The organism is Microbacterium sp. UMB0228 (assembly GCF_002871415.1).
Classification (GTDB): Bacteria; Actinomycetota; Actinomycetes; order Actinomycetales; family Microbacteriaceae; genus Microbacterium.
Window position 1 is genome coordinate 345201 of sequence record NZ_PNFU01000001.1, and the last position, 57671, is coordinate 402871.

49 protein-coding genes and 1 riboswitch (1 of these 50 only partly in view) are annotated in these 57671 nt (G+C 71.9%); of the genes, 21 read left to right on the forward strand and 28 right to left on the reverse strand.

Going from position 1 to position 57671, the window contains the following annotated elements; translation table 11 throughout:
* On the reverse strand, positions 1–1316 hold a 1316-nt coding region (locus CJ226_RS01795), incomplete at its 3' end, for an NCS2 family permease (RefSeq protein ID WP_102208139.1).
* A 91-nt stretch (positions 1317–1407) separates the two neighbouring features.
* Between CJ226_RS01795 and CJ226_RS01800 the strand changes: the two genes are divergently transcribed.
* From CJ226_RS01800 to CJ226_RS01835, 8 genes are all read left to right on the forward strand, one after another.
* On the forward strand, positions 1408–2796 hold the full coding sequence (locus tag CJ226_RS01800; RefSeq protein ID WP_219719841.1) for a DUF6350 family protein: 1389 nt from the start codon (positions 1408–1410) through the stop codon (positions 2794–2796).
* Between the two features lie 51 nt (positions 2797–2847).
* Positions 2848–3435, forward strand: coding sequence for a phosphoribosylglycinamide formyltransferase (gene purN / locus CJ226_RS01805; RefSeq protein ID WP_102208140.1), 588 nt, complete (start codon positions 2848–2850; stop codon positions 3433–3435).
* A gap of 33 nt (positions 3436–3468) precedes the next feature.
* Complete coding sequence (gene purH / locus CJ226_RS01810; RefSeq protein ID WP_102208141.1) at positions 3469–5076, forward strand: bifunctional phosphoribosylaminoimidazolecarboxamide formyltransferase/IMP cyclohydrolase; 1608 nt, start codon at positions 3469–3471, stop codon at positions 5074–5076.
* Between the two features lie 145 nt (positions 5077–5221).
* Positions 5222–6730 carry a DNA-3-methyladenine glycosylase 2 family protein gene (locus CJ226_RS01815; RefSeq protein WP_102208142.1) on the forward strand — a complete coding sequence of 503 codons (1509 nt, stop codon included), beginning with the start codon at positions 5222–5224 and terminating at the stop codon, positions 6728–6730.
* On the forward strand, positions 6727–7224 hold the full coding sequence (locus CJ226_RS01820; protein ID WP_102208143.1) for a methylated-DNA--[protein]-cysteine S-methyltransferase: 498 nt from the start codon (positions 6727–6729) through the stop codon (positions 7222–7224). Before CJ226_RS01815 ends, CJ226_RS01820 begins: the two co-directional genes overlap by 4 nt.
* Positions 7225–7529: 305 nt before the next feature.
* Positions 7530–9476, forward strand: coding sequence for an ABC transporter ATP-binding protein (locus CJ226_RS01825; RefSeq protein WP_062635940.1), 1947 nt, complete (start codon positions 7530–7532; stop codon positions 9474–9476).
* Positions 9473–11284 carry an ABC transporter ATP-binding protein gene (locus tag CJ226_RS01830; protein ID WP_062635942.1) on the forward strand — a complete coding sequence of 604 codons (1812 nt, stop codon included), beginning with the start codon at positions 9473–9475 and terminating at the stop codon, positions 11282–11284. The genes CJ226_RS01825 and CJ226_RS01830 overlap by 4 nt, the downstream gene beginning before the upstream one ends.
* Before the next feature lie 91 nt (positions 11285–11375).
* Positions 11376–12197, forward strand: coding sequence for a hypothetical protein (locus CJ226_RS01835; protein WP_062635944.1), 822 nt, complete (start codon positions 11376–11378; stop codon positions 12195–12197).
* Positions 12198–12282: 85 nt separating this feature from the next.
* On the opposite strand, the gene CJ226_RS01840 is transcribed toward CJ226_RS01835, so the two are convergent.
* Positions 12283–12741, reverse strand: coding sequence for an N-acetyltransferase (locus tag CJ226_RS01840; RefSeq protein ID WP_025103788.1), 459 nt, complete (start codon positions 12739–12741; stop codon positions 12283–12285).
* A 153-nt stretch (positions 12742–12894) separates the two neighbouring features.
* Here CJ226_RS01840 and CJ226_RS01845 point away from each other — a divergent pair, with 153 nt between their 5' ends.
* A complete protein-coding gene (locus tag CJ226_RS01845; RefSeq protein ID WP_102208144.1) occupies positions 12895–15114 on the forward strand; it encodes an NADP-dependent isocitrate dehydrogenase in 2220 nt (739 codons plus the stop codon).
* An 85-nt stretch (positions 15115–15199) separates the two neighbouring features.
* On the opposite strand, the gene CJ226_RS01850 is transcribed toward CJ226_RS01845, so the two are convergent.
* Both CJ226_RS01850 and CJ226_RS01855 read right to left on the reverse strand, forming a co-directional pair.
* Positions 15200–16687: a L,D-transpeptidase family protein gene (locus tag CJ226_RS01850; protein WP_257996448.1), complete on the reverse strand. Its 1488-nt coding sequence runs from the start codon at positions 16685–16687 to the stop codon at positions 15200–15202.
* Positions 16688–16802: 115 nt separating this feature from the next.
* Positions 16803–17207 (reverse strand): RidA family protein, encoded by a 405-nt coding sequence (locus CJ226_RS01855; RefSeq protein ID WP_025103791.1) that lies wholly within the window; start codon positions 17205–17207, stop codon positions 16803–16805.
* A gap of 25 nt (positions 17208–17232) precedes the next feature.
* Between CJ226_RS01855 and CJ226_RS01860 the strand changes: the two genes are divergently transcribed.
* From CJ226_RS01860 to nagB, 5 genes are all read left to right on the forward strand, one after another.
* Complete coding sequence (locus tag CJ226_RS01860) at positions 17233–18450, forward strand: alanine racemase (protein WP_102208145.1); 1218 nt, start codon at positions 17233–17235, stop codon at positions 18448–18450.
* A complete protein-coding gene (locus CJ226_RS01865; protein ID WP_102208146.1) occupies positions 18441–21710 on the forward strand; it encodes a family 20 glycosylhydrolase in 3270 nt (1089 codons plus the stop codon). Before CJ226_RS01860 ends, CJ226_RS01865 begins: the two co-directional genes overlap by 10 nt.
* Positions 21711–21789: 79 nt before the next feature.
* Positions 21790–22977: an ROK family transcriptional regulator gene (locus tag CJ226_RS01870; RefSeq protein WP_102208147.1), complete on the forward strand. Its 1188-nt coding sequence runs from the start codon at positions 21790–21792 to the stop codon at positions 22975–22977.
* A gap of 31 nt (positions 22978–23008) precedes the next feature.
* Positions 23009–23974 (forward strand): ROK family protein, encoded by a 966-nt coding sequence (locus CJ226_RS01875; RefSeq protein WP_102208148.1) that lies wholly within the window; start codon positions 23009–23011, stop codon positions 23972–23974.
* Positions 23967–24746, forward strand: a complete 780-nt coding sequence (gene nagB / locus CJ226_RS01880; protein WP_025103796.1) for a glucosamine-6-phosphate deaminase — start codon at positions 23967–23969, stop codon at positions 24744–24746. Before CJ226_RS01875 ends, nagB begins: the two co-directional genes overlap by 8 nt.
* A 9-nt stretch (positions 24747–24755) precedes the next feature.
* Here nagB and CJ226_RS01885 read toward each other — a convergent pair whose 3' ends face one another.
* The 6 genes from CJ226_RS01885 to CJ226_RS01910 form a co-directional block, all read right to left on the reverse strand.
* Positions 24756–25163, reverse strand: coding sequence for an NUDIX domain-containing protein (locus CJ226_RS01885; RefSeq protein WP_102208149.1), 408 nt, complete (start codon positions 25161–25163; stop codon positions 24756–24758).
* Positions 25156–26520 (reverse strand): FAD-binding oxidoreductase, encoded by a 1365-nt coding sequence (locus CJ226_RS01890; RefSeq protein ID WP_062635956.1) that lies wholly within the window; start codon positions 26518–26520, stop codon positions 25156–25158. The genes CJ226_RS01885 and CJ226_RS01890 overlap by 8 nt, the downstream gene beginning before the upstream one ends.
* Positions 26521–26530: 10 nt before the next feature.
* Complete coding sequence (locus tag CJ226_RS01895; protein WP_025103799.1) at positions 26531–26902, reverse strand: YrdB family protein; 372 nt, start codon at positions 26900–26902, stop codon at positions 26531–26533.
* Between the two features lie 9 nt (positions 26903–26911).
* A complete protein-coding gene (locus tag CJ226_RS18580; protein WP_062635958.1) occupies positions 26912–28876 on the reverse strand; it encodes a sigma-70 family RNA polymerase sigma factor in 1965 nt (654 codons plus the stop codon).
* A gap of 507 nt (positions 28877–29383) precedes the next feature.
* The gene (locus CJ226_RS01905) at positions 29384–30556 is read right to left on the reverse strand and encodes an N-acetylglucosamine-6-phosphate deacetylase (RefSeq protein WP_102208150.1); all 1173 of its coding nucleotides are present in this window, start codon (positions 30554–30556) and stop codon (positions 29384–29386) included.
* A complete protein-coding gene (locus tag CJ226_RS01910; RefSeq protein WP_102208151.1) occupies positions 30553–32064 on the reverse strand; it encodes a family 20 glycosylhydrolase in 1512 nt (503 codons plus the stop codon). The genes CJ226_RS01905 and CJ226_RS01910 overlap by 4 nt, the downstream gene beginning before the upstream one ends.
* Before the next feature lie 117 nt (positions 32065–32181).
* A riboswitch (ZMP/ZTP riboswitch) is annotated at positions 32182–32266 on the forward strand.
* Between the two features lie 38 nt (positions 32267–32304).
* Here CJ226_RS01910 and glyA point away from each other — a divergent pair.
* Positions 32305–33579, forward strand: coding sequence for a serine hydroxymethyltransferase (gene glyA, locus CJ226_RS01915; RefSeq protein WP_062635962.1), 1275 nt, complete (start codon positions 32305–32307; stop codon positions 33577–33579).
* Positions 33576–34454 carry a bifunctional methylenetetrahydrofolate dehydrogenase/methenyltetrahydrofolate cyclohydrolase gene (locus CJ226_RS01920; RefSeq protein WP_102208152.1) on the forward strand — a complete coding sequence of 293 codons (879 nt, stop codon included), beginning with the start codon at positions 33576–33578 and terminating at the stop codon, positions 34452–34454. Before glyA ends, CJ226_RS01920 begins: the two co-directional genes overlap by 4 nt.
* An 80-nt stretch (positions 34455–34534) precedes the next feature.
* Here CJ226_RS01920 and CJ226_RS01925 read toward each other — a convergent pair whose 3' ends face one another.
* The 7 genes from CJ226_RS01925 to CJ226_RS01955 all read right to left on the reverse strand — a co-directional run bounded on the left by CJ226_RS01925 (position 34535) and on the right by CJ226_RS01955 (position 41836).
* Positions 34535–35257, reverse strand: a complete 723-nt coding sequence (locus tag CJ226_RS01925) for a DUF6882 domain-containing protein (protein WP_102208153.1) — start codon at positions 35255–35257, stop codon at positions 34535–34537.
* Positions 35258–35359: 102 nt separating this feature from the next.
* Positions 35360–36163, reverse strand: coding sequence for an HpcH/HpaI aldolase/citrate lyase family protein (locus CJ226_RS01930; protein ID WP_102208154.1), 804 nt, complete (start codon positions 36161–36163; stop codon positions 35360–35362).
* Positions 36148–36933 carry a fumarylacetoacetate hydrolase family protein gene (locus CJ226_RS01935; protein WP_062635970.1) on the reverse strand — a complete coding sequence of 262 codons (786 nt, stop codon included), beginning with the start codon at positions 36931–36933 and terminating at the stop codon, positions 36148–36150. Before CJ226_RS01935 ends, CJ226_RS01930 begins: the two co-directional genes overlap by 16 nt.
* 9 nt (positions 36934–36942) lie before the next feature.
* The gene (hpaD, locus tag CJ226_RS01940) at positions 36943–38109 is read right to left on the reverse strand and encodes a 3,4-dihydroxyphenylacetate 2,3-dioxygenase (RefSeq protein WP_102208155.1); all 1167 of its coding nucleotides are present in this window, start codon (positions 38107–38109) and stop codon (positions 36943–36945) included.
* 30 nt (positions 38110–38139) lie between these two features.
* The gene (gene hpaE / locus CJ226_RS01945) at positions 38140–39684 is read right to left on the reverse strand and encodes a 5-carboxymethyl-2-hydroxymuconate semialdehyde dehydrogenase (RefSeq protein WP_062635973.1); all 1545 of its coding nucleotides are present in this window, start codon (positions 39682–39684) and stop codon (positions 38140–38142) included.
* Complete coding sequence (locus tag CJ226_RS01950; RefSeq protein ID WP_025103811.1) at positions 39681–40367, reverse strand: GntR family transcriptional regulator; 687 nt, start codon at positions 40365–40367, stop codon at positions 39681–39683. Before CJ226_RS01950 ends, hpaE begins: the two co-directional genes overlap by 4 nt.
* Complete coding sequence (locus CJ226_RS01955; RefSeq protein ID WP_102208156.1) at positions 40364–41836, reverse strand: fumarylacetoacetate hydrolase family protein; 1473 nt, start codon at positions 41834–41836, stop codon at positions 40364–40366. The genes CJ226_RS01950 and CJ226_RS01955 overlap by 4 nt, the downstream gene beginning before the upstream one ends.
* A 143-nt stretch (positions 41837–41979) precedes the next feature.
* On the opposite strand from CJ226_RS01955, the gene CJ226_RS01960 reads away from it, so the two are divergent.
* Positions 41980–43359, forward strand: coding sequence for an MFS transporter (locus CJ226_RS01960; RefSeq protein ID WP_102208157.1), 1380 nt, complete (start codon positions 41980–41982; stop codon positions 43357–43359).
* Between the two features lie 57 nt (positions 43360–43416).
* Here the strand turns inward: CJ226_RS01960 and CJ226_RS01965 are convergent, their stop codons facing one another.
* Positions 43417–44124, reverse strand: a complete 708-nt coding sequence (locus CJ226_RS01965) for an IclR family transcriptional regulator (protein ID WP_102208158.1) — start codon at positions 44122–44124, stop codon at positions 43417–43419.
* A 128-nt stretch (positions 44125–44252) separates the two neighbouring features.
* Between CJ226_RS01965 and CJ226_RS01970 the strand changes: the two genes are divergently transcribed.
* Together CJ226_RS01970 and CJ226_RS01975 are read left to right on the forward strand one after the other, a co-directional pair.
* Positions 44253–46115 (forward strand): FAD-dependent monooxygenase, encoded by a 1863-nt coding sequence (locus CJ226_RS01970; protein WP_102208396.1) that lies wholly within the window; start codon positions 44253–44255, stop codon positions 46113–46115.
* Between the two features lie 93 nt (positions 46116–46208).
* On the forward strand, positions 46209–46589 hold the full coding sequence (locus tag CJ226_RS01975; RefSeq protein WP_025103820.1) for a VOC family protein: 381 nt from the start codon (positions 46209–46211) through the stop codon (positions 46587–46589).
* A gap of 641 nt (positions 46590–47230) precedes the next feature.
* Here CJ226_RS01975 and CJ226_RS01980 read toward each other — a convergent pair.
* The gene (locus CJ226_RS01980; RefSeq protein WP_102208159.1) at positions 47231–48079 is read right to left on the reverse strand and encodes a PhzF family phenazine biosynthesis protein; all 849 of its coding nucleotides are present in this window, start codon (positions 48077–48079) and stop codon (positions 47231–47233) included.
* Between the two features lie 26 nt (positions 48080–48105).
* Entirely contained in the window at positions 48106–49842 is a 1737-nt protein-coding gene (locus CJ226_RS01985) for a thiamine pyrophosphate-binding protein (RefSeq protein WP_102208160.1), read from the reverse strand.
* Positions 49843–50002: 160 nt separating this feature from the next.
* Here CJ226_RS01985 and CJ226_RS01990 point away from each other — a divergent pair, with 160 nt between their 5' ends.
* The gene (locus tag CJ226_RS01990) at positions 50003–50512 is read left to right on the forward strand and encodes a phosphoribosyltransferase (RefSeq protein ID WP_102208397.1); all 510 of its coding nucleotides are present in this window, start codon (positions 50003–50005) and stop codon (positions 50510–50512) included.
* Here CJ226_RS01990 and CJ226_RS01995 read toward each other — a convergent pair whose 3' ends face one another.
* From CJ226_RS01995 to CJ226_RS02030, 8 genes are all read right to left on the reverse strand, one after another.
* A complete protein-coding gene (locus tag CJ226_RS01995; protein ID WP_102208161.1) occupies positions 50513–52051 on the reverse strand; it encodes an ATP-dependent DNA ligase in 1539 nt (512 codons plus the stop codon).
* 67 nt (positions 52052–52118) lie between these two features.
* Positions 52119–52889, reverse strand: a complete 771-nt coding sequence (locus CJ226_RS02000; RefSeq protein WP_102208162.1) for an enoyl-CoA hydratase/isomerase family protein — start codon at positions 52887–52889, stop codon at positions 52119–52121.
* A 9-nt stretch (positions 52890–52898) separates the two neighbouring features.
* Entirely contained in the window at positions 52899–54062 is a 1164-nt protein-coding gene (gene paaE / locus CJ226_RS02005; protein ID WP_102208163.1) for a 1,2-phenylacetyl-CoA epoxidase subunit PaaE, read from the reverse strand.
* The gene (gene paaD / locus CJ226_RS02010; RefSeq protein WP_062635988.1) at positions 54062–54565 is read right to left on the reverse strand and encodes a 1,2-phenylacetyl-CoA epoxidase subunit PaaD; all 504 of its coding nucleotides are present in this window, start codon (positions 54563–54565) and stop codon (positions 54062–54064) included. Before paaD ends, paaE begins: the two co-directional genes overlap by 1 nt.
* A complete protein-coding gene (gene paaC / locus CJ226_RS02015; RefSeq protein WP_102208164.1) occupies positions 54559–55467 on the reverse strand; it encodes a 1,2-phenylacetyl-CoA epoxidase subunit PaaC in 909 nt (302 codons plus the stop codon). Before paaC ends, paaD begins: the two co-directional genes overlap by 7 nt.
* Positions 55464–55769 carry a 1,2-phenylacetyl-CoA epoxidase subunit PaaB gene (gene paaB / locus CJ226_RS02020; RefSeq protein WP_062635989.1) on the reverse strand — a complete coding sequence of 102 codons (306 nt, stop codon included), beginning with the start codon at positions 55767–55769 and terminating at the stop codon, positions 55464–55466. Before paaB ends, paaC begins: the two co-directional genes overlap by 4 nt.
* Positions 55769–56764, reverse strand: coding sequence for a 1,2-phenylacetyl-CoA epoxidase subunit PaaA (gene paaA, locus CJ226_RS02025; protein ID WP_102208165.1), 996 nt, complete (start codon positions 56762–56764; stop codon positions 55769–55771). The genes paaB and paaA overlap by 1 nt, the downstream gene beginning before the upstream one ends.
* Before the next feature lie 87 nt (positions 56765–56851).
* Entirely contained in the window at positions 56852–57271 is a 420-nt protein-coding gene (locus CJ226_RS02030) for a pilus assembly protein CpaE (RefSeq protein WP_102208166.1), read from the reverse strand.
* Between the two features lie 89 nt (positions 57272–57360).
* Between CJ226_RS02030 and CJ226_RS02035 the strand changes: the two genes are divergently transcribed.
* On the forward strand, positions 57361–57671 hold the beginning of the coding sequence (locus CJ226_RS02035) for a RecQ family ATP-dependent DNA helicase (RefSeq protein WP_102208167.1). Its footprint extends 1816 nt past the window's final position; 311 of the gene's 2127 nt are visible here — the first part of the coding sequence; the start codon lies at positions 57361–57363; its stop codon lies off the right edge, out of view.

Consider the following 57671-nt stretch of genomic DNA (forward strand, 5'->3'; position numbering starts at 1 on the left):
ATCGAGTACGTCAGCGGCATGACGGAGACCGTGAGGAACACCGGCAGCAGCACCCGGAAGTCGCCGAAGTCGATGTGCCGGATCTGCGCCATCATCATGGCGCCCACGATGATCAGGGCCGCGGCGGCGATCTCGGTCGGGACGATCGAGGTCAGCGGGGTGAGGAACATCGCGATGAGGAACACGATGCCCGTCACGACGTTCGCCAGTCCCGTGCGGGCGCCCTCGCCGATGCCGGCGCCGGACTCGATGAAGACCGTGCTGGAGGACGACGAGGTCGCACCACCGGCGATCGCTCCGACGCCCTCGACCACCAGCGCCGACTTGATGCGCGGGAAGTCGCCGTTGTCGTCGGCGAGGTTCGCCTCCTTCGCCAGACCCGTCATGGTGCCCATGGCGTCGAAGAAGTTCGTGAAGAGGAGCGTGAAGACGATCATCACGAGCGCGACGAGGCTGACCTTGCCGAGGTCGAACGAGAAGTCGACGGCGCCGATGAGGCTCAGGTCGGGGACGCTGACGGGGGAGCCGTTCAGCGCCGGGACGGTGAGACCCCAGCCGCCGGGGTTGACGACATTGCCCTCATCGTCGACGCCGCGGGCGCCGATGTGCCAGATCGCCTCGACGACGACCGCGAGCACGGTGCCGCCGATGAGGCCGATGAGCATGCCGCCCTTGATGCGGAGTGCGACGAGGATGCCCGTGAGGAGCAGGGTGATCACGAACAGCAGGCTCGGCACGGTGGCGACGGAGCCGTTGACGCCGAGGCCGACGGGCGGGGACGAGGCGCCGGTCGCGGTGACGAAGCCGGAGTTGACGAACCCGATGAACGCGATGAAGAGGCCGATGCCGACCGTGATCGCGATCTTCAGCTGGAACGGCACGGCGTCGAAGATCGCCTTCCGCAGCCCGGTGGCGGCGAGGAGCACGATCACGACGCCGTTGACCATCACGAGCGCCATCGCCTCGGGCCAGGTGACCTGGCCGACGACGGAGAACGCGACGAAGGCGTTGATGCCGAGACCGGCGGCGAAACCGAACGGCAGACGGGTGACGACGCCGAAGAGGATCGTCATGATGCCGGCGGTCAGGGCCGTCGCGGCGCCGACGGCGTTGAAGTCGAGCATGTCGCCGGCGACGTCCGGCTTTCCGGCCAGGATGATCGGGTTCAGGATCACGATGTAGGCCATCGTGACGAACGTCACGAGGCCTCCACGGATCTCGGTGCCGATCGTCGATCCGCGCTTGCTGATCTCGAAGAAGCGGTCCAGGGTACCGGTGGGGCCGGTGGACGCCGGGGCGGGCGGGGCAGTTGTCATCGGGAAACCTCCGGAGAAACGCTACCGTGTCGCCGCCCCCGCGCGCGCCCACGGGGGACGGGAAGGAACTCGTCGTAGTCTCGGAAGCGCTATGCAACGCCTCCTCGTCGCGCTCCTCGCCGCCCTCGATGCCGCCATCGCGGCGGCCATCGGGCTCGTCGTGCTGCTGGCGCCGTTGACGCTTCTCTGGACGCTGGCCTTCGGGATCACCGCCGACTGGGGCGCACTCTGGCCGCTCACCGGCACGCTCTGGGAGTTCGGCCACGGCGTCCCCCTGGAGATCACGATCCCGGACACGCTGCTCGTCGCCCTGGCGATCCCCGCAGACGCCGCGCGGTTCGCCGTCTCGGTCACGCCGCTGGCCTTCCTGCTCCTCACCCTGCTCTTCGCCGCGCGCTCCGGGGGCCGCGCGGCGCGCTCCGGGGCATGGCTGCTGGGATCACTGTCGGGGACCGTCGTCTTCGCCGTCATCTCCACGGTCGTCGCCGTCACATCGGCGCTCGGCGCCGCACGGGTCCCGCCGGCTCTCGCCATCCTGCTGCCCACCGCCGTGTACCTCGTGGGCGCGGTGTGCGGCGCCGTGCGGGTCGCGTGGGAGGACGGCGACGGCGGACTGCTCGACCGTGTCCACGACGTCATGGACGCCAGGGAGGACTGGGCGCCGGTGCCGTCCTCGATCGTGCGCGGCGCCGCGTTCGCGCTCGTGGGCGTGACGGGAGCCGCCGCGTTGGCCGTCGCCCTGTCGGTCCTCACGCGCGGCGGAGAGGTCGTCGCGCTGTTCCAGGCGACGCGGGTCGACGCCCTCGGGGCGACCGTGCTGACCCTCGGGCAGCTCGCGTACCTGCCGACCTTCGTGGTGTGGGCGGCTGCATGGCTGGCCGGCCCCGGGTTCGCGGTCGGTGCGGGGACCGCGGTGTCGCCCGCCGGCACCCAGCTCGGCGTCGTGCCCGGCATCCCGGCGTTCGGTCTGCTGCCGGAGAACTCCTCGATCTGGATGCTCATCGTGGTCCTGATCCCCGTGGCCGCCGGCGCATTCGCGGGGTGGGCCGTCCGCTCGCGTCTGGTGTGGGAGGGGACACCGCTCGGCATCCCGCAGCGGACCGCGATCGCCGTGGGGATCGCTGCGGTCGCAGCCGGTGTCGCCGCGCTCGCCGCGATGTTCGCGAACGGGTCGATGGGGCCGGGACGCCTCGGGACGGTCGGTCCGGCGGTGCTGCCGTTCGCGCTGTCCCTCGGCGCGGAGGTCCTCGTGGGTGCGGCGATCCTGCTGCTGTCGCCCCGTCACCGGGATGAACTCGCCGAAGAGCGCACGGACCGCTGGATCGCCGAGATGTCCACGCTGGCCTCCGAGGACGCCGGCGACGACCGGAGCCCGCACCCGGGCTTCGCGTCCTCCGGGGACACCGCGCCGCTGGACGCGCTGCGCGACCGTGGGACACCGCGCGGACCCGTCGAGGACGGTCGCCCCTCGCGGCCCTGACCGGCCCCGGGCCGGGACGGCGCCTATGCGGCACGCCGGTAGACTGGGCGCGTGCTCACGGTCGCCGTACTCATCTCGGGCGCCGGCTCGAACCTTCGCGCCCTCCTCGAGGCCGCTCGTCACCCCGATTTCCCGGCGCGCGTCGTCGTCGTCGGGGCGGATCGCGAAGCCGACGGGCTGGCCTATGCCGAGGAGTTCGGCATCCCCAGCTTCACCGTGCCGTGGCACGAGCACGAGAGCCGCGAGGCGTGGGGCGAGGAGCTGGGCCGTCAGCTCGCCGTCTGGTCGCCGGACCTCGTGGTGCTCAGCGGCCTCATGCGGCTGCTGCCGTCCTCCCTCGTCGCCGCCTATGCGCCGCGGATCATCAACACCCATCCCGCGTACCTCCCGGAGTTCCCCGGAGCGCACGGCGTCCGCGACGCCCTCGCCGCGGGCGTCCGGGAGACGGGCGCCAGCGTGATCGTCGTGGACGACGGGGTCGACACCGGCCCCATCCTCGCCCAGGAGCGCGTGCCGATCCGGGCCGACGACACCGAGCACACGCTGCACGAGCGCATCAAGCCGGTCGAGCGCCGGCTCCTCATCGACGTCGTCCGGCGCATCGCGACCGGCGACCTCGCCCTGACCTCCGCCCCCTGACCCCCCCGACGCCCCCGCACGAAGGAGCCCATCATGGCCGGCCCCCGCCACGACCCCACGCTCTACCGCGATCGCGACACCGTGCCGATCCGGCGCGCTCTCGTCTCGGTCAGCGACAAGACCGACCTGCTCGTGCTCGCCGCCGCGCTCGCCGAGGCGGGCATCGAGATCGTCTCGACCGGGTCGACGGCGTCCACCATCCGCGACGCCGGCTTCGAGGTGACCGACGTGGCCGCGGTCACCGGTGTCGCCGAGATGCTCGACGGCCGGGTCAAGACGCTGCACCCGAAGGTGCACGGAGGCCTGCTCGCCGACCTGCGCCTGGAGGACCACGAGCGGCAGCTCGCCGACCTCGACATCGCGCCGTTCGAGCTCGTCGTCGTCAACCTCTACCCGTTCGTGGAGACCGTGGCCTCCGGCGCCGAGGGCGACGACGTGGTGGAGCAGATCGACATCGGCGGCCCCGCCATGGTGCGTGCGGCGGCGAAGAACCACGCCAACGTCGCGATCGTCGTGTCGCCGCAGTCCTACCCGGCGATCATCGCGGCCGTGGCGCAGGGCGGCACCTCGCTCGCCCAGCGGCGGGAGCTCGCGGCGCGGGCGTTCGCGCACACCGCGGCCTACGACACGGCCGTCGCGCAGTGGTTCGCCGAGGGCACCCTCAACGACCCGGGCGACCTCCCGGCGCACCTGACGATCCAGGCCGAGCGCCTCGCCACCCTCCGCTACGGGGAGAACTCCCACCAGCGCGGGGCCATCTACACCCGCGCCGGGGGCCACGGCATCGCCCAGGCCACCCAGCTGCAGGGCAAGGAGATGTCGTACAACAACTACGTCGACGCGGACGCCGCCCTGCGCGCCGCCTACGACATGGTCAAGCCGGCGGTGGCGATCATCAAGCACGCGAACCCCTGCGGGATCGCCACGACCGCGCCGAACGCCCTCGACCCGATCGCGAGCGCGCACCTCCGCGCCCATGAGTGCGACCCCGTGTCGGCGTACGGCGGCGTGATCGCCGCGAACGGCACCGTGACGCTGAAGATGGCCGAGAACCTCAAGGACATCTTCACCGAGGTCATCGTCGCGCCGTCGTTCGAGCCCGCGGCCCTCGAGGTGTTCAAGGCGAAGAAGAACCTGCGTCTGCTGCAGCTCCCCGAGGACTGGCAGCAGGAGCGCATGGACGTGCGCCTCGTGTCCGGCGGCCTCCTGCTCCAGGACGCGGACCGCTTCCCGGACGACATCGTCTCCGTCGCCAAGAACTGGGAGCTCGTGTCGGGGGAGCGTCCGAGCGACGAGGAGATGGAGAACCTGATCTTCGCGTGGAAGGCCTGCCGGGCCGTGAAGTCGAACGCGATCGTGCTGGCGAAGGACAACGCGACGGTCGGCGTCGGCATGGGCCAGGTCAATCGCGTCGACTCGTGCCGCCTCGCGGTGGAGCGTGCGGGAGATCGTGCCGCCGGATCCGTCGCCTCGTCCGACGCGTTCTTCCCGTTCGCGGACGGTGCGCAGGTGCTCATCGACGCGGGTGTCACGGCGATCGTGCAGCCCGGCGGCTCCGTGCGGGACGAGGAGGTCGTCGACGCCGCGCGCAAGGCCGGCGTCACGATGTTCTTCACGGGGGAGCGTCACTTCTTCCACTGACCGACACCCCGGTCTTCCGCCGAGGCCCCAGCGTGCGCACGTCTGCGCGCCGGGGTCTCGGCGCGTAGGCGGGGTCTCGGGGGAGGGAACCGCGATGTCCGATTTCCGCCAGCCGTAGCCGTGCGGGGGTGAGAGAGTGGAGGACATGAACCCCTCCTTCGACGAGCGCTACCGGGCGATCAGCGCTCGGGACACCCGCTTCGACGGGCAGTTCGTCACCGCCGTGCGCTCGACCGGGATCTACTGCCGGCCCAGCTGCCCCGCGCGCACCCCGAAGCCGCAGAACGTCACGTTCTATCCGACGAGTGCCGCGGCGCACGAGGCCGGCTACCGCGCGTGCAAGCGGTGCCTGCCGGAGGCCGCCCCCGGGTCGCCCGCCTGGGACGTCCGCGGAGACACGGCCGCGCGGGCCATGCGCCTGATCGCGTCCGGCGTGGTCGAGCGCGAGGGCGTGCCAGGACTCGCGTCGCGGCTCGGCTACTCGAGCCGTCACCTCACGCGGCTGCTGACGACCGAGCTCGGCGCCGGACCGCTCGCACTCGCGCGAGCGCACCGCGCCCACACGGCCCGCATGCTCCTCGTGGGCACCGACATGCCCATCGCGGACGTCGCCTTCGCCGCCGGTTTCCACAGCATCCGTCAGGGCAACGACACGATCCGCGAGGTGTTCGATCTCACGCCGGGGGAGCTGCGCGCCCGCCGCCGCACGCCCTCCGCGGCCGTACCCGGAACGATCGACCTCGTCCTGCCGTATCGGGGGCCGTTGGATGCCGCCGGGGTCTTCGCCTGGATGGCGGCGCGGGCCGTGACGGGGGTCGAGGAGACCACGGCGACCTCGTTCTCCCGGCACCTCCGGATGCCGGGCGGCCCCGCGTGGTTCGAGGTGCGCCAGGACGAGGCGGACCGTCTCCGCCTCCGTGCGCGGGTCGCGCAGCTCAGCGACCTCGCACCGCTCGTGGCGACCGCGCGCCGCATCTTCGACCTCGACGCGGACCCGCTCGCGGTCGACGAGGCCCTGGCCGCGCACCCGCCCCTCGCCCCCCTGGTCGCGCGGACCCCCGGCATCCGCGTGCCCGGGGCTGCCGATCCGCACGAGATGCTCATCCGCGCGATGATCGGGCAGCAGATCACGGTCGTCGCCGCCCGCACCGCGCTCACCGCCCTCACCGACGCGCTGGGGGAGCGGACCCCCGACGGCCTGCTGTTCCCGACGATGTCGGCCATCGCGGCGCACGGGGCCGAGGTGCTGCGCGGGCCCGCCGCCCGGATCCGCGCCATCACGGGAGCCGCCGCGGCCTTGGCGGACGGGAGCCTGACCCTCACCGTGGGGGATGACGGTCCGACACAGCGCGCCGCCCTCCTCGCGATGCCGGGGATCGGACCCTGGACCGCCGACTACGTGCGGATGCGGGTGCTCGGCGATCCGGACGTGCTGCTCCCCGGCGACGTGGCTCTCCGTGCCGGTGCCGCCGCGTCCGGGCTGCCCGCCGACCCGAAGGCCCTCACCGCCTGGGCGGAGCGCACCGCGCCGTGGCGGAGCTACCTCAGCGCGCATCTGTGGCGTGCCGCCCCGATCCGTCCCGCCGGACCGCGGCGCAGATCCGCCGTCCGGCCCGCCCGCGACATCGCATCCGACACCGAGGAGACCTCATGACCGCTCTCATCCAGACCCTCGACACCCCCGACGGTCCCTTCACGATCCTCGCCGACGAGCGCCAGCGGGTGCTCGTGTCCGGATGGACCGACGACGTCGAGGCGATCCTCGGACGTCTTCCCGCCCGCGTCCGCCCCGACGCCGTGCGCGACGCGGAGACGGAGGCGGCCGACGCGGTCGGCGCGTACTACGCGGGTGACGTCACGGCGATCGACGGGGTCGCGGTCGCGCAGACGGGCACCGCCCTCCAGCTCGCCGGCTGGGCGGCGCTCCGCGGCATCGCGCCGGGGGAGCCCCTGACCTACACCGGCTTCGCGGCCCGGCTCGGCAATCCGCAGGCGGTGCGGGCCGCGGCGTCGATCTGCGCCCGCAACGCCCCGGCGCTGTTCGTGCCCTGCCATCGGGTGCTCCGCACGGACGGCTCCCTCGGCGGCTTCGCGTGGGGGCTCCCGGTGAAGGAGAGCCTTCTGGCGCGGGAGCGCGCCGCCCGCTGACCTCCGATACGAAGAGCCCGCCCCGCACGGAGCGGGCTCTTCGGCGTCCCGGGAATTCCCCTTGCGCTCAGCTGGTTCACAGGAATAGGCTGATGGGCTGTCGCGCCAACCGGACGACCTCGCCGAGCCCTTGAGGAGGACACCATGACCACGATCGCCACCGCGCGGATCGCCACCCTCGGCTCGACCCCGGCGCGCCCGCTCTCCTAGAGCCTCCGCCCCTCTTCTGCACCGGATGCCGGGCTCAGTGAGCCCGCTCTCGCATCCGTTCCCCGCTCTTCTCCCCTTCGACTCCTCTGAGAGACATGTCTTCCTCGTCTTCCGCGCAGAACCCGTCCCCCTCGTCCTCCCTCTCCACGCCCGCCGCGCTGTGGCGGCTCAAGCCGTTCGTGAAGCCCGTCATCTGGCGCCTCGCCGGCGGTGCCGCCAGCGCGCTCGCGGCCGCGCTCATCGCCCTGATGATCCCCATCGTGCTCGAGCAGATCATCGGCGGGCCGGTGCAGTCCGGAGCGCTCGACGCGATCATCTGGGGAGCGCTCGCCGTGTTCGCCCTCGGCCTCGGCGAGGCGCTCATGGTGTGGCTCCGCCGGCAGTTCGTGCTCTTCCCCGCCACGCAGGTGGAGTACCGCATGCGCACCGAGCTCTACTCGCGCCTGCAGACGCTTCCCGTCGCGTTCCACGACCGGTGGCAGTCAGGGCAGCTGCTGAGCCGCATGATGCAGGACATCGGCCTCATCCGCCGGTGGCTCGCCTTCGGCCTCGTGCTGCTGGTCGTGAACGTGCTGACGATCCTCATCGGCTCGGTGCTGCTGTTCCGCTGGCACTGGCTGCTGGGCACGATCTTCCTCGTGACGGCGATCCCGCTGTGGATCCGCGGCTACCTGTTCGAGAAGCGCTACGGCGCGCTCACCCGCCGCAGCCAGGACCAGGCGGGCGATCTCGCCACCAGCGTCGAGGAGAGCGTGCACGGCATCCGCGTGCTCAAGGCGTTCGGCCGCGGCACGCACGCCCTCCGCCGCTTCAGCCGTCAGGCCGAGACGCTGCGCGAGACCGAGATGAGCAAGGCCGGGGCCATCGCCTCGATCTGGTTCTGGCTCGACCTCATGCCGCAGATCGCCTTCGGCCTCAGCCTCATGTCGGGCATCTGGCTCATCTCGCAGGACGCGATCACGTCGGCGGAGCTCTTCGCCTTCTTCGCGATGGCCGTCGTGCTCCGCTGGCCGATCGAGTCGATCGGCTTCCTGTTCTCGTTCATGCTCGACGCGCGCACGGCGACGGACCGCGTCTTCGACATCTTCTCGGAGACGAACACCATCACCGATCCGGAGAACCCGGTGCACATCGAGAACCCGCGCGGCGAGCTCGCGTTCGAGAACGCGCACTTCCGGTACCAGGACGCGGCCGCCGACGAGCGGGACCTGCTCGACGGCATCGACCTCGTGCTGCGGCCGGGGGAGACCATGGCGCTCGTCGGGCTCACCGGCAGCGGCAAGACGACGCTGACGACGCTGCCGACGCGGCTGTACGACGTGACGGGAGGCCGGGTCACTCTGGACGGCGTCGACGTGCGCGACCTGACGCTCGCCGAGCTCCGGGAGCACATCGCGATGGCGTTCGAGGACGCGACGCTCTTCTCGGCGTCGGTCCGCGAGAACGTCCTGCTCGGACGCGCTGACCTCGACGTGCACAGCCCCGAAGCCGAGCGCGTCCTGCGCGAGGCGCTCGACGTGGCCCAGGCCGCCTTCGTCGACACGCTCCCCGAGGGCGTCGAGACGGTGATCGGCGAGGAGGGACTGAGCCTGTCCGGCGGACAGCGCCAGCGGCTCGCGCTGGCCCGTGCCGTGGCCGCCAACCCCCGGGTCCTCGTCCTCGACGATCCGCTGTCGGCGCTGGACGTCGACACCGAGGCGCTCGTCGAGGAGGCGCTGCGGCACGTGCTCGCCGACACCACCGCGATGATCGTCGCGCATCGTCCGTCCACCGTGGCCCTCGCCGACCGCGTGGCGCTGCTCGAGGACGGCCGGATCACCGCCGTCGGCACGCACGCCGAGCTGCTGAGGACGAGCCGCCACTACCGGCATGTCATCTCCAGTCTGGAAGCCGAGGAGGCCGCCCGCACCGGTGCCATCCCGATCATCCGCGACGAGCAGGCCGAGATCCACGAGACCGTGCAGGACGGCATCCGCGAGGAGGCCGATGACGAGGCGCCGGGAGGCGCCCCCCGATTCGCAGGAGAGGAGGTGCAGCGATGAGCTCCCTCACCGGAACCCAGGACGAGGACCGCTCCCGCCTCACCACGGAGGAGAGCAGGGCGATCCGCCGCCGCTCGCTGCGGCTGCTCGGCTCGCTCGTGCGTCCGCTCAAGCCGCAGATCGTGCTCGCCGCGACCGTGCTCGTCATCTCGACGGCGCTGCAGGTGGCGGGGCCGATCCTCATCAGCATCGGCCTCGACCGGGCGCTCCCCGCGGTGCTCGACGACGCCGACTGGATGCCGACGTTCGTCGTCGGCGGGATCTACCTGCTCGCGGGTGCTCTCGCCGCCGTGCTCATCGCCTGGTACGTCATCATCGCGGCGAAGCTGACTCAGGCCGTCCTGCTGGACCTGCGCAAGCGCATCTTCCTGCACACCCAGCGCCTGAGCCTGGAGTTCCACGAGTCGTACACCTCGGGGCGGATCATCTCGCGCCAGACGAGCGACCTGGACTCCATCAAGGAGCTCCTCGACGGCGGCCTGAACGAGCTCGTCTCCGGCGTGCTCTTCGGTGTCTTCACCTTCATCGCGCTGTGCGTGTGGGACTGGCAGTCCGGTCTGATCCTCGCGATCGGCGGCATCCCGCTGTTCTTCCTCATGCGCTGGTTCTACTCGCGCTCGCAGCTCGTGTACCGCGAGTCCCGGGTGATCAGCGCGAAGGTGATCGTCCAGTTCGTGGAGACCATGACGGGCATCCGCGCGGTCAAGGCCTTCCGGAAGGAGCCGCGCAACGACGAGGCCTTCCAGGGTGTGGCCGGCGAGTACCGGGATGTGAACCGTCGCTCGATGCTGCTGTTCGGCACGTTCGAGCCGGGCCTCATGGGCGTCGCGGCGCTCGTGCTCGGCGTCGTCGTGCTGTGGGGCGGCATCCGGGTCTCGGAAGGAGCGCTCACGGTCGGCGTGCTGCTGTCCGCCGTGCTCTACGTGCGCAACTTCTTCGCTCCGATGCAGGAGATCGCGATGTTCCTCAACTCCTACCAGTCCGCCACCGCGGCGCTGGAGAAGGTGTCGGGCGTCCTGGAGGAGGTCCCGACGGTGCCGGACCCCGAGAAGCCGGTCGACCTCTGGGAGTCCCGCGGGCACATCCGCTTCGACGAGGTCACGTTCGCGTACAACGAGGACAAGACGATCCTGCCCAACTTCTCGCTCGACATCCCGGCCGGGCAGACCATCGCGCTGGTCGGGACGACGGGGGCGGGCAAGTCCACGCTGGCCAAGCTCATCTCGCGGTTCTACGACCCCTCCGCGGGGACGGTGACGCTCGACGGCGTCGATCTCCGGTCGCTGCACCCGAAGGATCTCCGCCGGGCGATCGTCATGGTCACGCAGGAGGCGTACCTGTTCAGCGGGACCGTGGCCGACAACATCGCGCTCGGGCGCCCGGACGCGACGCTGGACGAGATCCGCGAGGCGGCACGGGCGGTGGGCGCCGACGCGTTCATCTCTGCGCTGCCGGACGGGTACGACACCGACGTGAACAAGCGCGGTGGTCGTGTCTCGGCGGGGCAGCGCCAGCTCATCTCGTTCGCCCGCGCCTTCCTCGCCGACCCGGCGGTGCTGATCCTCGACGAGGCGACGGCCTCGCTGGACATCCCGTCCGAGCGGTTGATCCAGGACGCGCTGCAGACGCTGCTGGCCGACCGGACGGCGATCATCATCGCGCACCGGCTCTCGACGGTGGCGATCGCGGATCGGGTGCTCGTGATGGAGCACGGCCGGATCATCGAGGACGACACCCCGGCCGCCCTGATCGGCGGCACCGGGAAGTTCGCCCAGCTGCACGCGGCCTGGCAGGAGACGCTCGTCTGACGCGCTGACGCGACAGCGGCCCCGGCATCCGCACGGATGCCGGGGCCGCTGCGTCGGGGCGCGGGCGCGCCGCGATCGGTAGCATCGAAGGATGGACCCCTTCCTCCTCGTCGCGGAGTGGTGGTGGCTCGCGCCGACCGCCGCCGCCGGGGTGACCGCGGGCGCGATCGGGGTGCGTCGTCGCAACACCCGCAGCGGCCGCCGTCTGGAGTACGACGCCGCGCGGCACGACCTCCGTGAGGCGCAGCAGCGCGCGGTGGTCCGACGGACGGCGCTGAAGGTGGCGCGAGCCGACCTCGCCCGGGTCTCCGCCGAACGGGCCGCGCAGCGCGCGAGCGCCGAGCAGGTGGCCGGCGCCCGGCGCATGCTCAAGGAGCGCGAACGCGATGCCAGGGCAGCGGCGGCCGACGTCCGCGCCCGACGAGTCAGGGTGAACGCCGCCCGGGCCGCGATCCCCGCCGGCTCCGCCCCGCGGCCGCTGGAGCGGCTGTACGCGGAGCACGAGGCAGTGACGGCGCGGTGGATGCGGTACGAGACCGACCCCGCGCTGCAGATCACTTATCCCGAGATGACGGACGTGAAGCGCCCGGAGACGGCCGCCTACCTGCGGGCGGCCGGCGCGGCGGTCGAGGCGCGTCGGCAGACGACGGGCCGCGTGACCGCCGCCGAGTACGCGGCCTACCGCGACGCCGTCGCCGAGCTGGAGCGGGCGTTCGAGGCCGCCGAGCACGCCGCGAAGGTGCAGACGGGGGAGGCGCCGCCGACTCCGGCCTGGCAGGACGCCGCGCAGGACATGCTGCACCGGTCTGCGGAGGCCATCGACCGGGCGGCCGGAGCTGCCGCGTCTGCGCTCGCCGCGTGGAACAGCCGCCGGGGGAAGGGCACGCCTCCGGGCGACAGCGGTCAGCGCTGAGAGGGATCGAGGTCGCGCCGCCCGGCGGAATCCGAGGGCGACGGAGTCTCGATGGGGGAGGGGATTCGAGACCCCGCCGCCGGTCTCAGGAGGGGACCCGGATCTCGGCGATGACCTCGCCGTAGGCCGTCTCCCCGACGGGGGTGAAGCCGACGCGCCGGAAGAACGCCTCCGGGCCGTCCTCGCCGGCTTCGTAGATGACGTTGACGTGGTCGACGCCGCGGTTGCGCGCTTCGTCGATGAGGCTCTCCACGGCGAAGCGGCCGACACCGCGACCCTGGTCGTCCGCGTCGACGTTGATGCGCCACAGCACGGAGCGGAAGTGCTCCTCCGGGGCCTCGTCGTCGAAGTTGGCGCTCACGAAGCCCACGACCTCGTTGCGGTCCAGGATCACCCGCTGCCAGGAGGTCTGCGGGTTGATGACGGTGGCCGCGATGCCGTACGAGACGGGGGCGAGGAACTGCTCCTGTCCGGGCTTGAGCGACAGGTTGTTCACGGCGACGATCGTCGCGGCGGAGAGTTCGACCATGCGCAGTTCGGACATGTCCCCAGGCTAGCCCCTCCGGTCACCGCATTCATCACTCGGGAGGACTTTTCACGGACCGGGTGCCTCCCTCGGGGCCGCCGCTTCGGGGCCGACGCCGCTCAGGTATCTTGGTATCGAGACAAATAGACCTCGTGAACGGAGAACCTCCCGGTGACCGACGACGCCATCATCTACACCTACACCGACGAGGCACCGGCACTGGCCACCGCCTCGTTCCTGCCGATCGTCCAGGCCTACACGGGCCAGGCGGGCATCGAGTTCGAGACGCGGGACATCTCTCTGGCCGGCCGCATCCTCGCCGCCTTCCCGCAGAAGCTCACCCCCGAGCAGCAGGTCGGCGACGCGCTGGCGGAGCTGGGCGGCCTCGCCACCCTCCCCGAGGCCAACATCATCAAGCTGCCGAACATCTCGGCGTCGATCCCGCAGCTCAAGGCGGCCATCGCGGAGCTGCAGCAGCAGGGGTACGACATCCCCGACTTCCCGGACGAGCCCTCGTCGCTGGAGGAGAAGGACATCCGCGCCCGCTACGACCGCATCAAGGGCTCCGCCGTGAACCCGGTGCTGCGCGAGGGCAACAGCGACCGCCGGGCCCCGCTGGCGGTGAAGAACTACGCCAAGAAGCACCCGCACCGCAACAAGCCGTTCGCGGAGGGCTCCAAGACCCGCGTCGCCACCCTGGGCCACGACGACTTCAAGCACAACGAGCGCTCGTGGGTCGCCGCTCACGACGACGTCCTCTCCTTCCGCCACACCGCGAAGGACGGCACCGTCACGGTCCTCAAGGAGGGGCTCAAGGTCCTCCCGCGCGAGATCATCGACGCGACGTTCCTGTCCGCGAAGGAGCTGGACGCGTTCCTCGCCGACACCCTCGCGGAGGCCAAGGCCGACGACGTGCTCTACTCGGTGCACCTCAAGGCGACCATGATGAAGGTCAGCGACCCGATCATCTTCGGTCACGTCGTGAAGGCGTTCTTCAAGGACGTCTTCGACCAGTACGGTACCCAGCTCGCCGAGGCCGGGCTCAGCGCGAACGACGGCCTCGGCTCGATCCTCGCCGGCCTGGCCACCGTCGCGGGTGGCGAGGAGATCGCCGCGGCGTTCGACAAGGCCATCGCGGAAGGGCCGCGCCTGTCGTACGTGAACTCCGACAAAGGGATCACGAACCTGCACGTGCCGAGCGATGTCATCGTCGACGCGTCCATGCCCGCCCTCGTCCGCAACGGCGGCAAGCTCTGGGGCAAGGACGGCGAGGAGGCCGACACGATCGCGGTCATCCCCGACTCCTCCTACGCGAGCGTCTACCAGGCCGTGATCGACGATGTGATCGCGAACGGCCCGCTCGACCCCGCCACCATCGGCACCGTGCCGAACGTGGGTCTCATGGCGCAGGCGGCCGAGGAGTACGGCAGCCACGACAAGACGTTCGAGATCGCGGCGGACGGCATCGTCCAGGTGCTCGACAGCGAGGGCACCGTCCTCATCGAGCACGAGGTCGGCGCGGGCGACATCTGGCGTGCGACGCAGACCAAGCACATCCCGGTCATGGACTGGGTCAAGCTCGCGGTCGGCCGCGCCCGCGCGACGGGTGCCCCGGCCGTGTTCTGGCTCGACGCGAACCGCTCGCACGACGCGCAGATCATCGCGAAGGTGCACCAGGGTCTCGCCACGCTCGACACCAAGGGCCTGACGATCACGATCCTCGCGCCGGAGGAGGCGACGCGGTACACGCTCGCCCGCATGCGTCACGGCCTGGACACCATCTCGGTGACCGGCAACGTGCTGCGCGACTACCTCACCGACCTGTTCCCGATCCTCGAGGTCGGCACGAGCGCCAAGATGCTCTCGATCGTGCCGCTGCTCGCCGGCGGCGGACTGTTCGAGACGGGCGCCGGTGGCTCGGCTCCGAAGCACGTGCAGCAGCTGGTCGAGGAGAACTACCTGCGCTGGGACTCGCTGGGCGAGTTCTTCGCGCTGGCGGCCTCCCTCGAGCATTTCGCCGACCGCACGGGCAACGAGAAGGCCCGCGTGCTCGCGGAGACGCTCGACGCCGCGACCGGCACCTTCCTCGAGGAGGACCGCTCGCCCGGCCGTGCTCTCGGCACGATCGACAACCGCGGCAGCCACTTCTACCTCGGCCTGTACTGGGCGCAGGAGCTGGCGACGCAGACGAAGGACCCGGAGCTCGCCGCCGCCTTCGCGCCCATCGCCGAGAAGCTCGCCGCGAACGAGGAGACGATCGTCTCCGAGCTGAACGCGGTGCAGGGCTCCCCGGTGGAGATCGGCGGCTACTACCGTCCGGACGAGAAGCTCGTCGAGGCGGTCATGCGCCCGTCCACGACGCTCAACGAGATCGTCGACGCCCTGCGCTGAGACGACGAGAAGGGGGCGGATGCTGCGGCATCCGCCCCCTTCTGCTGTCTTCCCCAGCCGGCTTCGCCCGGTGCAGGGCTCCGGGTCAGTTGTGGACAGAGACCTCGAGACCCTCGGGGGACCAGTTGTAGACGTACTTGGCGAGGTCGACCGGGAGGTTGACGCAGCCGTGGCTCATCCGGTTGCCGAAGTTGTTGTGCCAGTAGGTGCCGTGGAAGCCGATGTTCGGGGCGAACCAGGTGATCCAGGGCACGTCCTCGGTACAGTACGGCGCCCCTTCGAAGCAGCCCATGTCCTGCATGGCGGTGTGTGCGAAGACCTTGAAGTTGCCGGTCGGTGTCGGAGTCCCCGGGAGACCGGTGGACACCGCCCAGGACTGCACGACCTTGTCGTTCTCGAACAGGTACGCCCGCTGCGAGCTCAGGTCGATCTCGGCACGACGGAACAGATTCGTCGTCTCGAAGGGGGTCTCGCTGACCGGGAGAGCGAACGCCCCGTTGCCCGCGGCCAGCTGTGTCGCGAACTGGTCGGCGATCTGCGAGGTGTCGCCCAGCGCGCGTCCGGTGGCGCCCTCCTTCTCGGCGCGCAGCACCGTACCGGCGGAGTCGACGATGTTGGTCGCGTTGACGGGCGCGCGGTCCACGGCGGCGGGCAGCGTGTCGACCGTGGCCTGGATCGCCTCGGGGTCGGCCTCGATGCGGAGCTGCCCGTCGTCGTCGACCACGGTCAGCCAGGAGGCCGCGACCTCGGGGGAGACGGGGACGGTCCGCTCCTCTCCGACGTAGAAGCCGATCGTCGAGAGCATGGTGTTGAGCGTGGTCGCCGTCGCCGTGGCGTCGTCGTCGGACACGGCCGGCGCGGCTTCGGCCGGACCGCCGGGGTACTCGAACGTCGTGCGGCCGTCGCCCACGGCCTCGACGAAGGCCGCGTTCAGATCGGCCACGTCGATGCCCGTTCCCGGAGTGGACGGGGTGACGGTGTAGGCCCCCGTCGCGGCGTCGAAGACGACACCGGCGTCGACCGGGTCGACGAAGCTCCCGGGGACGGCGCTGCGGAGAGCCGCGGCGGCGGTCTCCTGGTCGAGCACGATGTCGGCCGGCACGGGGTCGCCCATCCACGCGCCGAGGTTCCACATCGGGTGCGCGGAGAACGCGGCGTCGGCGAGCGCGGTGGCATCGGCGGTCGCGCCCAGGTCGGCGCCCGTGAGCACGGCGTCGTCGCCCTCGCCTGTGAGCGTGACCTCGGTCTGCGCGAGGCGGGAGCTGATCGCATCGGCGGCGGCCCCGGGGGTCATCCAGCCGACCGGGATGCCCGCGACGGTGGTGCCGGGGGCGATGAGGATCATCGAGGCGGCGCCGGCACCGAGCGCGACCACGCCGAGGCCGAGACCGATCCACAGGCCGAGGCGGCGCTTCTTCGGGGCGGGCTCGACGGGAGCCCAGGCCAGGGGCTGCTCGCCGGTCTGCGGAGGCACCGTGTCGGTCGTCGCCTCCGGCGTCAGGACGCTCGTCGGTGTCGCATCGTCGGGCTGTGCCCCCGTCGCAGTGCCCGGTGTGGAAATCAGATCGGTCACGAACTACACCCCCCGCAGTCTCGACGTGTCCTGTCGTCCATGGTACGGGATGGCTGGTAACGGGGAGGCAACGGTCCTGATAAGGTGCCTCCCCGTTCGCCTGGGGTGTCGGAGGTCAGTCGACGACGGCGAGCCCGTCGATCTCGACGAGCATCTCCTCGCGGGGAAGTCCGGTGAAGACGGTGGTCCGCGAGGGCAGCACGCCGCTGGTCGTGTGGGCCTCGACGAATGCGCCGTACGCCTCGTTCATGATCGGGAAGTCCTCGCGCTTGGTGAGGTACACGCGCAGCATCACGACATCGTCGAACGTGGCGCCGGAGGCCTCCACGATGGCCTTGACGTTCTCGAGCGTGCGGGTGGTCTGCGCCGCGACGTCGCCCGGGTACAGGTACTCGTTCGTCTGCGGGTCGACGGGGCCCTGGCCGGAGACCTGGACGATCGGGCCCTTGCGGACGCCCTGCGAGAAGGTGTGCGCGGGAGCGGGGGCGGCGTCGGTGGAAACTCGTGTCTTCGCGGTCATGCCGCCAGCCTAGTAGCCTTGTTAGATGCCTCTACAAATTCCGGATCCCGTCCTCGGCGCCTGGGCGAAGGGGTTCCCGGCCCACGCGGCGGGGCTGCGTCTGTCGGAGGTCGGCGCCGCCGGTCTGCGCCTGTCGGACCTCGGCACCCCGGTGCTCACGGTGCATGCCGACGCGATCGCGCACAACGAGGACACGGTGTTCGGCTGGGCCGCCCGCGAGGGCGTCCGCCTCGCCCCCCACGGCAAGACGACCATGGCGCCCGCGCTCTGGCAGCGGCTGCTCGATGCCGGAGCCTGGGGGATCTCGGTCGCCACGCCCTGGCAGGCCCGCGTCGCCGTCGACGCCGGTGTGCCGACGGTGCTCATCGCCAACGGAGTGACGGACGGCGCCGCGGCCCGCGAGCTCGGAGCGATGCTCGCTGCCGACGAGGGCCTGCGGATCCTCTGCGGCGCGGACTCCCTCGCCGGGGTCGCGATCCTCGCCGACGCCCTCGCCGGCGCCCCGCGACCGCTGGACGTGCTCGTGGAGCTCGGCGGCGCGCAGGGCAGGACGGGCGCGCGGACGGTGGCGGAGGGCGAGCGCATCGCCGCGGCGATCGCGGCCGCTCCTGGCCTCCGCCTGGCCGGAGTGACGGGCTACGAGGGGCCCTTCGGTCCCGACCGCTCCGCGGCCTCGGTCGCCGCGGTGGACGGCTTCCTGGCCACGCTCGTCGAACTGCATCACCGACTGGACTACCCCGACGACCTCCGGCCCGTGCTCAGCGCGGGAGGCAGCTCCTTCCCCGATCGCGTCGCCGCGGTCCTCGGCGCCGCGGGAGGGGACGCCGAGGTCGTGCTGCGCTCCGGTGCGTTCCAGATCCACGACGACGGCTTCTACTCCCGCATGTCGCCGTTCGGTCCGCTGACGGACACCGCTCCGCTGCGGTCCGCGATGCACGCGTGGTCGCGAGTGGTCTCCCAGCCCGAACCCGGCCTCGCCCTGCTCGACGCCGGGCGGCGGGACGTGCCGTTCGACATCGACCTCCCGGTGCCGCAGTCGGTCGCCGGCGCCGTGACCGCCCTGAACGACCAGCACGCCTTCCTCCGGCTCGCCGACGGGGCGACCGTCGCGGTCGGCGAGGTCGTGCGGCTGGGTCTCTCTCATCCGTGCACCGCGTTCGACAAATGGCGCGTCGTCGCCGTGATCGACGACCCCGACGCCGAGGACCCCCGGGTGATCGACGCGGTGGCGACATGCTTCTGAGCGCCGAGAAGGCCACCGCCGGCCTGGTGCGCGTCTATCGTCGGGCGACCGTCGTCGACGGCACCGGTGCCCCGCGCTTCGTCGCGGACGTCGCGGTGGAGGGGGCCAGGGTCGTCGCCGTCGTCCGCGACGGCGACGGGGCGACGCTCGAGCTGCTAGAGGGCGCGGTCGAGGTCGACGCGTCCGGCCTCGTCCTGGCGCCCGGTTTCATCGACATGCACGCGCACAGCGACCTCGCGGTGCTCCAGGGCGCCGCGCACGACGCCAAGATCCGGCAGGGGGTCACGACCGAGGTGCTCGGGCAGGACGGCCTGGGCTACGCGCCGCTGGACGAGGCGACCGCCGCCGTCATCCCTGCCCAGATCGCGGGCTGGAACGGGCGGCCGGCGGAGGTCCCGTGGCGGTCGATGGACGACTTCCTGGAGGCGATCGACGCTGCCGCGGTGGCCAACGCCGCGGTTCTGGTGCCGCAGGGCAACCTCCGGATGATGGTGGTCGGACATGACGACCGCCGGGCGACCCCTGCCGAGATCGCGGAGATGGCCGACCTTCTCGGGCAGGCCCTGGACGCGGGGGCCTTCGGCATGTCGAGCGGCCTGACCTACACCCCGGGGATGTACGCCGACACCGCGGAGCTCGAAGCCCTCTGCCGGGTGGTGGCGGAGCGCGGCGGCTACTGGGCGCCGCACACCCGCAGCTACGGGCGGGCGGCGCTGGACGCGTATCGCGAGGCCATCGAGATCGGCCGCCGCACCGGGTGCCCGGTCCATCTCACCCACGCGACCATGAACTTCGCCCCGAACCGCGGTCGCGCCGCCGAGTTGCTGGCGCTCGTCGACGCGGCGACGGCCGACGGCGTCGACGTGACCCTGGACACCTACCCCTATCTCCCGGGGGCGACGACCCTCGCCGCGCTCCTGCCCAGCAGGCTGGCGGCGACCGGCGACCTGCTCGGCGTCCTGGCAGCCCTCGACGCCGAGGGGCGCGAGGCGGTCCGGGTCGAGCTGGAGGAGATCGGCTGCGACGGATTCCACGGCGAGGCGGCGGATTGGTCGGCGATCCAGATCTCCGGGACCGCCCACCCCGATCTGGCCGGGCTCGTCGGCCGGACGATCGCCGACATCGCGGCGGAGACGGGGCAGCGCGCCGTCGACGTCGTGATCGACACGATCCTCGCCGATGCCGGCGCCACGGGCGTGCTCATGCACATCGGCGACGAGGACAACGTCCGCGCCATCATGCGGCACCCGCGGCACTCCGGCGGCAGCGACGGCATCCTGATCGGCGCGCGCCCGCACCCGCGCGGCCGCGGCACGTTCCCCCGTTACCTCGGGCACTACGTCAGGGAGCTGGGGGTGCTGAGCCTCGAGGAAGCGGTGCGTCATCTCTCCGGCAACCCGGCCGCCCGCCTCGGCCTCGACCGCGGCGACGCACCGCGCGGCGTGATCCGCGAGGGCGCCACCGCCGACCTGGTGCTCTTCGATCCCGCGACGATCGCGGCCGGAGCCACCTTCGACGACCCGCACGGCGCGCCGCAGGGCGTGCATGAGGTGCTCGTCGGCGGTGTGCCGGTCGTCATCGACGGCAACCCCACGGGTGCCGTCGCCGGTCGTGCGCTGCGGATGTCTCCGTCCGCGCCGCGGGCGACGGTGCCGCACATCGCCGCAGAGATCGACTCGCTGGCTCCGGGCTTCCGGTGGACGCCCTCGACCCCGATCCTCGGCGCGCCGGAGCTGGCGGCCGCGGTCGCACGGCTCGGCGGCGGGGGAGCGGACGACACCCTGCCCGCGATCCGCCTCGTGATCGACGAAGAGCTGGGCGCCGCCGCCTCCACCGCGGGGCGCCACGGGGCCGAGGCCTTCCGGGTGATCGTGACGGCCTCCGGGATCGAGATCGCGGGGGCGACGCCGGAAGGAGTCTTCCGCGGCGCGACCACGCTCCGGCAGCTCCGCGACCCGGACCACGACCCCGCCCTCCCCGCGATCATCCCGGCCGGGCGCTGGGAGGGCTCTCCCGCCTCCGCCTGGCGCGGTGCGATGCTCGACGTGGCGCGCCACTTCCGCCCTGCGGAGGACGTGCGTCGCCTCATCGACCTGCTCGCCGATCACCACCTCAGCATCCTGCACCTGCACCTGACGGACGATCAGGGCTGGCGCTTCGAGGTACCCGGCTACCCGCGTCTGACCGAGGTCGGCGCGCGGCGTGCGGCCACCCAACGCGGTCACGGACCGGAGGCCACGGTCGAGCCCGGCGTGCACGAGGGCTTCTACACCTCCGTCGAGCTGCGCGACCTCGTGCGGTACGCGGAGGAGCGCTTCGTGACGCTCGTGCCCGAGGTCGAGCTGCCGGGACACATCCAGGCCGCGCTCGCCGCCTATCCGGAGCTCGGCAATCTCGACATCGGGACGCCGCCCACCGGGCCGTGGGAGCGCTTCGGCGTGAACGCCCGCACCCTCGCGCCGACCCCGGAGGCGCTGGCCTTCGGCCGTGCCGCCATCGACGCGCTGTGCGACGTGTTCCCGTCCCCGTGGATCGGGATCGGCGGGGACGAGGTCCCGGTGACCGAGTGGGCGGAGAGCGCGGCCGCTGCCGCGCGCATGCAGGAGCTCGGGCTGGCCACGGCGCACGACGTGCAGCCGTGGTTCACGGCGCAGTTCGTCGACCACGTCCGCCGCCGCGGTCGGACCGCGCTGGCCTGGGACGAGGTGCTGGAAGGCGAGGTGCCCGAGGGCGTCCGCATCCTCGCCTGGCGCGGACCGGTCGCGATGCGCGAGGCGCTGCGCCGGGGGATCCCGGTCGTGGGGTGTCCGGATCTCGAGGTCTACCTCGACTACCCGCAGTCGGAATCGACCGAGGAGCCCATCCGCGTCGGTCCGCCGCTGACCATCGAGCGCGCGTACTCCTTCCAGGTCGTCGAGGGGGCGGTCGGCGGGCAGGCGAACGTGTGGACGGAGCACCTGCCGAGCAGGGACCGGGTCGACTTCGCGATGTTCCCGCGTCTCGCCGCGATCGCGGAGCGGCTCTGGGACGGGGGAGAGCCCGCCCCGTTCGCCGACTTCGCGCGGCGGCTGCCCACGCACCTGCGGCGCCTCGCCGCGGCGGGGGTGGGGTATCGTCCGCTGGACGGTCCGTCGCCCGAGCAGCGGCGCCCGGGGGTCCCCGGCAAGCCCATGACCGTGGAGACGCGGGAGGCGATCGTCGCCGGCCTCGTCGAGCGCCTGCTCCGCCGAGCCGCTGACGAGGATCCGCGGTCGGCATGATGTCACGTTTCGGTAACCCTGCCCGCGGAATCGCGCGGTACAGTTGCACAATTCCTGTTCGTAAGGTCTACTAACAAACATGTCCGTTTCGGATGATCAGCGCCCCGCGGCGACGACAGACTTCGTCGCCGCGAACGCGCACGCCTTCGGCCCCGCGCGGCATCTCCGTTCGCGCACCAAGGTGCTCCCCGAGCACGCGCGCGGTCACAACCGCGCCCTCGTGCTGCAGACGCTCTATCACTCGGGGGCGATGAGCCGCGCCGACCTCTCCCGCGAGACCGGCCTCACGCGCGTCACGATCTCCGACCTCGTCGCGGAGTTCATCGCCGACGGCATCGTCGTCGAGATCGGCGTCCGCGAGGCGGTGGGCCCCGGTAAGCCGCCGATCCTCATCGACATCGACCGCGTGGGGCATCAGATCATCGGACTCGACCTGTCCGGTCCGACCGCCTTCGAGGGCGCCGTGCTCAGCCTCGACGGCGACGTGCTGGAGCGGCGTCAGGTTCCGCGTCCCGCGACGCCCGACGGCGATGCCGCCTACGACGCCCTCCGCGGCCTCGCGCAGACCCTCGTCGAGATCGCCACGCAGCCGGTGCTCGGCGTCGGCATCGGCACCCCGGGTGTCGTGCGCCCGGACGGCCTCGTCCTCAGCTCGCCCAACCTCGGCTGGACCGACTTCCCGTTGGAGGCCAAGCTCAGCGCCGAGCTCGACCTCCCCGTGCTGGCGCGCAACGACGCCAACGCCGCCGTGCTCGCGGAGTACACGTTCGGCGAGGCGGAAGCCGACTTCATGCTGATCAAGATCGGCCGCGGCGTGGGTGCCGGGCTCATCACCGGCAGCCAGCCGCTCCTCGGCAGCCGTTTCGCGGCGGGGGAGATCGGTCACGTCGTCGTCGGCACGGACGGCGGCCCGCGCTGCGCGTGCGGCAAGATCGGCTGCCTGGAGGCCTGGCTGAGCGTGAGCCGCATGCATGAGGCGCTCGACGCCGACCCGGCCGCGCGCGAGGAGATCCTCCGCGACTCCGGAACCCGCATGGCGATCGCGATCGCCCCGATCGTCGCCGCCCTCGATCTGTCCGAGGTCGTGCTCTCCGGACCCGCCGAGCTGCTGGACGGCACGCTCATCGACGCCGCCGTCGAGACGCTCCACGCCCGCACGCTCGAGGGCGTCTTCGAGGACGTCATGGTGCGGCTCACCCGCCAGGACGACATCGTGCTCCGGGGCGCCGCGGTGATGGTGCTCTCCGGGCAGCTGGGGGTGTCGTGACCTCCGCGACCATGACCGGGAACGGCATCCGATGATCGTCCCCGCCTCCGCCGACCGCGCCGGTCGGCCCCTTCGCGTGGGCCTCGACGTGGGCGGCACGAAGATCGACGCCGTCGCCGTCGACCCGGCGGGGACGATCCTCGCCCGCCTCCGCCGCCCGACCGGGTGGGGAGAGGACGCCGTCGTCGACAGCATCGTCTCGACCGTCGCCGCGCTCGCCGAGGAGAGCGGGCTGCCGCTGTCCGCCGTCGGATCCGCCGGCATCGGCATCCCCGGCCTCGTGGAGGCGGAGACCGGGCGTGTGCTGCACGCCGTGAACCTCGGCGTGGAATCCCTCGACCTCGCGGCGCGCGCCGAGCAGGCGCTGGGCGTCCCGTTCCGGGTGGAGAACGACGTGAAGGCGGCCGCGCTCGGCGCCGCCGTCCTGAGCGACGTCGCCGGATCGATGGCCTACCTGAACCTGGGCACCGGCGTCGCGGCCGGCATCGTCGTCGACGGCCGCATCTGGCGCGGGGCGCGGGGGACCGCGGGCGAGGTCGGGCACCTCTCCGTCGACCCCCGCGGGCGTCTGTGCGGCTGCGGACAGCGCGGCTGCGTGGAGACGTTCTGCGGCGGCGGGGCGCTGGCCAAGGCCTGGGGACGCCCCGGCGCGCTCCCGGTCAAGGACATCGTGGAGGCAGCCGACGCGGGCGATCCGCACGCCCTCGCCCTGCAGGCGGACCTGTTCTTCGGGGCCGCGGCGGCCGTGCGCGTGCTCGTGCTCTCGGCCGACGTCGAGACGGTGGTCATCGGCGGCGGTCTCACCGCGCTCGGTGGCCGGCTCGCGGACGGGATCCGCGCGGCCCTGCACGCGGGCGCGCAGGCGTCACCGTTCCTGAAGTCCCTGCGGCTGGATGAGAGAATCGAACTGCTCCCCGCGGGTTCCCCCGCCGCCGCTTTCGGCGCCGCTCTGGTGGGCGCATCCATTTCTGAGAAGGAGATCGTTCCGCATGGCTGAGGTCGTCATCGTCGAGAATGCCGAGGCCGCCGGCGCCCTGGTCGCCACCGAGATCGTCGAGCTCATCGACCGCCGCCCCGACGCGGTGCTCGGACTCGCGACCGGATCCACGCCGCTGCCGGTGTACCAGGCTCTCCGCAGCCGCCTCGCGGGCCGGGACGTCTCCCAGGTGCGGGGCTTCGCGCTCGACGAGTACGTCGGGATCGACCCCTCCCACCCGGAGAGCTACCGCTCGGTCATCACCCGCGAGGTGGTGGAGCCGCTGGGCCTCGACCCGGAGCGCATCCACGTGCCGAACGGCGCGGAGGCGACCATCCAGCACGCGGGTGAGGACTACGACGCGGCCATCGCCGCGGCCGGCGGGGTCGACCTGCAGATCCTCGGCATCGGCACCGACGGGCACATCGGGTTCAACGAGCCCGGCTCCTCCTTCGCCTCCCGCACCCGGGTGAAGACCCTGACGGAGCAGACCCGGGAGGACAACGCCCGGTTCTTCGACTCGATCGACGACGTCCCGATGCACTGCATCACGCAGGGGCTGGGGACCATCCTGGAAGCGCGTCACCTCGTGCTGCTGGCGTTCGGCGCGGGCAAGGCCGAGGCCGTGGCCGGTGCGGTCGAGGGGCCGCTCACCGCGCTGCTGCCGGGTTCGGCCATCCAGCTGCACCCGCACGCGACCATCGTCGTCGACGAGGCCGCCGCGTCGAAGCTGCAGCTCGCCGACTACTACCGCTACACGTTCGCGAACAAGCCGGCCTGGCAGGGCATCTGATCCGAGGCGCTAGCGCGCTCCGGCCGGCCACGCGAGCGGCAGCAGATGCTCGACGCTCAGCGGGGCCAGCGGGAGCGCCGCGGCGTCCTCCGGGGTGATCCAGCGCAGCTCGGCGAGCTCGGCCTGCACGCGGACCCCGCCGGGATCGACCGAGGCCGAGAACGCGTCGGCCACCACGCGGTGCCCCGGCTCGTTGGCGGCCGCCGACACGAAGCGCCCCAGGGGCCGGAGGTCGGCCTCCGTGAGCTCGAGCCCGAGCTCTTCGTGCAGCTCGCGGATGAGGGTCTCGACGGGGGATTCGCCCGGCTCCGGCTTGCCCCCGGGCTGCATGAAGCGGGTGGTGCCGTGCTTGCGGACGACGAGGACCCGCCCCTCCGCATCGACGATCACAGCCGCGCTCACGTGGATGTCAGGCATCGGGAGAGAAGACCTTTCCGGGGTTGAGGATGCCGAGGGGGTCGAACACCGCGGCGATGTCGCGCTGGAGGCGCCATTGGTCGTCGCCGAGCTCGTCAGCCAGCCAGCGCCGTTTGAGGACGCCGATGCCGTGCTCGCCGGTGAGGGTGCCGCCCAGCCGGATCGCGGCGCGGAAGAGCTCGTCGGCCGCCGCCCACACCTGCGGCGGGGTCTCCGGACCCTCGAAGATGAAGTTCGGGTGCAGGTTGCCGTCGCCGGCGTGGGCCACGGTCGGGATCACCATGTCGAACTGGCGCTCGATCCGGGCGATCTCGTCGAACATCGCGGGCATGGCGCTCCGCGGCACCGAGACGTCCTCAATGAGGGTGGTTCCCAGCGACGCCATCGCGGCGTGCATGGACCGCCGGATCGCGAGCAGGCGATCGCCCTCGACGGGGTCGTGCGAGACCACGGGGACGCCCTCGTGGGCGCTCAGGATCGCGGCGATGGCGTGCGCCTCCGCACGCGCGGCCGGGCCGTCGGTCTGAATCGTCAGCTGTGCGGCGCCCGGGGTCGGCGCGGGGAGGGCGAGCAGGGCGTGGACGGCGGCGAGGCTCGCGGCATCCATGAGCTCCATGATCGCGGGCTGGATCCCCGCGGCGGTGACGGCCGCGGAGCCTGCGGCCGCCGCCCGGACGCCGGGGAAGGTCGCCGTCACGGTGCAGGTCTCGCCCGGCACCAGGCGGCGCAGCTTGAGTGTGGCCCCGACGACGACGCCGAGCGTTCCCTCCGACCCCACGACGAGGGCGGTGAGGTCGAGCCCGGTCACGCCCTTCACGCTGCGGTGCCCGAGGTGGAGCAGGCGTCCGTCGGCGAGGACGAGATCGACGCCGAGGACCGCATCGCGGACGACGCCGTATTTCGCGCAGAGCAGTCCGCCGGCTCCGGTCGCGATGTTGCCGCCGACGGTGGAGATGTCGCGACTGGCGGGGTCGGGCGGCCACCAGAGTCCCTGGGCCGCCAGGTGCGCGTTGAGGTCGGCATTGAGGATGCCGGGCTCGACCACGGCGAGGAGGTCGTCCGGCCGCACCTCGAGGACGGCGTCCATCCGGCGGAGGGAGAGGACGATCTCCCCCTCACCGGCGTTGGCGGCCCCGGCGAGCCCGGTCCCGGCACCGCGAACGACCACGGGCGTGCGCGTGGCCGTGGCGATGCGCAGGGTCTGCTGCACGTCGTCCACGCTCTCGGCATGGATGACGGCCAGGGGGAGGCCCACCGCGGCATGACCGGAGCGGTCGGCTCTGGCCTCGCGCCGCGCCTGCTCGCTGACGTCCACGCGCGCCCCGAGGGCGTCGCGGAGCAGCGAGACGACGCTCACGACCGTGCGCTCATGCCAGAGCGCGGCGTCCGCTGAGGACTCCGGCGACGACGGCCACCAGCGCGAAGGCCGTGCCGATGAGGGCCTGGCCCATGGACCACCACGCGATGGTCACGCCGACGTAGATGAAGAGCTCGACGACCGCGCGGAGGAAGGGGTGCACGCGGAGCACCGGGCGCGGGGAGAGGAACAGCGCCCACAGCAGGAGGGCGACGACGGGGGCGCCGACGCCGATCACGATGTTCCACGGCAGGTCCCAGCTCGCGAACCCCCACAGGGCGAGCGAGGCGATCGCCGCGATGAGGACGACGACGCGCACGATGTCGAGGGCCGTGAGGGCCGGACGGTCGACGCCGGCGACAGGGGCGGAATCCGGGGTCATGCGTCCAGTCTATTCTGCGACCGGAGCGTCCTCGGCCGGGGTCGGGGCCTCCTCGACGAGCGCGCCCGCGCTCGGAGCGGGCGTGGCCGGGGCCGCCTCAGGTGCCGGGGCGGGGTCCGTCGGCTCGGTCTCAGCCGGGGTGGCCTCGACGATCGTGGTGGTCTCGTCGGCCGGGGCCGCGGACTCCTCGGCGGCGGCCGTCGGTGCCTCGATCGAAGCGGGCTCCTCGACGACCGCCGTCTGCTCGACAGGAGCGGTGGCCACCGTGCGCTCGTCCGCGCCTGCGGCCTCGGGCTGCAGGTCGTAGAGCGTGGTGACGGTCGACGGACCGACCTCGTCACCCGGGAAGAGATAGCGGAACGTCACCGGCACGAGGGGGGCGATGAGGACCTCGAAGTGCGACGGGCGGAGCTCGATGGTGGCCGTGCCGTCCTCGCCCAGGACGACGCGGGGGCCGTCCTCATCATCTCCGAGGAGTGCCTGCACGATGAGCCCTGGCGTGCCCGCCACCGGCACGAGGTAATGCCAGTGCAGATCCTCGTCGAGCCAGAAATCCGCTGCGCTCCACGTGGGCGGCTCCGTCGGGAGCGGGGGGACCTCGGTCTCCGGCGAGGGGGACTCGGGCTCCGGCGCGGCGCCAGGACCGGCGGGAGCGGCCGGTGGCTGCGGGGCCTCGGGCAGCGCGGGCACCGCCACGGGGGCGGCAGGAGCCGCATCGGGTCCGGCCTCCGAAGACACCGGCGGGGCCGTCTCCTCCTCGGCGGGGGGAGACGGCGGCTGCGTGGCATCCGGCGTCTCGATGACCACGGGCTCGTCGAGGTCGAGCGAGGAGTCCGGGGCGATGTCGGTCGCGATCGACGACGGATCGGTGTCTGAGGCGCTCGGCAGAGAGGTCGCGGGATTCGCGCCCGCGAGCCCGGGGACGATGGCCGCCGCGGCGACGACTCCGGCCACCACGAGGGCCGCCGACCCGGCGCCGACGACGGCGCCCATGCCCGTGAAGACGCCGCCCGTGCTCGCGCCCGTGCCCGCACCGCCGGCGGAGCCGGCTCCCGAACCCGCGGCGCCGGCACCGGAGGTGGCCGCCGCGGCGTGTCCGATACCGCCGTCGCCGACGAACACCGCGCCCGGGATGGTGGACGCCGCGCCCGCCACCGCCAGGACCGGCGCACCGCCCTGGAGGGCGGCGAGGTACCCGGAGGCGCCGGTGGCGCCGAGGACGAGCGGGAGCAGCACGAGGGCGAGGCGCTTGGAGACGTCCTTGGCCTCGGCGGCGACGATCATGCAGCGCGCGCACTCGTCGAGGTGCAGCTCCAGGCGACGGTGGTCGCGGGTGGCGAGGTTGCCGCGCGAATAGGCGCCGAGATGCTCGATCGTCCACTGGCACTCGGAACCGGGGCTCGCGCTTCGCAGGTGCGCCTGGATCCACGCCTCGCGGAGCCCTTCGCGGGCGCGGAAGGCGAGCTGCGACACCGCGCCGGCCTTCATGCCGAGGAGCGGAGCCACCTCCTGGGGCTTCATCTGCTCGATCTCGGTGTACCAGAGCACTTCCTGCCACCGCGAGGGGAGGCTGCGGAACGCCTGAGCGGTGAGGCTGCGGTCGAGCGCCTCGTTCGTGGCGTGCTCGGTGCTGTCCGGGTCGGCGACCGTGTCGAGCTCGTCGATCGCGGTCTCGCGGCGCGCGCGTCCCCAGGCGGCCGCGGTGTTGCGGATGCTCGTGAAGAGGTACGCGCGGAACGAGCCGTTGGGGCCGCCGCCCTTGAGGATCGCCTGGTAGATGCGGGTGTAGGACTCCTGCACCAGGTCGTCCGGATCGATGGACGAGGTCACCGACCGTGCGACCGCCATCCCGGAGGGGTAGTGCCGCCTCCAGAGTTCGCCGAACGCCCCCTTGTCGCCGGAGCGGACGCGGAGGATCAGGTCGGCATCGCCGATGGTGTCGTCTGGTGTGGTGTTCTCTCGGTGCACGGTCATCCATCTGGTCCCGGGGCACACAACCGTCCCCAGGAGGAGAGACGCGAGAAGGCGTCTTTCATTACGCGGTCCCTCCATTGTCTCGCGAAATCGGCATGCTGGCCAGCCCCGGGACGGACTCGAAGCAGATGCTCGGGGACGCCTCGGCGCCCCGGCGGTGATGCCCGGGAAGAACTTTCTGAACTTTTTTCGGAGAACCGCGTAATGAACCGGGCCGGCCCTCGTCTCATCCCGTAGAGACAGCCGAAATGGACTCCACCGGGGGGCGGAGTTCCGGCGCTGGTGCGGGGGGTACTGCACCAGTGGGCGGGTCGGGATCCTCGGGGGAGGAGCTCCCGGCCCCGCCCGCTCGAGCGGGAGGGAATGGGCCGCCGATCTGGGGAGAACGGCGGCCCACCACTCCCACACCTGCGAGACGCACGTCACCGATCTGGGGAGTCCGGTGACACCGTCTTGTCCGATCGACCGGAGACCGCAGTGCTGCGCGTCGCGCGGAGCGCTGTCGTCCTAGGCGGGCAGCGCCGGTCCCGTCCAGACCCGCGCGACGCGCAGCTCCGCGTCCAGGAGCACCGCATCGCCGAGCAGGCCGGGGCGCAGCGCGCCGAGGTGGGCGTCACGTCCGATCGCGCGGGCCGGGGTCTCCGTGAGCGCCCGCACGACCTCCGGCAGCGGCACGCCCGCCGCCACCGCCCGCTGCAGCGCGACGTCCTGGGTCAGGGTGGAGCCGGCGATAGAGCCGGTGTCGTCGGCGCGGGCCACGCCGTTCTCGACGGTGACCTTGACCGCACCGAGGTCGTACGTGCCGTCGGCGCTCCCGGCCGCGGCCATGGCGTCGGTGATGAGCGCCACGCGCTGCGGCGCCGCGTCGAACACGAGCTTGACGACGTGCGGGTCGAGGTGCACGTCGTCGGCGATCGCCTCCAGGATCACCCGGTGGTCGGCGGCCGCAGCCAGCACCGGACCGGGGGCGCGGTGGTGGATGCCGGGCATCGCGTTGAAGGCGTGGGTCAGCAGCGAGGCGCCGGCCTCGAAGGCGGCGACGGCCATCGCGGCGTCGGCGTCGGTGTGCCCCACCGCGGCCGCGGCACCCGCCGCGACGATCTGACGGACGGCGTCGATCCCGCCGGGGAGTTCCGGCGCGATGGTGACCTGACGGACGGTGCCTTCTCCGGCATCCAGCAGACGGGCCACGTCGGCCGGGACGGGGTGCCGCAGCAGCGAGGGCTCATGGGCGCCGTGGTGCCCGGGGTCGAGGAACGGGCCCTCCAGGTGCGAGCCGAGGACGTCGGGGTCGGTCCTGGTCAGGGCAGCGATCAGGCCGACGCTGCGGGCGAGGTCGTCGATCGTGCCCGTGACGAGCGAGATGACGGCCCTGGTGGTGCCGTGCTCGCGGTGCAGATCCCGCCCGGTCCGGATGGCGTCCACACCGTCGTCGTACGCCGCACCCGCTCCGCCGTGACCGTGGATGTCGACGAAGCCCGGCGTGAGCAGCGCGCCCGCGCCCGCCACGGCGGTCGCGTCCACGACCTCCGTCGCGGGCTCCCAGTCCGTTCCGGAGCCGCGGGACGCCACGACGCCGTCCTCGATGCGCACCCAGCCGTCCTCGACGATCTCCCCGTGATCGACGAGGCGGGCGGAGTGGATGACGAGGGAACCGGTCGCGGAGGAGAGGGTCTTCAACGGGCGCTCCAGGGGATCTCGGGGGCGGGGTGGAAATCGACCCCCTCAGCCTTCCACAGCGGCGCGAGGGTGCCGACCCGGGCGCGGAAGGACTCCCACGTGCGGCCCACGCCCTCGCGCGGCGACCAGGCGATCTCGGCCTGCGCGGCGGCACGGGGGAACACGAGCTGCTCCACCTCGTCGAGCGTGCGGGTGGTCTCGGACCACAGCGGCGCCTCGATCCCCAGGATCGCCTCGTCCGGCACGTCAAGGACGGCGGTCGGCTCCCACTCGTACGCGCGGCGGACGTCGATGATGGCGGCCCAGGTGAGTCCGAGCGGGAACTCGGCCGTGTACTTCATATCGAGATAGGTCGCATCCGCCGCCGACATGATGAGGGCTCCGCCGCGCTCGACGAAGTGCGCGGCCTCCTCGGCATGCGTGCCCGTCGGCGTCGTCATGCCCCAGTACTGCCCGATCGTGCCGCGGGCGATGCCGGCCGCCGACCCCATCTCGTGCCACGCGACCGGGGTCTTGCCCTCCTCGACGACGATCGCCGTCGCGCGCTCCGCGAAGAGGTCGAAGTCGGCCTGGGGTGTGCCGAGGGACTCGTCGCCGCCGATGTGGATGTAGGGCCCCGGGGTCATCTCGGCGAGCTCGCGGACGACGTCGCGGACGAACCGGTACGTCTCCTCCTCGTGGATGCGCACACTGGAGTGCCCGACGCCCCAGCCCAGGTAGGGCTCTCCGGCCACAGGGAGCGGCTGGCCGAGCTGCTCGGACTGGGCGACCAGCGCGTCGTTCAGCACCGGGGCCTCGACCAGCTCCGGGTAGGCCACGCCGATCGCGTGGGTGTGGCCGGGGAGGTCGACCTCGGGGATCACGATCATGTGGCGCGCCGCCGCGTATGCCACGATCTCGCGGTAGTCGTCCTTGGTGTAGAAGCCGCCGGGGGCGCCGTCGGCCGCGGTGGCGGCGGCGCGCTCGGTGAGCAGCGGCCAGGAGTCGATGTGCACGCGCCAGCCCTGGTCGTCGGTGAGGTGCAGGTGCAGGTGGTTGAACTTCAGTGCGCTGGTGCTGTCGATGAGCCGCTTCACGTCGTCGACGCCGAAGAAGTGCCGCGCTACGTCGAGCATCACGCCGCGGCGGGCGAAGCGCGGGGCGTCGGCGATGTCGGCGCGGAGCAGCGCCCAGCCGGCGTCGTCCTCCCGGAGCAGCTGCAGCAGCGTCTGGACCCCGTAGAAGAGCCCCGCCTCATCGGCGCCGATGAGGATGGCGCGGTCGCCGACCTCGAGCGTGTAGCCCTCCGGCGCGGAGGAGGCCGCGTCGACGAACAGCTCGATCTCGGCGGGGCCGGAGTCCACCGCGGTGAGGCGGAGGCCGGTGCGGCGTTCGACGGCGTCGATCAGCTGTCCGGCGGCGGGGGAGGTGCCGAGCACGCGCGTCGTCGCGGCGAGCGGCAGACGTCCCTCCCTGGCCTTCGCGGACACCGGAGCAGGGACGAGGGGCAGATCAAGAGGTAGGACCATGAACAAAACCTAGCCGTCGAAACGCCGCAAGGGAACAGGGGGATCGAAACGATTCTGCAGACGGTGGGCACGATGACCGAAACGGCCGCGTGCGTGGCGGCTCGCATCGGCTATGCTCGTAACCGTCGCGACTGGCGTCTGGGTGGACAACCACCGGGGAGCGACTGACCACGGAATTCGACCGCGCGCCTGGGCCGATAGGAACACCCTTTTCGAATCCGTCGTCAAAAGGAGCACGTCATGACCGACCGTTACTTCAACGCCCCGCTCTCCGAGGTCGACCCGGAGATCGCCGAGGTCCTCGATCGCGAGCTGAAGCGTCAGCAGACCTTCCTCGAGATGATCGCCTCGGAGAACTTCGTCCCCGTCTCGGTCCTGCAGTCGCAGGGCTCGGTGCTCACCAACAAGTACGCCGAGGGCTACCCCGGCCGCCGCTACTACGGCGGCTGCGAGGAGGTCGACGTCGCGGAGGAGCTCGCCATCTCCCGCGCCAAGAGCCTGTTCGGCGCCGAGTTCGCGAACGTCCAGCCGCACTCCGGTGCGTCCGCGAACGCCGCGGTCCTGCACGCGATCGCCCGCCCCGGCGACACCCTGCTCGGCCTTTCGCTCGACCAGGGCGGCCACCTCACGCACGGCATGAAGATCAACTTCTCCGGCCGCCTGTACGACATCGTGGCCTACGGGGTCGACGCCGAGACCTCGACGATCGACATGGACGAGGTCCGCCGCCTCGCCATCGAGCACAAGCCCACGGTCATCATCGCCGGGTGGTCGGCGTACCCCCGGACGATGGACTTCGCCGCGTTCCGTGCCATCGCCGACGAGGTGGGCGCGATCCTCTGGGTCGACATGGCGCACTTCGCCGGTCTCGTCGCGGCAGGTCTTCACCCCAACCCGGTTCCGCACGCGCACGTCGTCTCCTCGACCGTGCACAAGACCATCGGCGGCCCGCGCTCGGGCTTCATCCTCACCAACGACGCCGACCTCGCCAAGAAGATCAACACCGCGGTCTTCCCCGGCCAGCAGGGCGGTCCGCTCATGCACGTGATCGCGGCGAAGGCGACCGCCTTCAAGCTCGCCGGCACGCCGGAGTTCAAGGAGCGCCAGGAGCGCGTGCTGCGCGGGGCGAAGCTCATCGCGGAGCGCCTGTCGCAGCAGGATGTGAAGGACGCCGGCATCGCGGTGCGCTCGGGCGGGACGGACGTGCACCTCGTGCTCGTCGACCTCCGCGACGCCGAGATCGACGGCAAGCAGGCGGAAGACCTCCTGCACGACATCCACATCACCGTGAACCGCAACGCCGTGCCGAACGACCCGCGTCCGCCGATGGTGACCTCGGGCCTGCGCATCGGCACGCCCGCGCTCGCGACCCGCGGTTTCGGCGACGCCGAGTTCACGGAGGTGGCCGACATCATCGCCCTCGCGCTGCTCCCCGGTGCCGACATCGAGGCGCTCCGCGCCCGCGTGGACGCGCTCGCCGCGGCCTTCCCGCTCTACCCGGACCTGCAGCAGTGACCGCGGTCGTCCTCGACGGCAAGGCGGCGGCGGCCGAGATCCGCGCCGAGCTGACGGAGCGGGTCGCCGCGCTGAAGGAGAAGGGCGTCACCCCCGGCATCGCCACGGTGCTGGTGGGAGCCGACCCCGCCTCGCAGCTCTACGTGGGCATGAAGCACCGGCAGTCCGAGGCGATCGGGATGAACTCGATCCAGCGCGAGCTGCCGGCCGACGCCACCCAGGCCGACGTCGAGGCGCTGATCGACGAGCTCAACGCCGATCCCGCTTGCCACGGGTACATCGTGCAGCTGCCGCTACCGAAGCACCTCGACACCGACGCGATCCTGGAGCGGATCGATCCGGCGAAGGACGCGGACGGGCTGCACCCGACCAACCTCGGGCGCCTCGTCCTCAACGTCAACGCGCCGATCCACACGCCGCTGCCGTGCACCCCGCGCGGGGTCATCGAGCTGCTGCTGCGCAATGACTACGACCTTACGGGCAAGCACGTCGTGGTCGTCGGCCGCGGTGTCACGATCGGGCGGTCGATCGGGCTGCTGCTGACCCGTCGCGACCTCAACGCCACGGTTACGCTGACGCACACCGGCACGGTCGACATGCCGCGTTACCTGCGGGAGGCCGACGTGATCGTGGCGGCCGCGGGGGTCAAGCACCTCATCCGCGCCGAGGACGTCAAGCCGGGAGCCGCGGTGCTGGACGTGGGGGTCACCCGCGAGACCGATCCGGAGACCGGCAAGAACCTCGTGTTCGGTGACGTCGCTCCCGAGGTCGCCGAGGTCGCCGGGTACCTGTCGCCGAATCCGGGAGGGGTGGGGCCGATGACCGTCGCCCTGCTCATGACCAACGTCGTCGAGGCGGCCGAGCGGACGGTCTGACCTCCGCACCGCGTCGCAGATTCACGCGAACGCCGCAGGGATCCCGGGGATACCTGCGGCGTTCGTGCGATTCTGCGGACTCAGCCCTGACCGTGCAGCGAGCTCTCCACGCCGCTGATCCGGGCCTGCTCGTCGAAGCGGATCGTCGCGGTGCCCGAGGCATCCGTCACCGTGGCGCCGGAGAAGGACTCGTCCGTCCAGGTGAGGGTCCAGCCGGCGAGACGCGCGAGGTCCCAGACCGCCGTGCGGGCGTCGGGGAGGGACGTCTGCGCGAGGGTGCGGGGCAGGGCCGCCACCGTGTCGGCGACCGTGAGCGGGGCGAGCGGGGCGTCGAGCAGGAACACCGCGCGGGTGCCGCCGTCGACGGGGGCCGAGTAGTAGGGGGAGCGCCCGGTGAGCTCGACCGCCACGCCGCCGATCGTGTGCGCCGCGCGGGCGATCCAGTCCGCGTCGCCCGCGGCATCGGCCGGGAACGGGACCTCGGGGGCGGTGAGCTCGGCGATCCCGTGCTGCTCGCCGTACGCGCGGAGCTGCGCCGCGACACCCTGGGGGTCGCCCTGGGGATGCGCCCACGCCCACAGCAGCGAGCGGGGACCGGGGGCGATCGTGGCGATGAGGTGCGCGCGGGTCACGAGCTGCCGGGTCGGGTCGTCGTTCGCGGTGAAGGTCAGCGTCCCCGCCGCGAGGTCGGCGTCCCACCGGTGCTCGCCGAGTGCGGCGGCGGCCGCGGAGAGGGCGTCCTGGCGGAGCGCGGTGAAGAGGGCGGCACGGTCGGCCAGGGGCTGCAGCGGGGGGAAGGTCATGCTCACAGTCTCGCCGGGATTGCTATGAATCCGCCACTCCGCTTCGAATCGCGCACATGGCCCCATTCCGGCCGCGGATGGAGCCAGGTGCGCGACGTGAAGTCAGTAGCTGGGGCGGCCGGAGGCGTCGGAGCGGGGGAGGAAGCGGGCGGCGAGGGCCTCGGAGGCGCGGGCGAGGAGGGCGACGTCGGCGCCGACGGCCACGAAGTCCGCCCCCGCCGCGAGATACGCGTCGGCGGCGGAGGGGTCGAAGGCGTTCACCCCCACGGGCTTCCCGGCGCCCTGCACTGCGGCGAACACGGACTCGACGGCGGCGACCACGTCCGGATGCGTCTGCTGTCCGAGCAGGCCCATCGACGCGGACAGGTCCGAGGGGCCGACGAACACCGCGTCCACCCCGTCGACCGCGGCGATGTCGGCGGCGGCCTCGACCCCCGCGGCCGTCTCGATCTGCACCGTCAGCGACACGTGCTGCGCGGACTCCTGCAGGTAGCGGTCGACGCGGTTCCAGCGGGCGCTGCGGGCGAGGGCGCTGCCGACGCCGCGGACGCCCTCGGGGGGATAGCGGGTCGCGGCCACGGCGGCCCTGGCCTCGTCGGCGGACGACACCATCGGCACGATGAGGTTCTGCGCACCGAGGTCGAGCACCTGCTTGATCGCGACCGCATCGTTCAAGGGCACCCGGACGAGCGGGGTCACCGGATAGGCCGCGACCGCCTGGAGCTGGGTCAGCACGGACTCGAGCGTGTTCGCCGAGTGCTCCATGTCGATGAGCAGCCAGTCCAGCCCGGAGCCCGCGGCGACCTCGGCGAGCAGCGGGCTGCCGGAGCACACCCACATCCCCACGAAGGGACGATCGGACGCGGCGAGCTGCGCGCGGAAGGACGGGTCTAGACGAAGCGGCATGTGATGGTCCCCATCGGTCCGTAGTCGCACAGCACCTCGTCGCCGCGCGACACCCACATCGGGCGTGTGAACGATCCTGCCAGGATGATCTCGCCCGCCTCCAGACGCGCGCCGTGCTGATGGAACTTGTTCGCGAGCCACGCGACCCCGGTCGCGGGGTGGCCGAGCACGCCGGCGGCGACACCGGTCTCCTCGATCTCCCCGTTGCGGGACAGCACGCCGGGCACCCACCGCAGGTCGATCTCGTCCGGGCGCTTGCGCACCGTCCCCAGCACCATCGCCCCGTACGCGGCGTTGTCGCTGATGGTGTCGACGATCGTTCGGCCCTCGAGCTCGATGTGCGAGTTGAGCACCTCGAGGGCCGGCACGGCGTAGTCGATGGCGGCGAGGGCGTCCTCCAGCGTGCAGTCGGGGCCCTCAAGAGGCTCCTTGAGCACGAACGCGAGCTCCACCTCGATGCGGACGTTGGAGAAGTGCCCGGTGGGGATCTCCGCGCCCGACTCGTACACGGTGTCGTCGAACATGACGCCGTAGTCGGGCTCGGTGATCCCCGTCGCCTGCTGCATGGCCTTCGAGGTCAGGCCGATCTTGCGCCCGACCAGCCGACGGCCGGCCGCGACCTGCGAATCCCGCCACACGCCCTGGATGGCGTAGGAGTCCTCCACGGTCGCCTCGGGGTAGCGCGCGGTGATGCGCGGGATCACCCCGTGCGTGCGGTCGGCCTCCGCGAGCTCCGCGGCGATCTGCGCGATGGTCTCCTCAGACAGCATGAGCGTCTCCTAGAGCTGGTGGCCGAGCTTGTACTCGCCCTGCTTGTACTCGGGCATCGAGGTCTCGCCTTCGTCCGCGCGGGTGTAGGAGAAGCCGTCGGCGCCGATCGTCACGGCCATCTCGCTGGAGTCCGTGCGGGCGACGACGGGCTGCGGGTTGCCGTCGAGGTCGAGCACGAGCGAGGCGTCGGTGTACCAGGAGGGCACCACCGGGGTGCCCCACCAGTCGCGGCGCTGGTTGTCGTGCACGTCCCAGGTGACGACCGGGTTGTCCGGGTCGCCGGTGTAGTAGTCCTGCGTGTAGATCTCGACGCGGTGGCCGTCGGGGTCGCGCAAGTAGAGGTAGAACGCGTTGGAGACGCCGTGCCGGCCGGGGCCGCGCTCGATGGCGTCGGAGCGGCGCAGCGCCCCGAGCTTGTCGCAGATCGCGAGGATGTTGTGCTTCTCGTGCGTCGCGAAGGCGACGTGGTGCATGCGCGGGCCGTCGCCGCCCGTCGCCGCGGTGTCGTGCACGGTGGGCTTGCGGCGCATCCACGCGGCGTACACGGTGCCCTCGTCGTCCTGGATGTCCTCCGTCACGCGGAAACCGAGGTCCTGGTAGTGGCGCACCGCACGTGGCACGTCGGGGGTGACCTGGTTGAAGTGGTCGAGGCGCACGAGCTCGCCGGGGGTGTGCAGGTCGTACCGCCAGGACAGGCGCTCCACGTGCTCGGTGGCGTAGAAGAACTCGTACGGGAAGCCGAGCGGGTCGACGACGCGCACGGAGTCGCCGATGCCCTTCACGAAGCCGTTCTCCTGACGACGGACGTCGCAGCCGAGTTCCGTGTAGAACTCCACGGCGCGGTCGAGGTCCTCCGCGGCGCGCACCCGGTACGAGAACGCGGCGACCGCGGCGATGGGCCCCTGACGCAGCACGAGGTTGTGGTGGATGAACTCCTCGGTCGAGCGCAGGTAGATCGCCTCGTCGTCCTCCTCGGTCACGTACAGGCCCAGGATGTCGACGTAGAACTGCCGCGAGGCGGCCAGGTCGGTCACGATGAGCTCCATGTACGCGCAGCGCAGGATGTCCGGCGGGGTGCTCTTCGGCGTCGCGACGGGGTTGTCGCTCTGGATAGGGGCCTCCTGGCTCACGTAGTAGCCGGAGGAGGTGAGGGTCTTGGCGGTCTTGTCGGTCATGTCGGCGTCCTTGCTCGTCAGGGGATCGGGTCAGCTCTCGGCGTCTTCCGACGCCTCGGCCACGTCTTCGGCGAGGGCCTTCTTGCCGAACGTGGGGTTGTGCGGGGTCGAGGCGAGCGTGATGTGCACGCTCTGCTGGTCGGTGTAGAAGTCGATGGAGCGGTAGCCGCCCTCGTGGCCCAGGCCCGACGCCTTCACGCCGCCGAACGGCGTGCGCAGGTCGCGGACGTTGTTGCTGTTCAGCCACACCATGCCGGCCTCGACGGACTGCGCGAACGTGTGGGCGCGCTTGAGGTCGTTCGTCCAGATGTAGGCCGCGAGCCCGTACTTCGTGTTGTTCGCGAGCGCCAGCGCCTCCTCGTCGGAGTCGAACGGGGTGATGGCGACGACCGGGCCGAAGATCTCCTCCTGGAAGATGCGGGCGTCGGGGGCGACGTCGGCGAACACCGTCGGGGCGACGAAGTTCCCCTCCTCGAAGCCCTCGGGACGACCGCCGCCGGCGACCAGGCGGCCCTCGGTCTTGCCGATCTCGACGTAGGACATCACCTTGTCGTAGTGCTCGGGGTGCACGAGCGCGCCGACCTCGGTCTCGGGGTCGTGCGGGTAGCCGACCTTGACGCGCTGCGCCTGCGCGGCGTAGCGCTCCACGAACTCGTCGTAGATCGAGCGCTCCACGATGATGCGGGACCCGGCGGTGCAGCGCTCGCCGTTGAGGGAGAAGACGCCGAAGATGGTGGCGTCGACGGCGGCCTCCAGGTCGGCGTCCGCGAAGACCACGGCGGGCGACTTGCCGCCGAGCTCCATCGACAGGCCCTTGAGGAACGGCGCGGCGTTGCCGAAGATGATCTGCCCCGTGCGGCTCTCGCCGGTGAAGGAGATGAGCGGCACGTCGGGGTGCTTCACCAGTGCGTCGCCGGCGTCTTCGCCGAGGCCGTTGACGAGGTTGAAGACGCCCTGCGGCAGGCCCGCCTCCTCGAAGATGCCCGCCCACAGCGAGGCGGAGAGGGGCGTGAACTCGGCCGGCTTGAGGACGACCGTGTTGCCGGTGGCGAGCGCGGGGCCGAGCTTCCAGGACTCGAGCATGAACGGCGTGTTCCACGGAGTGATGAGCCCGGCGACGCCGATCGGCTTGCGGTTGACGTAGTTCATCTGCTTGCCCGGCACCTTGAAGGCGTCGTCGGCCTGGGCGACGATCAGGTCGGCGAAGAAGCGGAAGTTCTCCGCGGCGCGGCGGGCCTGACCGAGGGCCTGCGTGATCGGCAGGCCGGAGTCGTACGACTCCAGCTCCGCGAGCCGAGCGTCGCGCGACTCCACGATGTCGGCGATCCTGTGCAGCACGCGCGAGCGCTCGCGGGGGAGCATGCGCGGCCAGGGGCCTTCGTCGAAGGCGCGCTTGGCGGCGGCGACGGCCCGCTCGATGTCGGCCTTCTTGCCGGCGGCGGCCGTCGTGTAGGTCTGGTTCGTCACCGGGTCGAGCACGTCGAACGTGTCGCCGTCGATCGAGTCGACGAAGGCGCCGTCGATGTAGTGCTGGATGTGGTCGGGCAGGTCGGCGGGGATGCGGGAGTCGGTCATGATGCTTCTCCTTCGGCGGGGACGGAACGGGTGTGCAGGGCGTCGAGGAACGCGTCCCTCGTGCGCCACCGGTGGTTGCGGGCGGCGAGCTCGATCTCCAGCGGCTCGGCGCCGTCGCGGATCAGCTCGAGGATCTGGGTGTGCTCGTCGACCGAGTGGTGGGCGCGGCCGGGCACGTAGGCGAAGGTCGAGTCGCGGATGCCGGACAGCCGGGCCCAGCCGCGGTGCACGAGGTCGAGCAGGTGCGGGTTGGGGCATGGCTCGAACAGCACGGAGTGGAACTGCCGGTTGAGCTCGGTGAACGTGTGCGGGTCGAAGTGGTCGAGCAGGCGGCTCATGCGCTCGTTGACCTCGGCGGCCTGGGCGAGCGCGTCCGCGTCGAGCAGGGGAGCGGAGAGCGCGGTGGCCGCCCCTTCGACGAGTCCGAGCGTCTGCATGGTGTGGGCGTACTCGCCCTCGTCCACGAGGGTCACGCGGGCGCCGACGTTGCGCTCGAAGGTCACGAGACCCTCGGCCTCCAGGCGGCGGATCGCCTCGCGCACCGGGACCACGCTCATCCCCAGCTCCTCGGCGATCGGACCGAGGACCAGGCGGTAGCCGGGACCGTAGGTGTGCGCCGAGATGCGCGCGCGGATCCAGGCGTACGCCTGCTCCGACTTGCTGGCGCTCTCGACCGTGCTCACTTCCGCTCCGCTCCGGTGCCGGTCGCCTGCTCGTAGCGGGCGCGCCATTCGGCGTTCATCGGGAAGAGGCCGTCGACCGGGTGCCCGGCGGCGACCTGCTCGGCGATCCAGGCGTCCTCGACCTCCTGGGCCACGGCGTCGGCGGCGACCTCGGCGGCGAGAGCGGGCGGGATCACGATCACGCCGTCGCTGTCGCCGACGATGATGTCGCCGGGCTGCACGGTGGCACCGCCGCACGAGATCGTCACGTCGACGTCCCACGGCACGTGCTTGCGGCCGAGCACCGAGGGGTGCGCACCCTGCGAGAACACCGGAAGCCCGATCTCGGCGACGGCCTGGAAGTCGCGGACACCGCCGTCGGTGACCACGCCCGCCGCGCCGCGGGTCTGCGCGCGCAGGGCGAGGATGTCGCCGAGCGTGCCGGTGGACGCGTCGCCGCGGGCCTCGATGACGATGACCTCGCCTTCGGCGACCGCGTCGAACGCGCGCTTCTGGGCGTTGTACCCGCCGCCGTGGGTGCGGAACAGGTCTTCGCGGAACGGCACGAAGCGGAGAGTCTTGGCGGTGCCGACGATCTTCGCGTCCGGGAGGTTGGCGGAGACGCCGTCGATGAAGCAGGAGTGGTGTCCGCGCTTGCGCAGCTGGGCCGAGAGGCCGGCGGTGGGGGCTTCGAGGAGCTGGGCGCGGAGCTCGGGGGTGAGCGTGGGCGCGGTGTCCTCGGCGGGCAGGCCGGCGAGCTCGCGGGAGCCCCAGGCCTCGGTGCGCTGGAGGTCGTCCACGGCGGGGAGCGAGCCGAGGTCGCCGTCGAAGGGGACATCCCCCTGCGTGACCGTCGTGATCAGGCGGCCGGACGTGGGGGCGCCGGGGGCGTCCGGGGCGTCGACCTCGATCTCGACCACGTCGCCGGGGACGATGACCGACGAGCCCGCGGGGGTGCCGGTGAGGATCACGTCGCCGGTCTCCAGCGTGAAGTGCTGGGAGAGGTCGGCGACGAGCTGGGCCAGCGGGAAGATGAGGCCGGCGGTGGTGTCGTCCTGGCGGAGCTCGCCGTTCACCCAGGCGCGCACGCGGAGGGCCGCCGGGTCGACCGTGCGGGCGTCGATCAGCTCCGGACCGAGCGGGGTGTACCCGTCGCCGCCCTTGGAGCGGACGTTGGAGCCCTTGTCGTTGGCGCGCAGGTCGTAGAGACCGAGGTCGTTCGAGGCGGTCACCCACTGCACGTGGTCCCAGGCGTCGGCGAGGGCGACCCGGCGGGCCGGGGCGCCGATGATCAGCGCGATCTCCCCCTCGAACGCGAGCAGCTCGGTGCCGGCGGGGCGCTCGACCGTGCCGCCGGAGACCCCGACCGAACTGGCCGGCTTGAAGAAATAGGAGGGGTGGGCGGGGCGTCGACCGCGCTGGTCGGCCCGCGAGGCGTAGCTCAGGTGGATCGCGATGATCTTCCCCGGGCGGGCGATGGTGTCCGTCACGGATGCGCCTCCTCGCGCTCGTCAGGACGCGTTGTGCGTCGTATCCGAAATCATATATCATCGTCTCACCCCTCGGCAAGCAGATCGGATTCACGTCCGGGCGCGCCGTGACAACGCGGTCACAAGCACAAAGGAGACACCCCATGAGCGGGCAGTCACAGGGTGGGTTCACGCCCACCGGAACCATCGCGACGGCGGCCGACCGGCGTCGTGTCGTCTTCGCCACCGTCGTCGGGACCACCGTCGAGTGGTACGACTTCTTCATCTACGCCACGGCGGTCGGGCTCGTCTTCGGACAGCTCTTCTTCGCGCCGCTCGGCGCCAACAGCGCTCTCGTCGGCTTCGCCACGGTCGGTGTGAGCTTCCTCTTCCGGCCCCTCGGCGCGTTCCTCGCCGGCCACTACGGCGACAAGCTCGGCCGCAAGGCCGTGCTGATGTGGACGCTGATCCTCATGGGGGCCGCGACCGCCCTGATCGGTCTGCTCCCCACGTACGAGACCATCGGCGTGATGGCGCCGGTCCTCCTCGTGCTGCTGCGCATCGTGCAGGGCATCTCGGCTGGCGGCGAGTGGGGCGGCGCGGTGCTGATGGCTGTCGAGCACGCCCCGCGCAAGAAGCGCGGCATCTTCGGCGCCTCCCCGCAGATCGGCGTGCCGCTCGGCCTGCTGCTCGCCTCGGGCGTCATGGCGCTGATGACCGCTATCGCTCCGGGGGACCAGTTCCTCGCGTGGGGCTGGCGCGTGCCGTTCCTGCTGAGCGTCGTGCTGATCCTCGTGGGCTACTACGTCCGCCGTCGCGTGGAGGAGAGCCCGGTGTTCGCCGAGCTCGCCGAGCGCAAGGAGAAGGCGAAGATGCCGATCGTGCAGCTCTTCCGCAAGCACCTGCTGCTCGTCATCATCGCCGCCCTCGTCTTCGCCGGGAACAACGCCGTGGGATACATGACCACCGGCGGCTACATCCAGGGCTACGCCACGAACCCCGACGGACCCATCGGCCTCGAGCGCGGGCCCGTGCTGTGGGCGGTCACCGGATCGGCCGTCACCTGGCTGCTCACCACGCTGCTGGCCGGCTGGGTGTCCGACCGCATCGGCCGTCGCACGACCTACCTCATCGGCTGGGTGCTCCAGCTCGTCGGCGTGTTCACGCTGTTCCCGCTCGTCAACACCGGCGAGGTGGGGCTGCTGTTCGCGGGTCTCGCGATCCTCACGATCGGCCTGGGCTTCACCTACGGGCCGCAGGCGGCGCTGTACACCGAGCTGTTCCCCGCGAGCATCCGGTTCTCCGGCGTCTCCATCTCGTACGCGATCGGCGCGATCGCCGGTGGCGCCTTCGCGCCCACGATCGCGACGTTCATCGTCGATCAGACCGGCTCCACCGAGGCGGTCACCTGGTACCTCGCGGGCATGACCCTCCTCGGCCTCGTCGCCACGCTCCTGCTGCGCGACCGCTCGGGCATCCCGCTCGGTCCGGACCACGAGGAGGAGCAGTCCGTCAGCCCGATCCGCGGGCTTGCGAAGGTCTGACCTCCCTGCCACGAGAGCGCACGTCCCTGAGGGGCGTGCGCTCTCGTGCGTTCCGGCTCAGCCCTCGAGGGCCTCGCGGATGAGGTCGGCGGAGCGTCGGAGGCGCGCGGCGATCTCCCCGTCGTCCAGGTCGGTCGCGACGTGCACGACCGCGATCGCGGCGGGACGCTGACCGCGCAGGCGCAGCGGGACGGCGACCGACTGGACCGTGGGGATGACCTCGTCGTGGCTCGTGGCGTAGCCGCGCGCGGCGGCGGCGTCGACGTCGGCGCGCAGGGCGGGGGAGATGGCGACGGGGGCCTCCGCGCCGTCGAGCTGCGCGAGGATCGCCTTCCCGGGGGCGCCGACCGTGACGGAGTGCCGCGCGCCGGGGCGCTGGGCGACGCTGGCGACGGCGTGCCGCGGCTCGACGCTGGCGAGGGTGATGCACTCGGCCCCGTCGAGGACGGCGAGGAAGCAGGTCATGCCGAGCTCGTTCGCGATGGCGGTGAGCTCCGGCAGCGCCTCGGCCTGGAGGTCGTGGGCGACGCCGGCGGCGAGGGCGGCCATGCGGGCGCCGAGGCTCACGGCGCCGCTCGCGTCGCGGGTGACGAGACCGTGATCCTCGAGGGTGCGGAGGAGGCGGTAGGCGATGGAGCGATGCACTTCGAGGCGTCCGGCGATGTCGTCGATGGTCAGCGCGCCGCGGGCGTCGGCGAGCACCTCGAGGATGCGGATGCCGCGGCTCAGCGTCTGCGAGGCGGGGGCGGCGGGGCGCTCGGACATGGCTCTCCTTGCGATGCGCGAGGCACCGGTCTAGGCTGTGTTCAATAGTAGAACACTGTGTTCGAATATAGAACACGGTGTTCCTGGACGCAACACCCGACGAAGACGTCCGGAAGGAATCGACGACGATGCAGTTCCACCACCACGGCTATGTGTCCGGAGACCCGCGCGTGCAGGACGCCGCCGGTACCGGGATCGACCGCCCCGCCGCCCTGCCCGACGGGGTCGACGTCCTCATCGTCGGCTCCGGGCCCGCGGGCATGCTGCTCGCGGCACAGATGTCGCAGTACCCCGACATCACGACCCGCATCATCGAGAAGCGCGAGGGCCGCCTCGTCCTCGGGCAGGCCGACGGCATCCAGCCCCGCAGCGTGGAGACCTTCCAGGCCTTCGGCTTCGCCGAGCGCATCATCGCCGAGGCCTACAACATCGGCTGGATGAACTTCTGGGGCCCCGACCCCGAGCACCCCGATCGGATCGTGCGGACCACCCGCACCGCCGACTACGCCTACGACATCTGCGAGTTCCCGCACCTCATCGTCAACCAGGCCCGCGTGCTGGACTACTTCGCCGAAGCGGCGGCCGACGGCCCCGGACGGATCGTGCCGGACTACGGCGTCGAATTCCTCGGGCTCACCGTGCACGAGGAGGGCGAGTACCCGGTCGAGGTGCGCGTGCGGCACGTCGGCGCGGCCGACGAACGCGTCGTCCGGGCGAAGTACGTGGTGGGCTGCGACGGCGCCCGGAGCGGCGTGCGTCAGGCGATCGGACGCACGCACGTCGGCGCGAGCGCCGCGCACGCCTGGGGCGTCATGGACGTGCTCGTCAACACCGACTTCCCGGATTGGCGCACCAAGTGCGCGATCAATTCGAAGGCCGGCAACATCCTGCACATCCCGCGGGAGGGCGGCTACCTCAGCCGCATGTACATCGACCTCGGCGAGGTCGCGGCGGACGACGACCACCGCGTGCGCCAGACGCCCATCGAGGAGATCATCCGGCGCGCCAACGCGATCCTCCACCCCTACACGCTCGATGTGAAGCAGGTGGCCTGGCACAGCGTCTACGAGGTCGGCCACCGCGTGACCGACGGCTTCGACGACGTGGACCCCGGCGCCGACCGCAGCCCGCGCGTCTTCCTCACCGGCGACGCCTGCCACACCCACAGCGCCAAGGCCGGCCAGGGCATGAACGTGTCGATGCAGGACGGGTTCAACCTCGGCTGGAAGCTCGGTTCCGTGCTGAGCGGCCGTGCGCCCGAGTCGCTGCTCGCCACGTACGGCGCCGAGCGCCGTCCCGTCGCGCAGCAGCTCATCGACTTCGACCGCGAGTGGTCCAGCCTCATGGCGCGCAAGCCCGAGGAGATCTCCGACCCGAACGAGCTGGCCACGTACTACCTGGCGACGGCCGAGTTCCCGTCCGGGTTCATGACCCAGTACACGTCCTCCATGATCACCGGCACGGACGCCCACCAGGCGCTCGCCGTCGGGTACCCGCTGGGCAAGCGCTTCAAGTCGGCGGAGGTCGTGCGGGTCGGGGACGGCAACGTCGTCCACCTCGGACACCACGCGAAGGCCGACGGCCGGTGGCGGGTCTACGCGTTCGGCGACCGGACCGGCGAAGCGCTCTCCGCGTGGGCGGAGAAGGCGGCGCCCGTGTTCGCACGGTTCACCCCGGCGGATGCCGACGCCGACGCCGTGTTCGACGTGAAGGCCGTGTACCAGCAGCCCTTCGAGGAGGTCGAGGTCACGACGACGCCCGAGCTCTTCCAGCCGAAGACCGGCCCGCTCGGACTCACCGACTGGGAGAAGGTCTACGCGGCCGGCCCGAGCAAGTGGTGTGGCACGGACATCTTCGAGGCGCGGGAGTTGTCCCGTGACGGCGTCGTGATCGTCGTGCGTCCGGACCAGTACGTCGCCGCGATCCTCCCGCTGGACGGCGTGGACGAGCTGGCGGGCTTCCTGGACGGGGCGCTGCTTCCCGCGCGCTGAGGTCTCCGGGCGTCGTCCGCCTCTGGCGGGTGTCGGAGGCCGCGCGTACTGTGAGGGCCGACGGGTGACGGAGCCCGACAGGAGGAGTGCGTGATGGACTGGAAGATCGAACTCATCTTCGTGCCGGTCAGCGATGTCGACCGGGCGAAGGACTTCTACGTGAAGATCGGCTTCCACGCCGACCATGACCAGGTGCCGTACGAGGGGCTGCGGTTCGTGCAGATGACCCCGCCGGGATCGGCCTGCTCGATCGCCTTCGGCACAGGGCTGACCAGCGGCCTGGAGCCGGGGCAGCAGAACACCATCCAGGTGGTCGTCCCCGACGCCGACGAGGCTCTCGCACACCTGCGGGGTCTCGGGGTGGAGGCCGAGGGCGTGGACGAGCAGGACTGGGGCCGTTTCGTGCGTTTCGACGACCCGGACGGCAACACCTGGACCCTGCAGGAGCTCCCGGACTACAGCGCCCAGGGGTGACGACGGTCCCGGGCCGGGTCTCAGGTCTGGTCCTGGGGGGTCGGGTCTGGTTCGGGTTCGTCCCGGGTCTGGTTCGGTTCCGGGGGCTCGGGGTCGTGTGCGGTCACAGATGCACGACCTCGGGACGGATGCACGACCGGCGACAGTGTCTGGTCGTGCAGATGGAACGGAGTCGTGCAGGTGTAGGCGGGCTCGGGACGCGGGTCCCCTGTCGGGGCGGAGTGGCACGACTGGGGACGAGTGCACGACCGGGTGACGGATGCATGACCTGGAGACGAGTGCACGACCTGGGGTGAGTCGTGGTCGTGCACCCGTCACCGGATCGTCCTCCTGTGCGTCATGCCCACGTGTGCCGTATGTCGTGCCCGGGCGGTCGATGTCTCGTCGGCCGCGACCGATGCACGACCGGGTGACGGATGCACGACCGAGGGTGGGTATCGGTCGTGCAGGCGGAACCGGGTCGTGCGGGCGGAACCGGGTCGTGCGGGCGGAACCGGGTCGTGCGGGTGTGCCTGTCGGGGAGGTCCGGAGTCGGGCGACGGGTGCACGACCGGGCGACGGATGCACGACGAGGGGTGGGGTGTGGTCGTGCAGACGGAACCGGGTCGTGCAGGCGGTCCGGGATCAGGGACGTCCGGAGGTCAGGGGAGGCGGGTGGCTCCGCCGGAGACGACGAGGCCGCCGGTGGACGGGATCGCGACGCGGAGTTCGCTCGGGCGACCGACGTGGGCGCCCTGATGGATGCGGACGGTGTCGCCCGGATAGCCCTGGGCGCGGAGATAGGCGCCGACCGAAGCGGCCGCGGACCCCGTCGCGGGATCTTCGGTGATGCGCCCCACGGGGAAGAGGTTGCGGGCCTGGATCTCGGCCGGATCCTCGGCGTGCAGCACCGTCACCGTGCCGTGCCAGCCCTGCGCGCGCATGAGAGTGGCGACCTCGGCGGGGGAGAAGCGGAACTGGTGGAAGAGCTCCCGGTCGGCGACGAAGACGATCGGATGCCAGTTGCCCGCGAACGCCTCGCGGACCGGGAAGCGCGGGTCGACATCGGCCGGCTCCATCCCCAGCAGCGCGAGGAGGCGGTCACGCACGACGGGGTCGAGGTCGCGCACCTCCGGCTCGACGCTCGTGAACGACACCGTGACCCGGCCGTCCGCGTCCGCAAAAGACTCCATCGACACGTCTCCGGCCGCGGTCGCGAACACGACCGTCCCCGGACCCTGCCGCTCGGCGAGGGCCACCGCGGTCGCGACGGTCGCATGCCCGCAGAACGGCACCTCCGCAGCCGGCGACCAGTAGCGCACGCGGAAACGGGAGCCGTCCGCCGCGGCGTCCTGCACGAACGCGGTCTCCGAGTAGCCGACCTCGGCCGCGATCCGCTGCATGTCCGCCTCGTCGAGCCCGTCCGCGTCGAAGACGACCCCGGCGGGGTTGCCGCCGTCCGGCGTCGCGGCGAAGGCGCTGTAGCGCAGGACCTCATGAGCATCCGTCATTCCGGGAGCCTATCGGCCCGCACGGGTCAGGAGTTCACGCGGATGATCTCCTGCTGGTACGGCGCGATCACGGCGCCGGAGATCCGGAGGTCGAGGACGAGGAAGCGTCGGGTCGCCGGGTCCTCCTCGGCCCACGCGGCGAGGCGATCCAGGTCGTCCAGCGTCCGCACGACGACGCCCTCCGCACCGACCGCGGCCCCGAACGCGGCGAAGTCGACCTCGGGGATGCGCATCGGACCCTCGGCCAGGCCCTTCAGCCCGTAGAGGTTGACCTCGGCCCCGTACGCGGCGTCATTCCAGACCACGGCCATGCCGCGTCCGCCCGCCGCCCGCACGGCCGATTCGAGGTCGGCGATCGCCATGAGCCCGCCGCCGTCGCCGGAGGTGAGCACGATGGTCGCGTCAGGACGGGCGAGGGCCGCGCCCACCACGCTGGGCCAGCCCTGTCCGATCGACTGGAACGCGGTGCCGATCATCATCATCCGGTCGGGCGCGGCGACCGGCCAGTACATGTTCGCCCAGCCGATGAAGTGCCCGCCGTCGGACACCACGACGCGGTCGTCGGGGAGGAGCTCGGCGATCCGGCGCGCGGCGGAACGCGGGTCGAGGCGGCCGTCCGGGGCGAGCTCGTCTCCGGGCTCGTACGCGCGGGCCGCGGCGACATCGACCGTCTCCCGCCACGGGCGGGTGGGCACAACTGCGGAGTCCGCGCCCGACACGCCGCCGGAGTCGGGGACGGCCTCGGCGAGTCCGACGGCATCTCCGAAGTCGTGCCCGGAGGAGCCGGAGGAGAGGCGGGTGACGAGGGCCTCGGCGGCGAGGCGGGCGTCGGCGCGCACGAAGCCGCCGACGTGGGCGTGGGTCGCGGCCGGAGCGGTGTCGATCTGGTACACCCGGGTGCCCGGGGCGAACAGGTCGCCGAAGCGCATCGTGAACTGGTTGAGGCTCGCGCCGAAGACCACCGCGACGTCGGCGGTCCGCACGAGCTCCATCGCCCCCTCGGCGCCGAAGCCACCGGTGACCCCGAGGTCGTACCGGGCGTCCGGGAAGATGCCGCGGCCGAGGGCGGAGGAGGCGGTGAGGGCCCCGGTCTGCGCGGCGAGGGCGCCGAGAGCCTCGCCCGCGCCGGCCAGCCACGCCCCGCGCCCGGCGAGGAGGAACGGACGCTCGGCGTCGCGCAGGGCGGCGGCGATCTCATCCAGCATGCCCTCGGCGAAGTCCCCGCGCGGGGCGAGCGGCGCGGGGAGCCGGGGAGCCGGGGCCGTCGGCACCGCGCCGGCCTCGAGGGCGGCGACGTCGTAGGGGATGGCCAGCACGACGGGCACACGATAGGTGAGGGCGTGCTCGACGGCGATGACGGTGGTCGCGGCGGCATCGGTCCGCCCGACGGTGTAGGTGCGGGCGCCGACGGCCGAGGCCAGAGCGATCTGGTCCACGTCCCACGGCCGCGGCCCCGAGGTGGGCTCGTCACCGACGACGAGGACGAGCGGCACGTGCGCCTGCACGGCCTCGGCCAGCGCCGTGATCGTGTTCGTGAAGCCGGCGCCGTAGGTGGAGGTGCCCGCGGCGATGCGGCCGGAGGCGCGGAAGTGCGCGTCGGCGGCGACGACCGCGCCCTGCTCGTGACGGACGGCGGTGAAGGTGGCGTCGGTCTGCGTCTCGAGGGCGTCGAGGAAGTAGGCGTTGCCGTTGCCCATGACGCCGAAGACGGCATCGACGTGCTGGGCGAGGGTGAGGGCGACGTGCGCGGAGACGGAGGGCATGGAGAAGCCTTTCGAGACAGGGACGGAGAAGGGGGATCCGTATGTGTCTCGCCCTCGCGGCGATGCGAGGTGCTTCGTGCCTCTTTTTCAGGCACCGGCGGGGCCGGACCTGCTCAGTCTAGCGGCGGCCCGGACGGAGCGGATGCGCGAGAATGGACCGATGACGGATGCATCGATCGAGCGCGAGACGCTCACGTGGGACGGCTTCGGCGCGGCGACGCGCGATCTGGCGCGGAACATCATCGCGACGGGCTTCGAGCCGGAGGTCGTGGTGGCGATCGCGCGCGGCGGCCTGCTCCCGGCCGGCGCCATCGCGTACGGACTCGGCGTGAAGAACTGCGGCGCCATCAACGTCGAGTTCTACACCGGCATCGGCACCGTGCGGGACGCCCCGGAGGTGCTGCCACCTGAGCTCGACATGGCCTACCTCGACGGCCGCCGCGTGCTGCTCGTGGACGATGTCGCCGACTCCGGTCGCACGCTGGCGCTCGCGGTGCAGCTGCTGCAGGAGAAGGGCGCCGACGTGCGTTCCGTCACCATCTACACGAAGCCCTCGACGATCATCCAGCCGGACTTCGCGTGGAAGGACACCGACCTCTGGATCGACTTCCCCTGGTCGTTCCGCGGCACCGTGCGTCAGGAGGACGAGGGACTGCCGCCCACGGCCTGATCAGGCGTCGTCCGCCGCGCCGCGCCGCAGGGCCAGGAGGGTCTGGATCGTGTCGGCCTCCGCAGCGGTCTTGTCCGGGCGATACCCCTTGACCCGGGCGAAGCGGAGGGCGAGGCCGCCGGGGTAACGCGGGGACCGCTGCACGCCGTCGATCGCGATCTCGACCACGAGCTCCGGCCGGAGGAACACCGTCGACGCGGAGCGATGGGTCTCGTGCGCCGGGAACTCGTCGGTCTGCCACTGCAGCAGCGCGTCGGTGAGGCCCTTGAACGTCTTGCCCACCATCACGAAGCCGCCGGGGTCGCCGAAGTCGCCATCCGGGTCCCGCGCGCCGAGGTGCAGGTTCGACAGCCATCCGCGCCGTCGCCCCGACCCCCACTCGGCGCCCAGCACGACGAGGTCGAACGTGAGGACCGGTTTCACCTTGACCCAGGACTTGCCGCGGCGACCGGCGGCATACGGCGCATCCACGGCCTTCACCAGCACGCCCTCATGACCGGCCGCCAGGGCTTCGCGGGATAGGCGCTCGGCCTCCTCCGCGCTGCCGGTCACGATGCCGGGCATGCGCCACTCGCCGGCGACCTCGGCCAGGACCTCCTGACGCACCGACAGCGGCTCGTCCAGCAGGTCGCGGCCGTCCACGTGCAGGACGTCGAAGAACCAGGGCCGCAGGGCGAGCTCGCGCGCGGCATCCGCACCGAACCGGGACATCGTCTCCTGGAACGGCCGGGGACCGCCGTCCTCATCGAGCGCCAGGGTCTCGCCGTCGAGGATGACCTCCTGCGCGGGAAGACCGCGGACGACCTCGACGATCTCGGGCAGGCGGTGGGTGACGTCGGCGAGGCTCCGCGTGTAGATGCCGACCTCGTCGCCGCGGCGGTGCACCTGGATGCGCGCGCCGTCGAGCTTGTACTCGACGGAGGCGCGCCCGGTGATCTCGAGGGCGGCCGTGGGCGTCGGCGCCGTGGCCGCGAGCATCGGGAGCACGGGGCGACCCACCCGGAGCCCGACCTCGTCGAGCGCTCCCTCGGCACCGGTGAGCGCGAGCAGCGCCGTCTCGCCGAGGTCGCCGGAGAGCATGGCGGCCCGTCGCACGGTCGCGGCCGGAGCCTCGGCGGCACGGGCGATCGCGTCGAGCAGCACGCCGCCCAGGGCCCCGGTGCGGAGCTCCCCGAGCATGGCCCTGGTCAGGAAGTCCCATTCGGGAGCCGTCGCGCGGGCGGCGAGACCGTGCAGGAGAGCGCTGCGGACACCGGCTGATCCGGAGCCGGACGTGTGCGCGAGGGTGTCGAAGGCGTGGTCGACCTCCGCGATGGTCAGGGTCGAGGTCGCGCTGTGCTCGATCGCGAGAGCGGTCAGTCCCCGCCAGCCCACGCCGAGGCGACCCTGGCGGGGCGTGGCGAGGAGCAGCCCCACGAGAGGGGCGATGTCGTCGACGTCGGCCCTGCGGAGCAGCGCGGCGATCGCCTCGATCTTGGCCAGACGGGACGAGGTCGCGGCGACCTGGTCGGTGGTGGTGACGAGCTCCGAGAGCAGCATGCGGGCATCCTCCCACCGGGGTCGGACACCGCACGAGACGGTTGACAGCGACGACCGGGCCGTGGCGTCAGCGCCCGCGGAACTCCGGTTTCCGCTTCTCCTGGAACGCGGCGAAGCCCTCGCGGTAGTCCTCGGTGTCGCACAGGGCGGCCTGCGCCGCGTTCTCGACGTCGATGGACTCCCACAGGGTGAGGCGTTCGTCGCGGATGCGGGCGACGAGCTCCTTGCTCGCCCGGAAGGCGGCCGTGGCGCCGTGGGCGGCCTTCCCCGCAGCGGCCGTCGCAGCGGCGAGTACCTCGTCGTCCGGGAAAACCTGGGAGAAGAGCCCCGAGCGCACGGCTTCCGTGCCGCTCATGAGTCGGCCCGTGTAGATGAGGTCGAGGGTCTTGTGCGGGCCGAGCCGGTCGAGGAACAGCGCGTGCCCGCCGGAGTCGAGGGTCGCGCCGAGCGCTGCGAACGGCGAGCCGATCTTCGCCGATTCCGCGACGTACACGACATCCGTCGCGATGAGCAGGCCGAGTCCCACGCCCAGACAGGCGCCGTGAGCGACGGCGAACGTCGGCGCGGGGAAGCGGGACATCCGCTGCAGCAGCGGTGTCACCCGCCCGCCGAGATAGCCGAGCACGTCGTCGTCGCGCGGATCGACGGCGGAGATGTCCCGCCCGGCGCAGAACGCCCGCCCTTCACCGCGGAGCAGCAGCGCGCGCACCCCGGCGGCCTCGGCATCCCGGTACGCGGCGTCGAGCTCCGCGAGGGCGGCCTCGTCCAGGGCGTTGAGCTTCGCGGGGGCGTCGAGCACCACGGTGGCGACGTCGTCGGCGATGGCGAGATCGATCATCAGGACTCCTCAGACGTCGTAGTCCACGACCACGCGGTCGCTGGTGGGATGGGACTGGCAGGTGAGCACGTAGCCGCGCTCCAGCTCGTCGGGCTCCAGGGCGTAATTCTCGGTCATCGTGACGCTGCCCTCGATCACGCGCGCGCGGCAGGTGCCGCAGACGCCACCCGCGCACGCGAACGGCGCGTCCGGCCGCACCCGCAGTGCGGCGTTCAGCACCGACTCGCGCGCCGCGACCGGGCTCTCCACCGTCGAGGACACGCCGTCGAGGTTCACCTCGATCCGTACCGTCTTCTCGCCCGAGCGCACCGTGACCGGCCGGGCGGCCCGCACCGGCTCGTCGCCGGTCGTGAACAGCTCGAAGCGCACGTGCTCGCGGGGTACGCCCACGTCGGCCAGCACCTCCCGGCAGAGGTCGACGAGCGCGAGCGGTCCGCACAGGAACCACTCGTCCACGTCGGCCGGGTCGATCAGCGCGTCGAGGATCGTCCGCAGCTTGGGCTCGTCGATGCGGCCGGAGAGCACCGGCGCGGTCCGCTGCTCGCGGGACAGCACGTGGTGCAGCGTGAGCCTCGTCGGGTAGCGGTCCTTGAGGTCGGCGAGGTCCTCCAGGAACATCACGTCCAGCGTCGACCGGTTCGTGTAGAGGAGCGTGAACCGCGAGGTCTGCGACCGGGAGAGCACGGTATGCGCGAGGGCCATCAGCGGCGTGATCCCGGAGCCGGCCGCGATGCCGACGACGTGCTTCTCGTCCAGGTCGTCGAGGCCGGAGGTGAACGTGCCCTGGGGGCTCATGACGTCGATGCGGAAGCCCGGGTGCAGGCCGGTCTGGGCCCACGTGGAGAACGTCCCGCCCTCGTCGCGCTTCACGGCGACGCTCAGGCGGGTCGGCATGCCGTCGGTGCGGTGCTCGGGCGCCCGGCACAGCGAGTAGGAACGCCGCACCTCCACGCCGTCCAGCATCGTCCGCAGCGCCACGTACTGCCCGGGGAGGTGGTCGTAGTCATCCGCGAGTTCCGCAGGTACCGTGAAGGTCACCTCGACGGAGTCCTCGGTGAGCGGGCGGACCTCCTCGACCTCGAGCGTGTGGAACCGGGCGCGGCTCCGCGCGCGGGCCGGGGAGACGGGGGAGGGCACCGGCGTCGTCGCCGGAGCCGGGGAGAACAGCGACATCAGTGCACCTTGAAGTGATCGAAGGGTTCCAGGCAGGCGCGGCACTCGTACAGCGCCTTGCACGAGGTCGAGCCGAAGCGGGAGACCTCCCGGGTGTCGAGCGAGCCGCAGCGGGGGCAGCGCACGCTCAGGGCGAGCCGGATCGGACCGGCGGGTACGGCCGCGCGGCCACTGGGCGGCGCGATCCCGTACTCGCGGAGCTTCTGCTTCCCGGCGTCGCTCATCCAGTCGGTGGTCCACGCGGGGGAGAGCACGAGCCGCACCTCGACGTCGGCGAACCCGGCGGCCGTGAGCGCGAGGACCACGTCGTCGCGGATCGTGTCCATGGCCGGGCACCCGCTGTAGGTCGGCGTGATGTCGACGACCACGCGCTCGCCGCGGAGCTCGACCGCCCGCAGCACGCCGAGGTCCTCGATCGTGAGCACCGGCACCTCCGGGTCCGGCACGCCGGCGGCGATCCGCCAGGCCTGGGCCTCCGCGTCGGCGGCGGTCCGGGTCACCATGACGCCCCCGGGTGTCGTCGCGCCAGGACCTGCATCTCGGCGAGGAGGTGGCCGAAGGGGGTCGCGTGCGCGCCGTTCCGGCCGCCCGCCGATGACGCCGGAACCTCCGGCACCGTGAGCTCGGCCTCGGCGAACACGGTGGCGATGACCGCGTCGAACGGAGCGCGGAGGGTCGACGGGCGCACGGCGACGTCGCCGAGCCGGTCGATCAGCGGCTCGTCGCGGAACAGCTCGTCGACGTACGGCCACACATCCGCGAGGGCGCGGATCATCCGCCGCCGCGACTCCTCCGTGCCGCCCGCCAGGCGCAGAACCCACTGCACGGCGTGGTCGCGGTGGTAGTCGACCTCCTTGAGCGCCTTCTCCGCGATCGCGGCGAAGGTGGGCTCGGAGCTCGCGCGGAGGGCGGCGTAGAGCTCCACCAGGTAGACCGAGGCGACGAGCTGGCGCGCGATGGTCTGCGCGAAGTCGCCGTTCGGCTGCTCCACGATCCAGGCGCTGCGGAACTCCGGCTCGTCGCGGAAGTACGCGAGGTCGTCCTCGGACCGGCCGTCCCACGTGCCCGCGAAGTGCAGGAAGGAGCGCGCGTGGCCGAGCAGGTCGAGGGCGATGTTGCCGAGCGCCACGTCCTCCTCGAGCTCGGGGGCGCGGGAGATCCAGGCGCCGAGCTGCTGCGACAGGATGAGGGCGTCGTCGCCGAGCCACAGGGCGTACTCGGCGATGTCGGCGCTCGCCGCGGTCGTGCCGGCGCCCGCGAGCTCCTCGCTGAGCCGCAGCTCGTCGACGGAGACGTCGCCGTGCGCCTCCCCGTGGACGTCGCCGAGTCCCTCAGCGGCGCCGGGTCCCTGAGCGGAGCTGGGTCCCTGAGCGGAGCTGGGGCCCTGAGCCTGTCGAAGGGTCACAGGTGCGGCACCCCCTCGGAGGCGGTGTAGTACACCGCGTGCCGGTAGTTCTTGCCGGCGGGGCTCTCGAAGTACGCCCCCTTGGCGTCGGGGTCGCTCGTGGTGATCGCCTCGGCGGGGACCGCCCAGATCGACACGCCCTCGCCCCGGCGGGTGTAGAGGTCGCGCGCGTTGCGGATGGCCATGTCGGCGTCGGGGGCGTGCAGGGAGCCGACGTGCACGTGGCTCAGCCCGCGGTTCGCCCGCACGAAGATCTCCCACAGGGGCCACGGTTCGTGTTCGACGTGTCCGGGGGTCGCCATCACGCCACCGCCCCTTCGACACGCTCCCGGCTCAGGCGGGAGTGCTGCTTGCGGGCGTACTCCGCGGCGGCCTCCCGCACCCATGCGCCCTCGTCGTGCGCCGTGCGGCGGCGCTCCAGACGCTCGGCGTTGCAGGGGCCGTTGCCGCGCAGCACCTGGAAGAACTCGTCCCAGTCGATCTCGCCCATCTCGTAGCGACCGGTCTCCTCGTCGAACCGCAGGTCGGGGTCGGGGAGGGTGACGCCGAGGATCTCGGCCTGCGGCACGAGCATGCCCACGAACCGCTGACGCAGCTCGTCGTTGGAGAAGCGCTTGATCTTCCACGCCATCGACTGGGCGGAGTTGGGGGACTGGTCGTCGGGCGGCCCGAACATCGCCAGGCTCGGCCAGTACCAGCGGTCCACCGCGTCCTGTGCCATCTGCCGCTGCTCGTCGGTGCCGCGCATGAGCGAGAGCAGGATCTCGAACCCCTGGCGCTGGTGGAACGACTCCTCCTTGCAGATGCGCACCATCGCGCGCCCGTAGGGACCGTAGGAGGCGCGGCACAGCGGCACCTGGTTGCAGATCGCGGCGCCGTCGACGAGCCAGCCGATCGCGCCCATGTCGGCCCAGGTCGGGGTGGGGTAGTTGAAGATCGACGAGTACTTCGCCTTGCCCGAGATGAGCTGCTCCATCATCTCGTCGCGGGTGATGCCGAGCGTCTGCGCGGCGGAGTAGAGGTAGAGCCCGTGCCCGGCCTCGTCCTGCACCTTCGCCATGAGGATCGCCTTGCGCTTGAGGCTCGGGGCGCGGGTGATCCAGTTGCCCTCGGGCTGCATGCCGATGATCTCGGAGTGCGCGTGCTGGGAGATCTGCCGGATGAGGGTCTTGCGATAGGCCTCGGGCATCCAGTCGCGCGGCTCGATGCGCTGCTCGTTCGCGATCAGCTCGTCGAACAGGCGTTCCTCGTCGGAGGTCTCGCCGTCCACGAGGGACAGGTCTGCGGGACTGGTCATCGTCGACTCCTCGGGCTCCGGTCCTTCTTTACTGACCGATCGTTAGGTAATTCTGACACACGCGACGGCCCGATTCAACAGGGCGTGTCAGCGGGAGCGCGAGATCAGCGCCAGCAGCGCGCGGCCGTAGGCCTCCGCCGGGTCCGGGTGCTCGAACAGCAGGGGAGCGCCGCCGAACTCGATCTCGACGCGGAACGTGTCGGGGAGGCGGGTGAGGGCGCGGAACGTCCCGCGGAGCAGGTCACGCAGCTGGTCCTCGCGCGGCAGCCACACCGCATCGGCGAGGGTCACGGCGTCGAGCGCCCACTCCGTCGTGCCGTTGAAGGCGAGGTCCGTGCCGGCCGGCGTCTGCCGCGCCTCGATGGTCATCGCGCTCACCGTGAAGACGTCGGCCTCGGCCTCCAGCTCCACCTCGTCGGGCAGATCGAGCTGGAACCGGTCACCCTCCGCGGGCTTCCAGTTCAGGCCGGCATCGCGGAGCGCGACGGCGAGTTCGCGGGTGATCATTCCTCCACGCTACGGCCTTCCCACCGGTCATCCACCGAGAGCGGGCGGCGGGCGGAGTCCTGTCCGAGGTCTGCGGCAGAGTGGAGGGCATGACCTCTCCGACCGCCGTTCCCCTCCGCGAGGCCGCCCGCGCCGCCCTCGGCGAACTCGTCGGCCGTCCTGACGTCGACTTCCACGACGGCCAGTTCGAGGCGATCGAGGCGCTGGTGGAGGGGCGTCGCCGCGCGCTCGTGGTGCAGCGCACCGGGTGGGGGAAGTCGGCGGTGTACTTCGTCGCGACCCTGCTCCGCCGCCGGCAGGGAGCCGGCCCGACCGTGCTCGTCTCCCCGCTCCTGGCGCTCATGCGCGACCAGATCGCCGCGGCCGAGCGCGCGGGCGTGCGCGCCGTGGCGATCAACTC

Coding starts and splice junctions, on each gene's coding strand:
- CJ226_RS01800 (WP_219719841.1), top strand. CDS start 1,408: ATGCAACGCCTCCTCGTCGCGCTCCTCGCCGCCCTCGATGCCGCCATC.
- purH (WP_102208141.1), top strand. CDS start 3,469: ATGGCCGGCCCCCGCCACGACCCCACGCTCTACCGCGATCGCGACACC.
- CJ226_RS01815 (WP_102208142.1), top strand. CDS start 5,222: ATGAACCCCTCCTTCGACGAGCGCTACCGGGCGATCAGCGCTCGGGAC.
- CJ226_RS01820 (WP_102208143.1), top strand. CDS start 6,727: ATGACCGCTCTCATCCAGACCCTCGACACCCCCGACGGTCCCTTCACG.
- CJ226_RS01825 (WP_062635940.1), top strand. CDS start 7,530: ATGTCTTCCTCGTCTTCCGCGCAGAACCCGTCCCCCTCGTCCTCCCTC.
- CJ226_RS01830 (WP_062635942.1), top strand. CDS start 9,473: ATGAGCTCCCTCACCGGAACCCAGGACGAGGACCGCTCCCGCCTCACC.
- CJ226_RS01835 (WP_062635944.1), top strand. CDS start 11,376: ATGGACCCCTTCCTCCTCGTCGCGGAGTGGTGGTGGCTCGCGCCGACC.
- CJ226_RS01840 (WP_025103788.1), bottom strand. CDS start 12,741: ATGTCCGAACTGCGCATGGTCGAACTCTCCGCCGCGACGATCGTCGCC.
- CJ226_RS01855 (WP_025103791.1), bottom strand. CDS start 17,207: ATGACCGCGAAGACACGAGTTTCCACCGACGCCGCCCCCGCTCCCGCG.
- CJ226_RS01860 (WP_102208145.1), top strand. CDS start 17,233: ATGCCTCTACAAATTCCGGATCCCGTCCTCGGCGCCTGGGCGAAGGGG.
- CJ226_RS01865 (WP_102208146.1), top strand. CDS start 18,441: ATGCTTCTGAGCGCCGAGAAGGCCACCGCCGGCCTGGTGCGCGTCTAT.
- CJ226_RS01870 (WP_102208147.1), top strand. CDS start 21,790: ATGTCCGTTTCGGATGATCAGCGCCCCGCGGCGACGACAGACTTCGTC.
- CJ226_RS01875 (WP_102208148.1), top strand. CDS start 23,009: ATGATCGTCCCCGCCTCCGCCGACCGCGCCGGTCGGCCCCTTCGCGTG.
- nagB (WP_025103796.1), top strand. CDS start 23,967: ATGGCTGAGGTCGTCATCGTCGAGAATGCCGAGGCCGCCGGCGCCCTG.
- CJ226_RS01885 (WP_102208149.1), bottom strand. CDS start 25,163: ATGCCTGACATCCACGTGAGCGCGGCTGTGATCGTCGATGCGGAGGGG.
- CJ226_RS01895 (WP_025103799.1), bottom strand. CDS start 26,902: ATGACCCCGGATTCCGCCCCTGTCGCCGGCGTCGACCGTCCGGCCCTC.
- CJ226_RS18580 (WP_062635958.1), bottom strand. CDS start 28,876: ATGACCGTGCACCGAGAGAACACCACACCAGACGACACCATCGGCGAT.
- CJ226_RS01910 (WP_102208151.1), bottom strand. CDS start 32,064: ATGGTCCTACCTCTTGATCTGCCCCTCGTCCCTGCTCCGGTGTCCGCG.
- glyA (WP_062635962.1), top strand. CDS start 32,305: ATGACCGACCGTTACTTCAACGCCCCGCTCTCCGAGGTCGACCCGGAG.
- CJ226_RS01925 (WP_102208153.1), bottom strand. CDS start 35,257: ATGACCTTCCCCCCGCTGCAGCCCCTGGCCGACCGTGCCGCCCTCTTC.
- CJ226_RS01930 (WP_102208154.1), bottom strand. CDS start 36,163: ATGCCGCTTCGTCTAGACCCGTCCTTCCGCGCGCAGCTCGCCGCGTCC.
- CJ226_RS01935 (WP_062635970.1), bottom strand. CDS start 36,933: ATGCTGTCTGAGGAGACCATCGCGCAGATCGCCGCGGAGCTCGCGGAG.
- hpaD (WP_102208155.1), bottom strand. CDS start 38,109: ATGACCGACAAGACCGCCAAGACCCTCACCTCCTCCGGCTACTACGTG.
- hpaE (WP_062635973.1), bottom strand. CDS start 39,684: ATGACCGACTCCCGCATCCCCGCCGACCTGCCCGACCACATCCAGCAC.
- CJ226_RS01960 (WP_102208157.1), top strand. CDS start 41,980: ATGAGCGGGCAGTCACAGGGTGGGTTCACGCCCACCGGAACCATCGCG.
- CJ226_RS01965 (WP_102208158.1), bottom strand. CDS start 44,124: ATGTCCGAGCGCCCCGCCGCCCCCGCCTCGCAGACGCTGAGCCGCGGC.
- CJ226_RS01970 (WP_102208396.1), top strand. CDS start 44,253: ATGCAGTTCCACCACCACGGCTATGTGTCCGGAGACCCGCGCGTGCAG.
- CJ226_RS01975 (WP_025103820.1), top strand. CDS start 46,209: ATGGACTGGAAGATCGAACTCATCTTCGTGCCGGTCAGCGATGTCGAC.
- CJ226_RS01980 (WP_102208159.1), bottom strand. CDS start 48,079: ATGACGGATGCTCATGAGGTCCTGCGCTACAGCGCCTTCGCCGCGACG.
- CJ226_RS01985 (WP_102208160.1), bottom strand. CDS start 49,842: ATGCCCTCCGTCTCCGCGCACGTCGCCCTCACCCTCGCCCAGCACGTC.
- CJ226_RS01990 (WP_102208397.1), top strand. CDS start 50,003: ATGACGGATGCATCGATCGAGCGCGAGACGCTCACGTGGGACGGCTTC.
- CJ226_RS01995 (WP_102208161.1), bottom strand. CDS start 52,051: ATGCTGCTCTCGGAGCTCGTCACCACCACCGACCAGGTCGCCGCGACC.
- CJ226_RS02000 (WP_102208162.1), bottom strand. CDS start 52,889: ATGATCGATCTCGCCATCGCCGACGACGTCGCCACCGTGGTGCTCGAC.
- paaE (WP_102208163.1), bottom strand. CDS start 54,062: ATGTCGCTGTTCTCCCCGGCTCCGGCGACGACGCCGGTGCCCTCCCCC.
- paaD (WP_062635988.1), bottom strand. CDS start 54,565: ATGGTGACCCGGACCGCCGCCGACGCGGAGGCCCAGGCCTGGCGGATC.
- paaB (WP_062635989.1), bottom strand. CDS start 55,769: ATGGCGACCCCCGGACACGTCGAACACGAACCGTGGCCCCTGTGGGAG.
- paaA (WP_102208165.1), bottom strand. CDS start 56,764: ATGACCAGTCCCGCAGACCTGTCCCTCGTGGACGGCGAGACCTCCGAC.
- CJ226_RS02030 (WP_102208166.1), bottom strand. CDS start 57,271: ATGATCACCCGCGAACTCGCCGTCGCGCTCCGCGATGCCGGCCTGAAC.